The 57671-nt window shown below is 36.5% G+C and carries 50 protein-coding genes and 3 tRNA genes (1 of these 53 running past the window's edge); 24 read left to right on the forward strand and 29 right to left on the reverse strand.

Features of this window, described 5'->3' with window-relative positions; genetic code table 11:
- Positions 1–1284: 1284 nt before the first annotated feature.
- From ASG31_RS16320 to ASG31_RS16345, 6 genes are all read right to left on the reverse strand, one after another.
- Positions 1285–3330: a leucine-rich repeat domain-containing protein gene (locus tag ASG31_RS16320; RefSeq protein ID WP_056035235.1), complete on the reverse strand. Its 2046-nt coding sequence runs from the start codon at positions 3328–3330 to the stop codon at positions 1285–1287.
- A gap of 131 nt (positions 3331–3461) precedes the next feature.
- Complete coding sequence (gene rpsJ, locus ASG31_RS16325) at positions 3462–3767, reverse strand: 30S ribosomal protein S10 (RefSeq protein ID WP_056035238.1); 306 nt, start codon at positions 3765–3767, stop codon at positions 3462–3464.
- Between the two features lie 18 nt (positions 3768–3785).
- Positions 3786–5903 (reverse strand): elongation factor G, encoded by a 2118-nt coding sequence (gene fusA, locus ASG31_RS16330; RefSeq protein ID WP_056035243.1) that lies wholly within the window; start codon positions 5901–5903, stop codon positions 3786–3788.
- 6 nt (positions 5904–5909) lie between these two features.
- On the reverse strand, positions 5910–6386 hold the full coding sequence (rpsG, locus tag ASG31_RS16335; RefSeq protein ID WP_055987532.1) for a 30S ribosomal protein S7: 477 nt from the start codon (positions 6384–6386) through the stop codon (positions 5910–5912).
- Positions 6387–6409: 23 nt separating this feature from the next.
- Positions 6410–6823: a 30S ribosomal protein S12 gene (gene rpsL / locus ASG31_RS16340; RefSeq protein WP_027383325.1), complete on the reverse strand. Its 414-nt coding sequence runs from the start codon at positions 6821–6823 to the stop codon at positions 6410–6412.
- A 110-nt stretch (positions 6824–6933) separates the two neighbouring features.
- A complete protein-coding gene (locus ASG31_RS16345) occupies positions 6934–8517 on the reverse strand; it encodes a hypothetical protein (protein WP_056035245.1) in 1584 nt (527 codons plus the stop codon).
- 106 nt (positions 8518–8623) lie between these two features.
- Here ASG31_RS16345 and ASG31_RS16350 point away from each other — a divergent pair, with 106 nt between their 5' ends.
- The 8 genes from ASG31_RS16350 to ASG31_RS16385 all read left to right on the forward strand — a co-directional run bounded on the left by ASG31_RS16350 (position 8624) and on the right by ASG31_RS16385 (position 15223).
- Positions 8624–9100, forward strand: a complete 477-nt coding sequence (locus tag ASG31_RS16350; protein ID WP_056035248.1) for a Dps family protein — start codon at positions 8624–8626, stop codon at positions 9098–9100.
- A gap of 96 nt (positions 9101–9196) precedes the next feature.
- Positions 9197–10375 (forward strand): nicotinate phosphoribosyltransferase, encoded by a 1179-nt coding sequence (gene pncB, locus ASG31_RS16355; RefSeq protein WP_056035251.1) that lies wholly within the window; start codon positions 9197–9199, stop codon positions 10373–10375.
- A gap of 11 nt (positions 10376–10386) precedes the next feature.
- Positions 10387–10980, forward strand: coding sequence for a hypothetical protein (locus tag ASG31_RS16360; RefSeq protein ID WP_056035253.1), 594 nt, complete (start codon positions 10387–10389; stop codon positions 10978–10980).
- 138 nt (positions 10981–11118) lie between these two features.
- On the forward strand, positions 11119–11625 hold the full coding sequence (locus ASG31_RS16365; RefSeq protein ID WP_056035590.1) for a YciI family protein: 507 nt from the start codon (positions 11119–11121) through the stop codon (positions 11623–11625).
- An 18-nt stretch (positions 11626–11643) separates the two neighbouring features.
- Positions 11644–12099 (forward strand): hypothetical protein, encoded by a 456-nt coding sequence (locus ASG31_RS16370; RefSeq protein WP_056035256.1) that lies wholly within the window; start codon positions 11644–11646, stop codon positions 12097–12099.
- A gap of 57 nt (positions 12100–12156) precedes the next feature.
- Positions 12157–12912, forward strand: coding sequence for a DUF5995 family protein (locus ASG31_RS16375; RefSeq protein WP_056035259.1), 756 nt, complete (start codon positions 12157–12159; stop codon positions 12910–12912).
- A gap of 112 nt (positions 12913–13024) precedes the next feature.
- The gene (gene rmuC / locus ASG31_RS16380) at positions 13025–14386 is read left to right on the forward strand and encodes a DNA recombination protein RmuC (protein ID WP_056035261.1); all 1362 of its coding nucleotides are present in this window, start codon (positions 13025–13027) and stop codon (positions 14384–14386) included.
- A 69-nt stretch (positions 14387–14455) separates the two neighbouring features.
- Positions 14456–15223 carry a TrmH family RNA methyltransferase gene (locus tag ASG31_RS16385; protein WP_056035263.1) on the forward strand — a complete coding sequence of 256 codons (768 nt, stop codon included), beginning with the start codon at positions 14456–14458 and terminating at the stop codon, positions 15221–15223.
- A 76-nt stretch (positions 15224–15299) separates the two neighbouring features.
- On the opposite strand, the gene ASG31_RS16390 is transcribed toward ASG31_RS16385, so the two are convergent.
- Positions 15300–15560: a hypothetical protein gene (locus ASG31_RS16390; RefSeq protein WP_056035265.1), complete on the reverse strand. Its 261-nt coding sequence runs from the start codon at positions 15558–15560 to the stop codon at positions 15300–15302.
- Between the two features lie 182 nt (positions 15561–15742).
- Here ASG31_RS16390 and ASG31_RS16395 point away from each other — a divergent pair, with 182 nt between their 5' ends.
- A complete protein-coding gene (locus tag ASG31_RS16395; RefSeq protein WP_056035268.1) occupies positions 15743–16912 on the forward strand; it encodes a hypothetical protein in 1170 nt (389 codons plus the stop codon).
- Positions 16896–17477, forward strand: a complete 582-nt coding sequence (locus ASG31_RS16400) for a hypothetical protein (RefSeq protein WP_056035271.1) — start codon at positions 16896–16898, stop codon at positions 17475–17477. The genes ASG31_RS16395 and ASG31_RS16400 overlap by 17 nt, the downstream gene beginning before the upstream one ends.
- Here the strand turns inward: ASG31_RS16400 and ASG31_RS16405 are convergent.
- Positions 17426–18001, reverse strand: coding sequence for a 5-formyltetrahydrofolate cyclo-ligase (locus ASG31_RS16405; RefSeq protein ID WP_056035274.1), 576 nt, complete (start codon positions 17999–18001; stop codon positions 17426–17428). The genes ASG31_RS16400 and ASG31_RS16405 overlap by 52 nt on opposite strands.
- Before the next feature lie 100 nt (positions 18002–18101).
- Complete coding sequence (locus tag ASG31_RS16410; RefSeq protein WP_056035278.1) at positions 18102–19454, reverse strand: rhodanese-related sulfurtransferase; 1353 nt, start codon at positions 19452–19454, stop codon at positions 18102–18104.
- A 331-nt stretch (positions 19455–19785) separates the two neighbouring features.
- Here ASG31_RS16410 and ASG31_RS16415 point away from each other — a divergent pair, with 331 nt between their 5' ends.
- A complete protein-coding gene (locus ASG31_RS16415; protein WP_056035281.1) occupies positions 19786–21312 on the forward strand; it encodes a trypsin-like peptidase domain-containing protein in 1527 nt (508 codons plus the stop codon).
- 60 nt (positions 21313–21372) lie between these two features.
- Here the strand turns inward: ASG31_RS16415 and ASG31_RS16420 are convergent, their stop codons facing one another.
- From ASG31_RS16420 to ASG31_RS16430, 3 genes are all read right to left on the reverse strand, one after another.
- Positions 21373–21819, reverse strand: coding sequence for a hypothetical protein (locus ASG31_RS16420; RefSeq protein ID WP_056035284.1), 447 nt, complete (start codon positions 21817–21819; stop codon positions 21373–21375).
- Positions 21819–22199: a RidA family protein gene (locus ASG31_RS16425; protein WP_056035290.1), complete on the reverse strand. Its 381-nt coding sequence runs from the start codon at positions 22197–22199 to the stop codon at positions 21819–21821. Before ASG31_RS16425 ends, ASG31_RS16420 begins: the two co-directional genes overlap by 1 nt.
- A gap of 113 nt (positions 22200–22312) precedes the next feature.
- A complete protein-coding gene (locus ASG31_RS16430) occupies positions 22313–24934 on the reverse strand; it encodes a putative LPS assembly protein LptD (RefSeq protein ID WP_056035292.1) in 2622 nt (873 codons plus the stop codon).
- Positions 24935–24988: 54 nt separating this feature from the next.
- Between ASG31_RS16430 and ASG31_RS16435 the strand changes: the two genes are divergently transcribed.
- From ASG31_RS16435 to ASG31_RS16460, 6 genes are all read left to right on the forward strand, one after another.
- Positions 24989–26278 carry an N-acetylmuramoyl-L-alanine amidase gene (locus tag ASG31_RS16435; RefSeq protein ID WP_056035295.1) on the forward strand — a complete coding sequence of 430 codons (1290 nt, stop codon included), beginning with the start codon at positions 24989–24991 and terminating at the stop codon, positions 26276–26278.
- A 54-nt stretch (positions 26279–26332) separates the two neighbouring features.
- Positions 26333–26404, forward strand: a tRNA-Glu gene (locus tag ASG31_RS16440).
- Between the two features lie 13 nt (positions 26405–26417).
- Positions 26418–26738 carry a hypothetical protein gene (locus tag ASG31_RS16445; protein ID WP_056035298.1) on the forward strand — a complete coding sequence of 107 codons (321 nt, stop codon included), beginning with the start codon at positions 26418–26420 and terminating at the stop codon, positions 26736–26738.
- Positions 26739–26805: 67 nt separating this feature from the next.
- The gene (rpsT, locus tag ASG31_RS16450; protein ID WP_056035301.1) at positions 26806–27060 is read left to right on the forward strand and encodes a 30S ribosomal protein S20; all 255 of its coding nucleotides are present in this window, start codon (positions 26806–26808) and stop codon (positions 27058–27060) included.
- 10 nt (positions 27061–27070) lie between these two features.
- Positions 27071–27142, forward strand: a tRNA-Glu gene (locus ASG31_RS16455).
- A gap of 91 nt (positions 27143–27233) precedes the next feature.
- Positions 27234–27305, forward strand: a tRNA-Glu gene (locus ASG31_RS16460).
- A gap of 125 nt (positions 27306–27430) precedes the next feature.
- Here the strand turns inward: ASG31_RS16460 and ASG31_RS16465 are convergent.
- The 4 genes from ASG31_RS16465 to ASG31_RS16480 form a co-directional block, all read right to left on the reverse strand.
- Entirely contained in the window at positions 27431–28105 is a 675-nt protein-coding gene (locus tag ASG31_RS16465) for a superoxide dismutase (RefSeq protein WP_056035304.1), read from the reverse strand.
- A gap of 109 nt (positions 28106–28214) precedes the next feature.
- Complete coding sequence (locus tag ASG31_RS16470) at positions 28215–28898, reverse strand: SCO family protein (RefSeq protein ID WP_231433800.1); 684 nt, start codon at positions 28896–28898, stop codon at positions 28215–28217.
- Complete coding sequence (locus ASG31_RS16475; RefSeq protein WP_056035307.1) at positions 28885–29160, reverse strand: YHS domain-containing protein; 276 nt, start codon at positions 29158–29160, stop codon at positions 28885–28887. Before ASG31_RS16475 ends, ASG31_RS16470 begins: the two co-directional genes overlap by 14 nt.
- Positions 29161–29367: 207 nt before the next feature.
- A complete protein-coding gene (locus tag ASG31_RS16480) occupies positions 29368–29730 on the reverse strand; it encodes a hypothetical protein (protein ID WP_056035311.1) in 363 nt (120 codons plus the stop codon).
- Positions 29731–29942: 212 nt separating this feature from the next.
- Here ASG31_RS16480 and ASG31_RS16485 point away from each other — a divergent pair, with 212 nt between their 5' ends.
- Positions 29943–30347, forward strand: a complete 405-nt coding sequence (locus ASG31_RS16485; protein ID WP_056035313.1) for a type II 3-dehydroquinate dehydratase — start codon at positions 29943–29945, stop codon at positions 30345–30347.
- A 94-nt stretch (positions 30348–30441) separates the two neighbouring features.
- Here the strand turns inward: ASG31_RS16485 and ASG31_RS16490 are convergent, their stop codons facing one another.
- The 13 genes from ASG31_RS16490 to rimP form a co-directional block, all read right to left on the reverse strand.
- A complete protein-coding gene (locus ASG31_RS16490) occupies positions 30442–30858 on the reverse strand; it encodes a type II toxin-antitoxin system VapC family toxin (RefSeq protein ID WP_056035314.1) in 417 nt (138 codons plus the stop codon).
- Positions 30858–31112 carry a DUF6364 family protein gene (locus ASG31_RS16495; RefSeq protein ID WP_056035317.1) on the reverse strand — a complete coding sequence of 85 codons (255 nt, stop codon included), beginning with the start codon at positions 31110–31112 and terminating at the stop codon, positions 30858–30860. The genes ASG31_RS16490 and ASG31_RS16495 overlap by 1 nt, the downstream gene beginning before the upstream one ends.
- A 132-nt stretch (positions 31113–31244) precedes the next feature.
- Positions 31245–32861, reverse strand: coding sequence for a phosphoenolpyruvate carboxykinase (ATP) (pckA, locus tag ASG31_RS16500; protein ID WP_056035319.1), 1617 nt, complete (start codon positions 32859–32861; stop codon positions 31245–31247).
- Positions 32862–32988: 127 nt separating this feature from the next.
- A complete protein-coding gene (locus tag ASG31_RS16505) occupies positions 32989–33894 on the reverse strand; it encodes a GYDIA family GHMP kinase (protein WP_056035322.1) in 906 nt (301 codons plus the stop codon).
- Between the two features lie 14 nt (positions 33895–33908).
- Positions 33909–34784 (reverse strand): ACP S-malonyltransferase, encoded by an 876-nt coding sequence (gene fabD / locus ASG31_RS16510; RefSeq protein ID WP_056035325.1) that lies wholly within the window; start codon positions 34782–34784, stop codon positions 33909–33911.
- A gap of 37 nt (positions 34785–34821) precedes the next feature.
- Complete coding sequence (locus ASG31_RS16515) at positions 34822–36528, reverse strand: LysM peptidoglycan-binding domain-containing protein (RefSeq protein ID WP_056035329.1); 1707 nt, start codon at positions 36526–36528, stop codon at positions 34822–34824.
- A 40-nt stretch (positions 36529–36568) separates the two neighbouring features.
- Entirely contained in the window at positions 36569–38155 is a 1587-nt protein-coding gene (gene bshC, locus ASG31_RS16520; protein WP_056035333.1) for a bacillithiol biosynthesis cysteine-adding enzyme BshC, read from the reverse strand.
- A gap of 11 nt (positions 38156–38166) precedes the next feature.
- Complete coding sequence (locus tag ASG31_RS16525) at positions 38167–40095, reverse strand: putative porin (protein WP_056035596.1); 1929 nt, start codon at positions 40093–40095, stop codon at positions 38167–38169.
- Between the two features lie 124 nt (positions 40096–40219).
- A complete protein-coding gene (locus tag ASG31_RS16530) occupies positions 40220–41788 on the reverse strand; it encodes a RagB/SusD family nutrient uptake outer membrane protein (protein ID WP_056035336.1) in 1569 nt (522 codons plus the stop codon).
- A 17-nt stretch (positions 41789–41805) separates the two neighbouring features.
- Complete coding sequence (locus ASG31_RS16535) at positions 41806–44706, reverse strand: SusC/RagA family TonB-linked outer membrane protein (RefSeq protein WP_056035339.1); 2901 nt, start codon at positions 44704–44706, stop codon at positions 41806–41808.
- A gap of 306 nt (positions 44707–45012) precedes the next feature.
- Positions 45013–48018 (reverse strand): translation initiation factor IF-2, encoded by a 3006-nt coding sequence (infB, locus tag ASG31_RS16540; protein WP_056035341.1) that lies wholly within the window; start codon positions 48016–48018, stop codon positions 45013–45015.
- A 73-nt stretch (positions 48019–48091) separates the two neighbouring features.
- Positions 48092–49327, reverse strand: a complete 1236-nt coding sequence (nusA, locus tag ASG31_RS16545; RefSeq protein ID WP_056035344.1) for a transcription termination factor NusA — start codon at positions 49325–49327, stop codon at positions 48092–48094.
- A gap of 72 nt (positions 49328–49399) precedes the next feature.
- The gene (gene rimP / locus ASG31_RS16550; protein ID WP_056035347.1) at positions 49400–49867 is read right to left on the reverse strand and encodes a ribosome assembly cofactor RimP; all 468 of its coding nucleotides are present in this window, start codon (positions 49865–49867) and stop codon (positions 49400–49402) included.
- 304 nt (positions 49868–50171) lie between these two features.
- Here rimP and ASG31_RS16555 point away from each other — a divergent pair, with 304 nt between their 5' ends.
- The 6 genes from ASG31_RS16555 to rfbA all read left to right on the forward strand — a co-directional run.
- On the forward strand, positions 50172–52925 hold the full coding sequence (locus tag ASG31_RS16555) for a fibronectin type III domain-containing protein (RefSeq protein ID WP_056035351.1): 2754 nt from the start codon (positions 50172–50174) through the stop codon (positions 52923–52925).
- A 230-nt stretch (positions 52926–53155) separates the two neighbouring features.
- Complete coding sequence (locus tag ASG31_RS16560; protein ID WP_056035353.1) at positions 53156–53659, forward strand: Hcp family type VI secretion system effector; 504 nt, start codon at positions 53156–53158, stop codon at positions 53657–53659.
- Between the two features lie 167 nt (positions 53660–53826).
- Positions 53827–55149: a UDP-glucose dehydrogenase family protein gene (locus tag ASG31_RS16565; RefSeq protein ID WP_056035356.1), complete on the forward strand. Its 1323-nt coding sequence runs from the start codon at positions 53827–53829 to the stop codon at positions 55147–55149.
- 249 nt (positions 55150–55398) lie between these two features.
- Positions 55399–56478 (forward strand): dTDP-glucose 4,6-dehydratase, encoded by a 1080-nt coding sequence (gene rfbB / locus ASG31_RS16570; protein WP_056035359.1) that lies wholly within the window; start codon positions 55399–55401, stop codon positions 56476–56478.
- 2 nt (positions 56479–56480) lie between these two features.
- The gene (locus tag ASG31_RS16575; protein WP_056035363.1) at positions 56481–56930 is read left to right on the forward strand and encodes a hypothetical protein; all 450 of its coding nucleotides are present in this window, start codon (positions 56481–56483) and stop codon (positions 56928–56930) included.
- Positions 56927–57671 carry the 5' portion of a glucose-1-phosphate thymidylyltransferase RfbA gene (gene rfbA, locus ASG31_RS16580; RefSeq protein WP_056035366.1) on the forward strand. 116 nt of this gene lie beyond the right edge of the window, so 745 of the gene's 861 nt are visible here — the first part of the coding sequence; it begins with the start codon at positions 56927–56929; its stop codon lies beyond the right edge, outside the window. Before ASG31_RS16575 ends, rfbA begins: the two co-directional genes overlap by 4 nt.

Genomic DNA, 57671 nt, shown 5'->3' on the forward strand with positions numbered 1-57671 from the left:
CTTTCGTTTTCAGTGGTGCAAAAGTAGAAACTTTTAACACACCCACCAAACTTTTGTTCATATTTATTTAACATAATTATTTAACGCGCTGGCTAGGTGTGGGAAAAGTTGTGGAAAGATGGGAGTTGGGAGATGGAAGTTTTTGGGGTTGGAGTGGTTACCTGGTTTAGTTGGGTGGTAAATGGGTGGTTTGAGGGCTGGAGAGTTTGAGGGTGAGAGGTTTTGAAGGGTGGAATATTTTGTGGTGGGAGGTTATGGTGGATGCTTTCTAATAGCACACCGAGCGAATGCAAAGGTTTTTGGAATGTATTCTTCTACAAAGATGGCACTCCGATGGAGTGCAGAGATTCCAGAATTCCTCTTTTACACAGATATCACTCTGATAGAGCTTTTGCTACACAGATGGCACTCCGAGTGAGTGCCGTTACGGTTGCTATGTAGGTTTTGTTCTTTTGGAGTGATTTGGAATTTCCATCTTTGAAAGTGAGGAAATTTTGGGGTTTACTTTTATAGAGATGTGCGGAGATTTTTCGCTGAAACCAAGTTTTTACTTTTCTGAGTGGGTACGGGCGGGACGCCCGCAACAGCGGTGGGATGAGCAACATTGGAATTAAAGATTTAAGACTTGAGATCAGGGTCACGGATTGCGATGTGAAGATGACGCGTTGTTTGGATTTTGAAGAGGAAAGGTTTTTGCGTGGGAGTAACCACCCCGTCTAAAATCTGCGATTTTTGACATCCCCTCCGGAGAATAGGAATTATTCAACGGGGTTATTTCTATAAGGAGAGATTGTTTATTACTGGTKGTCGAACATTAAGTATTGGAAAATGGACGCCTAAAATCCTGGTTCTAAGTTGTGGATTCGTGATTGGATTTGTAAAGACGTTCTATAAATAAAACTCCTGAAATTACNGAACATTAAGTATTGGAAAATGGACGCCTAAAATCCTGGTTCTAAGTTGTGGATTCGTGATTGGATTTGTAAAGACGTTCTATAAATAAAACTCCTGAAATTACATATTACTTATTACCCATTGCTTATTACTTATCAAAATAAAACAGTTCTTAAAAAGCTACCCCAGTTACTAGCCCCGATGGGAACGGCATCCTTTTGTGATGAGAAACGAAGAGCAAAAGATATAGTGGACAGCGGGTTCCCGGCTCCTGAAAAAATAGGTAATGCGCAATGAGAAATGCAAAAGTGCAAAAGTGCTTGAGGGTGGGCGTAATTGGAAGGCTGGAGAGCAGTAATGAGAGATGATAATTAGATTTCAGAAGATAGATTACAATTTGCTCCAACTATCAACTAATTGAAACAAACTAATAACAATCATTACAACAGAAAACATAACAACTATAATTAAAAACCACAAGAATATTTTGGGAAAAAACACTTTACTAGTGCTAGATTTTATAGAAACTGAGTCTGGAAATTGATAATGTGTAAATTGATAAGATCTGTCTAGGTGGCATTTGCTAAATGGATTTTCCTGTGTTAATATTTCTTGGTTATCGAGATTATGAAGAAGTTGTAGATAGTAATTGTATTCTTTTCTCTCCTCATCTGTATAAGCAAAATTCATTTTTAAAATATACTTAATTTTATGAAAAAGATTGAAGTAAAAAGGGGAGTTTCTAGCTTTCAATAATTTGAGATAAAATAAGCTACTTAATAAAGTATCTCTTTTAATAAAAACGCTTCCTTGTAGAAATAGAAATTCATCGTTAATATAAGGATTTGTAACATTTTTTTCGTAAAAATAGAAATCAAGATTATTAAAATAATAAAATGGCTTCAAACCCTCACTTAGCTGTGTAAGTACTGTGAGCATTTTCGTTTTTTCTGGCTCTTTCACCTTATTTAATTTACTCTTCAGTTTCTCAAAATCTGTTGTTTCAATTTTAAAATGCTGACCTGAAAACTTTAGCAGGTTAAAAATTTTCGAGAAATAATATTTAATGTAAACAGTTTCGTTCGACGGTGTTTCTAAAATTTTATTCAGATAAATATCAAGCAATTTGTAATTTTCCGGATTGTCATGATAATAAAAAGCGAGGGCAGAATCATAATCCTGTATGCTATGGTAATAATCTGCATTGAGTTTTTCTAGATCACTGATGAGAGCAGTAGATTCATTATCTTCCGTTTGATATGATATTCCAAAATATCTTACGAATTTCTTATTCCCAAATTGATTACCATACAGATCAACGATATTTAATTTAGAAAAATAGTGCACGGGAAAATGATCTGTGATACTGTTATTTTTTAAATAAATTTCATTAAGATCACTGCAATTTTGCAAAACTGAAAAGTCTTGCAGATGATTATCGTTTAAATTTAGAAATCTTAGCTGCGTTTGATTTGTCAAAAACTCAATATTTTCTAAACCGCAGTTCTCTGCTGAAAGGTGATGCAGATCTGAACTGAATTTTATATCGCCAAAATCATCAGTTTTTACATTATCACAAACAAAAAACTGAAGTTGCCGTAAAAATTCAAGAGATTTTAAAGAGGAAATATTGTTTTGAGATAAATTAAGAGAATTTATTTTATGTAAATTTTCGAGAGCATTAATATTCTGAATTTCATTATTTGCAATATTCAAACGATTAAGCTGCGAAAATGCCTTAGTAACTGCAATATTTTCAACTCTGTTGCCAGCAATACTTAATGATTCCAAGTTCAAATTCCCTGCAATAGGTTCTAGGTTTGAAATTGCATTATTGCTTAAGTCAAGATATCTGAGGTTTTCGAAGCGAGAAAGTGCAGAAATATCATTAATTTTATTGTTAGATAAATCCAGACTTTGTAAATGCTTGAAGTTTTCTAATGCTTCGATTTTTTTAATTTTATTGAATGAAAATCCTAGGGCTTCGATGTTTTCCAATTGAGAAACCGGAGTGAGATCTTCAATGTAACTTTCATTTATGAAAAGAGATTTTAGATGAAATAATTCCTGCAATTCAGTAATGTTCTTTATTCCGGAACTTTGGATAAACAGCGACTCAAGATTTTTTAAATTGACAAGAAAATTAAGATCTTTAATCTTAGTATCACATTCAAGTATGAAATTTTCAAGGGAAATTAAATCTGAAAACATTGACAGGTCTTCGATTACAAAATCGGTTAAATTAATCTCTAACGTTTTTAGACTTTTAAAAGATGATGCAAATTGCAGTATATTTTTCCTGGTTATTATGTCCAAATCCTGATATTCAGGTTCAAAAATTTCCAGTGAGACAGTTACGCCATTCGCCGTACTATAATAATAGCAGTCTTCACAAATACTAAACTGGTGTGCTATACTTTTAATATCATCTTTCATCAAAAAGAATTCTTTGCACGAAAGTAGTAATTAAATACAAAAGAAAATCCCCAATCTTTCGAAAGGGGATTTATATTTAAGGTGTTTGCTTTAAAAACTTCCATCTTCCGACTTCCATCTTCCAGCATTTATCACACTTTAATTTCTACGTCAACTCCTGAAGGAAGCTCTAATTTCATTAGAGCATCAACAGTTTTGGAAGAAGAAGAGTAGATATCCATCAGTCTCTTGTGAGCTGATAACTGGAACTGCTCTCTTGCTTTCTTGTTTACGTGCGGAGATCTTAGTACTGTAAAGATTCTCTTATTCGTAGGCAATGGAATGGGTCCGTTTACAACAGCACCAGTAGCCTTTACCGTTTTTACGATTTTCTCAGCAGACTTGTCTACCAAGCTGTAATCGTAAGATTTTAATTTTATTCTGATTCTTTGTGACATTTCTTGTACTTTAAAAAATTAACCTTTTGCTTTAGCAATGATATCTTCAGCAACGTTTTGAGGAGTAGCCTGGTACTTCTCTAATTCCATAGAAGAAGTAGCTCTTCCTGATGAAAGTGTTCTTAGAGTAGTAACATAACCGAACATTTCAGATAATGGAACTGAACCTTTGATTACAACGGCACCGTTCTTTTCTTCCTGTCCACTGATAGTACCTCTTCTCTTGTTAAGGTCACCAATGATGTTACCCATATATTCTTCCGGAGTTACAACTTCCAGTTTCATAATAGGCTCCATAATTACCGGCTTAGCAGCACGTCCCGCTTCTTTGAATCCTAATTTTGCAGCTAATTCGAAAGAAAGTGCATCAGAATCCACCGCGTGGAAAGATCCGTCTTTAAGAGTAACTTTAATACCTTCAACTTCGAAACCAGCCAAAGGACCGTTTTTCATTGCAGCTTTAAAGCCTTTTTCAATAGCAGGAACAAATTCTCTAGGAACGTTACCCCCTTTGATCTCATTGATGAATTCTAAACCGATTTTGCCTTCGTCAGCAGGTCCTAATTCAAATACAATATCAGCAAATTTACCTTTACCACCAGATTGTTTTTTGTAAACTTCTCTGTGCTGGGCAACTCTTGTTAAGTTTTCTTTGTATTCTACCTGAGGCTGCCCCTGGTTTACTTCCACTTTGAATTCTCTCTTCATACGGTCAACAAGAATGTCAAGGTGAAGCTCACCCATTCCTGAGATAATCGTCTGTCCTGAAGCTTCGTCAGTTTTCACCTGGAAAGTAGGATCTTCTTCAGCTAATTTAGCTAAAGCGTTACCCATTTTATCCTGGTCAGCTTTAGTTTTAGGTTCAACAGCAATACCAATTACCGGATCTGGGAAAACCATCGATTCAAGAACGATTGGGTGTTTCTCATCACACATTGTATCACCTGTTTTGATAGACTTGAAACCTACCGCTGCACCAATATCACCTGCTTCAATATATTCTACTGGATTCTGCTTGTTAGCGTGCATCTGATAGATTCTTGAGATTCTTTCTTTATCTCCAGAACGGGTGTTCAGGATATAAGAACCTGCATCAAGTCTTCCAGAGTATGCTCTGAAGAATGCCAATCTTCCTACGAAAGGATCGGTAGCAATCTTAAATGCTAATGCTGCGAAAGGCTCATCTACAGATGGTTTTCTTGTAATATCAAGATCTGTTCTTGGGTCTGTACCTTTGATATCATCTTTATCCAATGGAGAAGGCAGGTATTTACATACTGCATCCAACATAAACTGTACTCCTTTGTTCTTGAATGAAGAACCACAAGTCATTGGGATAATAGATAAATCGATAGTCGCTTTTCTAAGAGCTTCGTTGATTTCGTCTTCTGAAATTGAATCCGGATCTTCGAAGAATTTCTCCATCAAAGTATCATCGTAATCAGCAACAGCTTCAACTAATTTCTCTCTGTATTCCAGAACTTCAGCTTTCATGTCTTCCGGGATTGGAACTACCTCGAAAGTAGCACCTTGCCCAGCTTCGTCCCAAACGATAGCTCTGTTTTTAATTAAATCAACTACACCTTTGAAATCTTCTTCAGCACCGATAGGTAAAACGATTGGAACTGCGTTTGATCCTAACATCGTCTTAACCTGGTTTACCACGTTAAGGAAGTCAGCACCTTGTCTGTCCATTTTGTTTACGAATCCCATTCTTGCAACTTTGTAGTTGTCAGCCAGTCTCCAGTTTGTTTCAGACTGAGGCTCTACTCCATCTACTGCAGAGAAAAGGAATACCAAACCATCCAATACTCTCAAAGATCTGTTTACTTCTACAGTGAAGTCAACGTGTCCCGGTGTATCGATGATGTTGAAGTGGTAAGGTTTAGTTTCAGCAACAGGTTTTCCCTGGTCTGTTGGAAAGTTCCAAGAACAGGTAGTTGCAGCAGAAGTAATTGTAATACCTCTTTCAGCTTCCTGCTCCATCCAGTCCATTGTAGAAGCACCATCATGTACTTCACCAATTTTGTGGTTTACCCCTGTATAGAATAAAATTCTTTCTGTAGTGGTAGTTTTACCGGCATCAATGTGCGCAGCAATACCAATATTTCTTGTAAATTTAAGATCTCTACCCATTTCAGATTAGAATTTAAAGTGTGAGAATGCCTTGTTAGCTTCCGCCATTTTGTGAGTATCAGATTTTTTCTTGTAAGCAGCACCTTCTTCTCTTGAAGCAGCTACCACTTCGTTAGCCAATTTCAAAGCCATTGACTTATCATTTCTCTTTTTAGAGTAAAGGATTAACCATTTCATTGCCATAGAAATTTTTCTGTCAGCTCTGATTGGCATAGGAATCTGGAAGTTAGCTCCACCTACTCTTCTGGAACGTACTTCAACGTGAGGCATAACGTTTGTTAATGCATCTTTCCAGATTTCAAGGGCAGTCTTTTCAGTTTCTCCTTTTTTAGTTTCTACGATCTCTAAAGCATCATAGAATATTTTGAATGCGATAGACTTCTTACCATCCAGCATCAAGTTGTTTACGAATCTAGTTACCAATTGATCATTAAACTTTGGATCTGGTAACAACGGTCTTTTTTTCGCTTTTGTCTTTCTCATTGTTTCTGTACCTTATTTAATGATTATTTTTTCTTTCCTTTAGCCGGTGCAGCGGCAGCCTGACCTGGTTTAGGTCTCTTAGCTCCGTACTTAGATCTTCTTTGAGTTCTTCCGCTTACTCCAGCAGTATCCAACGCACCTCTTACGATGTGGTATCTTACTCCTGGTAAATCTTTTACTCTCCCCCCGCGTACCAATACTATCGAGTGCTCTTGAAGATTATGTCCTTCACCTGGGATATAGGCGTTAACTTCTTTACCGTTTGAAAGTCTTACCCTTGCAACTTTTCTAAGTGCAGAGTTAGGTTTCTTAGGAGTGGTAGTATATACTCTCGTACATACACCTCGTCTTTGTGGACAAGAATCAAGGGCAGCCGATTTACTCTTCTTGGTAAGTGCGACTCTTCCTTTTCTAACTAATTGTTGAATAGTAGGCATTTAATTGCTTTTATTTTAGGGTGCAAAAGTAGTAATAATTTTTTAATTGACAAGTAGTTGCAAACAAATAATTTACATTCTTAAAAATTAATTTACAGAAACTTATACCTTCATTTCATTTGCACCTGAACATTTTTATTCCATCTGAAATTTCTGATATTTGTTTTCAACGTATGCAAATCCCCGCCGTCCAGAGAATAAACAGAAACTGTACTTCCCGCAACATTTACATTGTCACTGATGGTAAGCTCTGCCGCTTTCTGCCATGTATCCGGAATCTGACCGTTGAACCAGTGATCATAAACAATGGCTACATCAAATTTTTGCGCTGCAGTATATTCAGTAAGAAAATTTTTGAATCTGGAATCAAAAGTGACTTCGTTTCCATTGAAAGGAATCGTTTCAGAAGATCCCAAACCCACAATATCCAAAAGATGAATATCTGTAAAATAAGTTACCGCCCCAATATCATTTGCCACTACTTTCGCATCATTATAATAGGTATGAAGAAATCTTGCCGACTGAAACTGCTGTTCATAAATGTTTTTATTTCCAAAAGCCAGCATTTTATGAGATATAAAAGTTTTGTAACACATTAAAACAAAATTTACCAAAAGAAAACCTGTGATTAAAACTTTTTTTAATGTCAAAAAATCCGAAAACACAAAGTCTCTGGAAATCCTTTCAAAAATTGCCATAGAAAAACCTGTGAGAATATAAGCTTCATACCTGAACATAGATTTGGTTTCAGCAAACAAGCAGTGAAGAATAAAAGTACAGGATAAAACTATGAGCATAAAGTTCTGCTTCAAAAGTTCATCAAATGATTTTCTCCTGTCTTTAAATATAAACCAACCACTTATTAAAACAGGAAATAATCCAATCTTATAAAGACTGTTGCTTGAGATCAGTTTATAATCAACAATTTTAATTAATTCTTTAAAAAAATTTTCATCAAAATGCACCGCAGTTCCTTTCACCACTACTGAATTCGGAAACCAATATCCCGACTGTGAATGATTGAAAACACAAAAAACCGCAATCGGCAGAAACCCCAGAAACAGAACAGCAGTACCGTACTTACAGTTTTTAACTAAAAAGAAAAGGAAACCAAGACACACAAAGTAGAACATGCTTTCAAACCTGATCAATCCGAGGAAAAGCAATGTAGCAAAAAAACCGTATGTGGCAGACTTACTTTTATTGAAATGATAAAAACAGAAAACATTCAGTGCAAAAACAAAAACCTGAAACACATGCTCCATTCCCGTAAGCACCTGTAAATGTAAAGTCACAAATAAAACTGTAAAAACAACAGCCGAAATAACTTTTAAATCTGATGAAAAGATCTTCGAATAAAATTTATTTAAGATAAAAATAATTCCACCCGAAAAAACAAAATTAAAATACAGGGGAATCAAATCATCATTGCCGAAAATCCTGATTAAAACAGCAATCAGAAAAGTAAAAAGTGGAGAAGACGAACTTGAAGAAAATTTGTACTTCGTAACACCCCAAACATCATGCATCGCAAAATTTTTAGCCATCGCCAAATGAATATACGCGTCATCAATTACATATATATAATGTCCGTCTGTATTTGTCAGGGATAAAAAATAATACCCTGCGCAAATCGCCAGAAAAATAAGAAGTGAAATTAGATAAGTCTTAAGAGGATTTTTCTTAATATCCATTCAAATAAATTACTTTAAAAATAACAAAGATAATCATCATCAATCATCTACATCCCTCTTCGGCATAATATTTACAAGTACAAGTTGATAAAATAATAAATTCATTATGAAAAATGCCAATATCATCGGTCTTCAGGAAGCCGACTGCCAAAACATCTCAGAAAAACTCAATATTTTGTTAGCCAACTATTCCGTTTTCTACCAAAACACACGTGGTTCACACTGGAACATCAAAGGCGAGCAATTCTTTACACTCCATCCGAAATTTGAAGAACTTTACAACAGTCTGGTTTTGAAAATCGATGAAATCGCAGAAAGAATTCTTACTTTAGGCGCAACGCCCGCTCATAACTATTCAGAATATCTTCAGGTTTCCACCATCAAAGAAAGCAAAGAAGTAAACGACGGAAATAAAAGCGTTGAAATCATTTTAAATTCGTTCAAAACCGTTATTGATCTGCAGCGTGAGCTCTTAGAAATCACAGAAAAAGCCGGCGACGAGGGAACCAATTCACAAATGAGCGATTACATTACCGAGCAGGAAAAAGAAGTCTGGATGTACAATTCTTTTTTGGGGAAGTAAAAACAAAACTGAAATCATTACAAAATTTAAAAAATCGTCTTACATTTAGACGATTTTTAGTTTTAAATAATTAAATTTGTGTTAAAATTACACAAAATGCAAAACATGACGTTCAACTCCATTCTCGACAACGATTTTTATAAAATTACCATGCAAAATGCAGTGGTAAAACTCTTCCCCAGCCAAACCGTAAAATACGAATTCATCAACCGCGGAAAACATCATTTCCCCGAAAACTTTGACCATGCTTTAAGAGAAACCGTCAACAAAATGGCAGAACTCAAATTGACAAAAGACGAGAAAAAGTTTTTAGCTAAAACCTGTCCGTATTTAGATTTACCCTACCTCGATTTTCTGGAAGGTTATCATTACGATCCGTCAGAAGTAAAAATCATTCAGACCGGAAATGATTTGTCCGTTACCGTTGAAGGGCTCTGGTACAGAACAATTCTCTGGGAAGTTCCGTTATTGGCTCTAATCAGCGAACTCCATTATGAAATGAATCATCTGGAAAGAGATTCTAATGAAGTGGTGATGAATAAAACCCTGGAAAAAGCAGAATCCCTTAATCAATTAGGCGTTACTTTCGCAGAATTTGGGACGAGACGAAGGCATTCTTATAAAGTTCAAAACCTTGTGATGGAAGCTTTAACTCAGAAAAAAGATTCAACATTTATTGGAAGTTCCAACGTTCATTTTGCGATGAAGTATGGGGTAAAACCCATCGGAACGCACGCTCATGAATGGTTTATGTTTCATGGAGCTGAATTTGGTTTCAAAATGGCCAACGGATTGGCGCTTGAACATTGGGTCGATGTTTACCGTGGAGATTTGGGTGTTGCGCTTTCAGACACGTACACGACCGACGTTTTCTTCCAGCAATTCGACAAAAAATTCGCTAAACTTTTCGACGGTGTGCGTCACGACAGCGGAGATCCATTGGAATTTGCCGACAAAACCATTGCGCATTACAAATCCCACGGAATCAATCCATTATTTAAATACATCATTTTTTCTGATGCCTTAAATCTTGAAAAAGTAGAAGAAATCACCAATTACTGTAAAGGAAAAATAGGAGTTTCTTTTGGAATCGGAACCAATCTTACGAATGATGTAGGTTTAAAACCAATGAATATCGTGATGAAATTAATTGGAGTTCAATCTTTAAACAAAGAATGGATTCCCACCGTAAAACTCTCCGACGAACACGGAAAATACACCGGCGATCCGAAAATGATCGAGCTGGCGAAGGAATTTTTGAGGATAAAAGATTAATTCAAAATAAAATGAAAGTTAAAAATGTCATTCTGATACTACTCATTCTTATTTCCTGTAATGAAAAAAATTATGGGAATAATCATTTTGAAGATCTTGACATTTATAACGAAAAGCAAATCAATAATTTCCTTCAGTTTTTTCTTAAAAATTTAGATGATAAGGATGATTTTTCTTTAATGCTATCGAACACTAAATTTTGTGGCAATAGACTGGACAAAGATTCCGTACTTCATCAACCGGAAAAATGGCTGGTTACAAAATCGCAGTCCGATTCTTTATTTACCGGTGAAGATATGGTTTCAATTAAAGAACAATTAAATGATAAAAGAAATTATGTTATTCTGAAAGAAAATGTTGAGCAAAAAATTCTGAATTCAGATTCTTTAAGAGCAGAAAATATAAAATTCGGAAATTGGCAAAGTACAAAAATAGATTCTTTACGAAAAATAAGTACCTCAAAAGCTTTGGAATATATCAGACGGGAAAGGCCTGTGGAATATTATAACTATAAAAAGAAATTTACTCCAATTATATATTTCGACAAACCTATTTTTCTAAAAGATAAAAACAAAGTCATTTTTTCATACTACTATTACCACTGAGAAATGAATGCCCGACAGGAAACAGCTCTCTACGAATTTCGAAACGGAAAATGGTTTAAACTTAAAATCATTTATTTGACAGTAAGCTAAAACTTCCGAAATTTACAATTGCTATTAACTTGTTAAACATTTAAAATGATGAAAAATTTACTTCTACTCAGCGGAATCATCTTTACTTTAATTTCCTGCTCGATCCAAACAAAAGCTCAAAATGGCAAGCCTGGAAAAGAAGGCGTTTCTACAAATTCTAAGATTCCCTTTAACCAAAAACTCGCAGATTCCTTAGGCGCAGACCAATACGGAATGAAGGGCTACACGATTGTAATGCTCACAACAGGAACTGCAAAAATTGAAGACAAAGCCAAAAAAGCCGAACTGATGAAAGGTCACATGGAAAACATCGGAAAGCTTGCCAAAGAAGGAAAAATTACCGTAGCCGGACCGTTTTTAGAAAAAAACCAGCGCGACTATCGTGGGATGTTTATCTTCAATACAAAATCAAAAGAAGAAGCAGAATCCTGGGTAAAAACAGATCCCGCCGTGGCCGCAGGAATTTTCAACTATGAAATTTTTGCCTGGTATGGTTCTGCAGCGTTGCCACTGTATTTGAAGCATCACGATGAGATTGCCAAAGAGAATCCCTAAAACTAAAGAGAAATTTCTATGAACAAATATTTAAAAGGCTGTCTAGTAATTCTCGGAATTTTAATCTTACTCGCTTCTATTATTGCAGGATTTTTTTATTATCAAATGTCCACCAGCAGAGAACGCAGTGAGGCAGATCATTTAGAATGTGCGAGCATTCAATATATTATGAATGATACTAAAATAGAAATTTCAGATAGTCTCATGGCTAAAAATTCCGGAAATATAAGACTGTACCTTATAAAGGATTCAGTAAAAATCGACTCAGCAGAAATTTCGAATCAGCATAAAGACAGAATTGAGTTCAATTTGCCATTTGAAAAAGCGCCCATATCAAGTACCATCCTCATAAAAACTGTCTATCATGAATTTTTGATTGAAAACATGAAGTATTTTAATGACGAAAAATGGGGAATGTTTGGATACTTAGGAAAAGACTGTCAGTTTTCGTACGACTATAAAAAATTGAAATAACAACAACCTCGCAAACCTGCGAGGTTTTTTCATATCTTTAATTAAAACTAAACTACCATGAAAACCATTGAAGAAGTACTGAAAAAATTAGATGAAATCATCATCTTGAGCAAAGAAAACAAAAGCACCATTGGATATTTCGCATGTACCTACAGAATTATGACCACCCAGGTTTTAAAGGGAATTCAGCAGAAAAAATTTGAAAACAACCCGAGAATGACTTTGCTCGACATTGCTTTTGCAACAAGATATTTAGATGCCTGGACAAATTATTCTAAAGGTAAAAAATGTACCAATGCTTGGTTTTTGGCATTTGAAGCGACAAAAAATAAAGAACTTCTGATTCTTCAGCATATATTTTTGGGAATGAATGCGCACATCAATTTAGATTTGGGAATTTCCGCTGCGTCGATTATGCCTTACAGAAAAATCAATCCGTTAAAAACAGATTTTGAGAGAATCAATTCTGTCATTGCGTCCATCAACCAAAATGTGCAGGATTCTTTAAATAAAATCTGTTATCCCGTGAATTTGATCGACAAATTATCAAACGGAAAAGATAACGCTGTTTTAGATTTTGCAATTTCAAAAGCAAGAGATACTTCCTGGGCGACGGCGGTTATTTCTTCCAACACACCCAACTTTTTAAATGAAAACGTTATCGGAATTGTAGATTATGCAGCAGCAAAAATAGCTTCACAAATTCTTCATCCGAAATTACTTTCTTCAAATTTGGCTAAAGAGTTGAAGAAATGCGAAAGCAGTGATGTGGTCAAAAATATTGAGATTCTGGAGAAAACAAAAACAACTTAACAAAAATTCATATTTCAAAATATTCTCTCTAAAATTCACAGAGTTCGAAAACCTGTGAGGTTTGTGGAAAACAAAATCAAATTCATTATTTTCCGTTTCGTATTTTTGAAAAATGGAAATCACATACCTGATCATCGGCTGTTTTATTGGAGGAATTTTAGGTTCAGCCATCATTTATTTTTATCTGAAATCTTCGATGGTTTCAAGAAATTCTTTTGATGAATTAAATGTTTTAAATATTAAATCCAACGCAGATTTACAAAATTTGAATCTTAAAATTCAGGATTTAGAACAAATTATTAAACTTGAAAAAGAAAACAATCTTCAACAGACTGATCTTTTAAATGATTTAAAGAATGAGTTTGCAAAAGTCTCCGCCGAAAACACTTTTCTGAAAGCCCAAAAAGAAGAAACAAAAAAAATTCAGGAAGAAGGAAAACAGCAGTTTGAAAATTTAGCCAACAAAATTTTAGAAGAAAAAACTGAAAAGTTTACCACTTTAAACCAAAATAATCTTAAAAATATTCTTGAACCTTTTCAGGAAAAAATCAATGACTTGAAGAATAAAGTCAATGAAGCGTATGAAAAGGAAAACAAAGAACGTTTTTCACTTGGCGAACGGGTAAAGGAACTCGCTTTACTTAATCAGCAAATATCCGAAGATGCAAAAAGACTGACGAAAGCGTTAAAAGGCGAAAGCAAAACCCAGGGAAACTGGGGCGAAATGATTCTGGAAAGTATTCTGGAGAAATCCGGATTGGTAAAAGGCAGAGAATATTTTTTAGAGCATGAACTCCGAGACGAAGATAATAAAGCGCTATTTTCAGAATTTTCGGGTAAAAAAATGCGTCCTGATGCGGTGGTAAAATATCCCGACGAGAGAAATGTAATTATAGATTCTAAAGTTTCTCTTACCGCCTTCACAGAACTGGTAGACGAAACTGATCCTGAAATTTATCAAATCAAAATAAACCGGCATTTATCTTCCGTAAAAAATCACATCAATCAATTAAGCCAAAAAGCCTACGATGATTACGGAAAATCTCTGGATTTCGTGATGATGTTTATCCCGAGCGAACCGGCTTATATTGCAGCAATGCAGGCAGACCAAAACCTCTGGAATTTCGCTTACGACAGAAGAATTTTACTTTTAAACCCGAGCAATTTAATTACTTCACTGAAATTAATTTCTGATTTATGGAAAAGAGAATATCAAAACAGAAATTCTATGGAAATCGCGGAACGTGGAGCGAAATTATACGATAAATTTGCGGGTTTCGTAGAAAATTTAGAAAAAGTTGGGAAAAATTTAGATCAGGCAAAAAATGTGTACAACGATGCATTCAAACAGCTTTCATCCGGAAATGACAATTTGATTTCGCAAACCCAGAAACTGAAAGCATTAGGAGTGAAAAACAAAAAAGAATTGCCACAAAGTCTGAAAGATGAAGCAAATCGCCTTTGTGAAGAGTGAGGGGTGATAACTGACAATCATTTTTAAAACCTTATTTTTGCATCAATTATCCCTTATCATCCAGCAATCATGATCATCGAAAGTTTTCAAAACGAAAAAATAAAACACATCACCAAACTTTTAACAGACAACAGGTTCAGAAAAAAGGCTGATGTCTTTGTGGTGGAAGGTCAGCAGGAAAACGAAAGAGCTTTGAAATACAGTTTTGAGCCTGTAGAATTCTACATTTGCGACACAATTTTCAAGGGAAAACATCCAAGTGGAAAAACGCATTTAGTCACCGACAAGGTGTATGAAAAAATAGCTTACCGCGGAACATCTGAGGGAATAATTGGTATTTTTAAAACAAAAGAGTGTCATCTTAAAGGCTTTACACCTAAGAAAGATTCTACAGTAATCATTGTGGAAGGTGTAGAAAAGCCGGGTAATCTGGGAGCCATACTTAGAAGCTGCGAAGCCTTTGGGATTGATGCTTTAATTGTAGCTGACGGGAAGACAGATTTTTATAATCCAAATGTCATCCGGTCAAGCGTTGGCTGTCTCTTCGGAATGGAAATTTTTCAGGCTGAAAACAGTGAAGTCTATGAATTTTTACAGGTAAATCAATTTAATATTTACACCACCATTATGGATGAAACATCTGATGATCTTTACAAAAGAGATTTCACTCTACGCTCCGCAGTTGTTTTTGGAACCGAACACTCCGGTTTAAGTGACTTCTGGATCGGTAAAGGTATGAATACTTTAATTCCTATGAGCGGAAGCATCGATTCTCTTAACCTCAGCAACGCGGTTGCAATTACCTGCTACGAAACTTTAAAACAGAAAAAGTCTTAGATTCTGATGAAAATGAAAGCCACAAAAAAACCGCTTCGCTGTGCGAAACGGTTCTTTTGTTGTAAGTCGTAGCTGATTAGTGCTTAACTTCTTCTTTCTTAGCTTCAGCTTTTACTTCTTCTTTAGCAACTTCAGCAGTAGCTTTTACAGAATCTTTAGCAACTTCAGCACCAGTTTTGATAGAATCAACAGCAGCATCTTTAGTAGAATCGATAGCAGCAACTGTAGAATCTTTAGTCTCTTCTACTGAATCTTTACCTTCAGTTGCAGCATCACCTTTTTTACAAGCAACTAATGAGATAGCAGCGATAGCAGCTACGAATAATGACTTTTTCATAATAAATTAAATTTAATTTGTTAATATTGTTTTTTAAAATCTCTTTTCTGTTCTGTTATTTGAACAAGACAAAGGTATAGCAGATGAAAAATTTGTTTATGAAAAACAATTGTAATAACTTTGTAAAACAGTTTTACAATTAAACTTTATTGAAAATCAATACTTTAAATATATTTTAGAAATTGACTGATCTGGATTTATTACACTTTGAGCAACTGAAAAAATCGGTTCAGGCTCAATATTTAACCCAATACACCCCTTCATTTGATGAAATTTCAAAATGGAAGGGTATAGATATCATCTATTTTCAGGAAGATCTCAGAAAAAAGGCAAAAGGAAACATCAGCGAAAAATCTTTTTATACCTATTTTAAATCTTCCCCTGTCGCTAAATTACCCAGAATCGATATGCTTAATTTATTGAGTATTTATGCGGGTTTCGACTCTTGGTATGACTTTAAAAAACAAAATCTTTTTGCCGGAGAATTATTGAGAGACGAGGATGAAATAACCGACAATGATTTAAAAGAATTAGAAAAAACGGTTTCTGCATCAATAAATCTCGAAGGAAATCCTGAAAACCGAAATATTGAGGCAAAAAGCGAGACAATTCTTAATGATTTACAAAAATCAAATACTGATAATCAAAAAGTTAAGGAATTTCCGCAAAATACACCTTTGCCTGAAAATAGTCGTATTACAACGTCTAAAAAAAGCTTTCAGAAGACTGCTTGGATTGCCGCAAGCTCAGTTTTCGTCATTTTACTGGGACTTTTAGGTTTTAAAGATGAAATTTTTCAGAAAACTTATACTTATCATTTCACGGATGCCGACAGAAATCAAGGTGTTCAGAGTGATATTGAAATAAAAGTGATCAAAGAAAATGAATCTCCTATTCTTTATAGAATTAAGCCGGGTGAAAAATTTGTGTATCCTTCAAAAGACAAATCTTTAAAAATGCAGATCAGCTCGGCAGTTTATGAGAATCTTGAGGTCAACAGAAATCTTGAAAATGCACCAAAAGAAGAAACTATAGAGTTGAAACCTGACGATTATAAGATGGCACTCTATTATTTCTCTATAAAAGATATTAAAGGCGACAATTCCGAACAGCTTATACAGCAAAAAAGAAAACAGCTTGAAAATCTAATCAGCAATGCTGCAGTAATCACTCAGGTTTATGACAGCGACATTTATGGTCTGGAATCCTTAGACAAAGAAGATTACATCACGCTTGTAACCACCCCAACGACATCCCTTAAAAACCTCAATGTTATCGAAATGAAAAAAGATAACAAAGGAAAAATTGTATCTATAAAATTTAAAATCTCAAACAATGAAAATAACCCTTAACTTTTTGTTTTTGACGATAATTCTCAGCATTGCTGTAATTGCCTGTAAGAAAAAAGATGAAACGCCGCCCGTGAGCGATCTGGATAAACTTAGAAATACAGAAAATATCTCTGTAAAAATGGACAGTGCGCAAGCCATCAACGCCATTACGATGCAGAAAGTACAGGACGTGCTGGATCTTTCAACACTTTATCTTTCCGGAAATAAAAAGACAGAGATTGACAAAGCAATCTATGCCAAAATTGAAAAATACTTTGAAAAATCAGATTCCACCACGTTTCAGGGGTTATTTAAAGAGCTGGAAAGTCTACAGGTGAAGAAAATAAAAGTGAGCAACATCAATGTTTTTAAACAGATTAAGGACAGAGACACCTTAGATTTCGCAAAATTCAATGTGGAATATTTTAATTCTAAAAATAAATCGATGGGTACTTTTGAGAGAAATGCCCAATATACATTGGTTTATAAACAGGAACAGATGAATAAAGAGTTTAAGTTTTACTTTCTGAAATTCTATTCAGATCCGCCTGCAAAAGACAGTACAGCGGTGGGTGTAATCAAATAATCCACAGGAATGTCTTCTTCCCAGACATCATCAATACATTCGTCGGGGTTAAAATAATTGATTCCGATTTTTTTTGAATGTTTTGAAATACCGCTGAAAAATCCGTCATAAAAACCTTTGCCGTAGCCTACTCTATTGCCTTTTGAATCGCAGTACAGAAGTGGTGTGATAACAAAATCGAAATCTAAAACTGCAGAATCTTCATTAGAAACCGGTTCAGAAATTCCCCAACTGTTGATTTTAAATTGAGTTTCAGCACAGATTTCAACAGAGATTAATTTAGTCTCAACAATTTTAGGAACGAAAACTCTGATATTCCGGCTTAGAAAATAATCAATGAAAATCTGGGTATTGATTTCTTTAAACTTTTCAATCGGAATAAAAATATGAATTTTCTGATTGGGTAAAGGTTTAAAATGATTGATAAAGTTTTTAAAAATATCTTTAGAGAGCTGGAAAATTTCTTTTTCATAAAGAGATTTTCTTTTTTCTAAATACCTTTTTCTAAGTTCGTTTTTCTCCATGTTCAAATTTAAAAAAGATAGCGCTCCTACGGAGCGCCCTTATGTAAAAATGCAAAATGCTGCTGCACAGATAAAGCTCCGATGCAGTTTTTGATTTAATTTAATCCAGAAGTTTATAAATTTTATCCGAAAGACGAATTCGAAAAGGCAATTCAAAGGTAATCTGATCTCCTGCTTTTGCCGAATCTACAGAATTCCCATCTACGAAAATTTCACTGACAGAAAATTCCTGTTCGCCTGTGGTAGGCCCGGAAATTAAAACTTTATCGCCAACAGAAAGTTCTTTTTCGATTAAAAACTGAGCAATTTTTGATTTAGTGTAATAATGTTCAGCCTTTCCTATTAAAGTTTTCTTCACCTTAATTTTCTGGCGCACAACTTTAATTTCTGCTTTTGCTAAAGGCTGCGTAGACAAATCGCCGGAATTTTTAAATGTCAAAGAGTCAGATTTACCTTTTCTGAACACTTTGTTTCCTACCTGAAGACCTTTTCTTCTGGCAACCTGTTCTTCCCAGGGCAGATGAATAATCTCGTGACATTCCGTTGAGCAGGTATTTTCCATGATTGCTTTACACTCATCACACTGAATGAACAGCAGATGACAGGCGTCATTGGCACAGTTGGTGTGATTATCGCAGGGTTTGCCACACTGGTGGCACTGAGAAATAATATCGTCTGTAATTCTCTCACCCAAACGGTGGTCAAACACGAAGTTTTTACCTATAAATTTACTCTCTATATTTTCTTCCTTGATCTGACGTGTATATTCAATGATTCCGCCTTCCAGCTGAAAAACATTTTTAAAACCCTGGTGTTTAAAATAAGCACTCGCCTTTTCACAACGGATTCCGCCTGTGCAGTACATCAGCAGGTTTTTGTCTTCTTTAAAATCATTCAGCTGCTCATTAATAATCGGCAGACTTTCTCTGAAATTTTCTACATCCGGCGTGATGGCTCCTTCAAAATGCCCCACTTCACTTTCGTAGTGATTTCTGAAATCTACTACAATCGTATTGGGATCATCCAGCATACTGTTAAACTCCTCAGCTTTGAGGTGAATTCCTTTATTTGTAACATCAAAAGTTTCATCATTCAATCCGTCTGCAACAATTTTATTTCTAACCTTGATGGTCAATTTTAAAAACGAATGATTATCCTGTTCTACAGCTACATTCAGCCTGATATTTCTCATAAAATCATACGCATCCAGTGTTTCCTTAAACGCCTCCAAATTCTCTGCAGGAACGCTCATTTGCGCATTTATACCTTCTTTGGCAACGTAAATACGTCCTAAAGCATCAAGCTCATTCCAGGCTATAAATAAATCGTTACGGAATTTTTGGGGATCCTGAATTTTGGCGTACGCATAGAAAGACAATGTAAGACGTTCCTTACCGGCTTCATCAATTAACTGAGCTCTTTCTTCTGCGCTTAATGTGTTGTACAGTTGCATGCTATAAACTTTTAAGTGAGAAAATTTCTGCAAAGATAAAACATTTTAAAGAATTTCAGTTCCTGAGCATTCATACAAAAAAATGACAGTTTTACAGTCTCCGTTTAACTTTCAGCACGTTTATGACATCTAAAATATGACATTTTGACCTTAATATTATTTTAAGTTTAGTTAAATCTTCATTGATATTTCGGGTTAAACTATAAAATGCTGCAATTCCCGTTAAATTTTAGTTAAAACTGAAACGCATTAAAGAGATTAACTACTTATTTAGCATTAAATTTGTTTATACAAGAAAACAACTTAACAATTATAAAATAAAGGATATACAATGAAAAGTACTTTAAAAAAACTATTACCTTTTGCAGTAGTCGGAGTTATATCTGGAGCTACCACAGTGGGTGTTCAGCAATATTTTAATGATGGCACCGGCACAAATGATCAGTCTTATTTTACTAAATCGGGAAACAGTTCTTTTGTAGGAATGAATACCGCAGCGATAGGAGATGATTTCACGAAAGCGGCAAAAACTACAGTTCCTGCCGTGGTTACTATTAAAAATTATCAGAACAGATCGGCAAGCAGAGCTTCTGAACAGGACATGATGGATTTCTTTTTCGGTGATCCCTTCGGCGGCCGAGGTCAAAATAAACAGAGACAGCAGCAGACACCGGAAAATATGCCTTCAGGAATGGGTTCCGGGGTAATTATTTCACCTGATGGGTACATTATTTCAAACAATCACGTAGTGGCAGGAGCAAACAAGATTGAAGTGGTTTTGAGCAACAAAAAAGCTTATATAGCTACGCTGGTGGGAACAGACCCGAATACAGATATTTCTTTGTTGAAAATAGAAGAAAAGGGACTTCCTTTCTTAAACTTTGCCAATTCAGATAATATTGAAGTGGGACAGTGGGTATTGGCTGTAGGAAACCCTTTAGGTCTAAACTCTACCGTGACTGCAGGAATTGTGTCTGCTAAAGGAAGAGGAATAGGGATTTTAGGTTCTCAGGGGAAAGCGAGCAATCCTATTGAAAGTTTTATTCAAACTGATGCGGCCATTAACCCCGGAAATTCCGGTGGTGCACTGGTAAATGCAAGTGGTGAGCTTATAGGGATAAATTCTGCAATACAGTCTACCACAGGTTATTATCAGGGATACGGATTTGCAGTACCAGCGAATCTTGCCAGAAAAATTGTGGAAGATATCAAGAAATTCGGTATTGTACAGAGAGGCTTCCTTGGGGTAATGACTTTAGATTTATCTAATGATCAACTGGTAACTGCCTATAATAAAGAACAGAAAACAAATCTGAAGGCAGGAAACGGAATGTACGTTACAGGATTTTCTGAAAACAGCGGCGCAGAAGACGGTGGCGTGAAAAAAGGTGACATCATTACCAAAGTAGATTCTTACACGATCACAGATTTTGCAGATCTCTCTGCAGCAGTTGGAAGCAGAAGACCCGGCGATAAAGTTCAGCTGACTTATTTGCGAAATGGTAAAGAAACTACTACAACAGTTACACTTAAAGACCAAAAAGGCGGTACTTCTACCAGAACCAAAGCAGATTTAAGCGTGAGCGAAAAAATTGGCTCAGACTTTACAGAACTGAGTGAAAGATTTAAAACCGATTACGGATTGAACAGTGGTGTTGTGGCGAAAGGCGTAGTTGAAGGAGGTGAGATGGCAAAAATTGGCATCGTAGACAATTATATCATTATTGAGATTAACGGAAAGCCGGTCAATTCACAGGGAGATGTTGAAAAAATCCTGAATAACTACAAAGGAAACGTACAGGTGAAATTTGTGGATGAATACGGAAGAATTTATACAAAAGGATTTAAGATGCCTTAGACAATGCAGAATTAAATATTAATAGAAAACCGCCACTTCAGAAATGAAACGGCGGTTTTTTTATGGTTTAAGTTTAAGTCTTAACATTTTATTTTTTCTTTCGTAAATTACTGAGACGATTTTGCCGCCAAGCCAGGAAAAAGGGAAAAATGTGAGAAATATACTTATTTTATAAAATGTAGGGTGATATGGAAAAATTATCACATCCAGCATAGCTATAAACAACATGATAAAGCCTATTAGAATAGCATAAGCCACCTTTGCGTATTTCACAATCATTGCGGTAATTACGCCGCCCACTGTGGTTCCCAAACCCGAAATGAAGAGCAGAAATCCAAAAAAAGCATCGTCGCCCTTCATGCTTTCCAAAAATCTCTGCCAGTGCTCAAACGGAGCAAAAGCCTCGAAAGTAACCCATTGCGGAAATGCTCTTATCCCAAGAGTAATGATAAGCCCTGCAATCACAAGACCCACTACAACCGCTAATGTATTTCTTAAAAAATTCATTAATCCTGATGTGCAATCATTGAAATTTCTACATCAACATTTTTTGGCAGACAGGAAACCTGTACAGTCTCTCTCGCAGGATATGTTTCAGCGTCAAGGTAAGATGCATAGATATCATTCATAACAGCAAAATCGTCCATGCTTTTAAGAAAAATTGTAGCTTTTACAACGTTTTTAAAAGTCATTCCTGCTTCGGTAAGAATCGCCTCAAGGTTTTTCATCACTTGGTGTGTTTCTTTTTCGATACCTTCCACAAGCTTTCCAGTAGCCGGATCTACAGGAATCTGGCCGGAGATGTAAAGAATTCCGTTGGCAAAATTTGCCTGCGAATAAGGTCCGATTGCTGCTGGAGCGTTTTCTGTATTGATAATTGTTTTCATTATGTAGATTTATTTCGAATATTTAAATAGTTTACTGAGCTTTACAATATATGCAAATCCTGATTTTGCTTAGGCTGCAAATATAAAATTTCTATTTTAATTAAAAGATGATTTTAAAACGGAGCGTTAGGCTGCGTAAAACTTCTGTCTTTGTATTTAAGAGCATCGCTTAAGATGTTGGCTTTGATACCGATGAAGAAATCGTACACTTTATACTGCCCGAACGGAACCCAGTTGAAATTAATGGTAAAACTTCGCTGGTCTCTCGCAAAACCAATTCGCGTGTAAGCCAATTTTCCTGTAATCATATCGTAGTGCGTACTTCCTGTAATATTCCAAAACGGGGTAAGCTTCATATTTCCATCCAAACCAACGGAGGCAATTCTTGTGCCTTCTCTGGTAAGATTTCTTGTGTAGGCGTAACTTGCGTTCACGTTCAGACTCCAGGTCTGATCAAAGTGGGCATAATTATCATCATCAAAATAATAATTTTCGTTTCTGATTTCACCTTTTTTATCGTAAATTTTGGAAAGATCTTTCTTTTCACCTTTTTTATTGAAAATTTCGCTGGTTAAGGGATAAGACATCTGAACATTGAAGCCCTGCACGCTGAAAGATCCGAAATCTTCGGTTCTGATCCCGTTATCCTGCCCCGGAATAAAAAGAATTTTATAAGGTTCGATGGCTAAACTCGTATTGATACTCAGTTTACTGTCGAAAAGCGAAGTCTGCCCATTCACGTTGATGATAGAAAAAGGATGCGATTTTGCAAGAAAATTATAGTTTCCCGAAATATTCAGAGATTCAAAAATTTTGATCTTCTTAACACCTGTAGAATCACTTTTAGACTTCACTTTCATCTCAATATTATTAGAAATACTGTATCCCATTGCTCCTGTTTCTCCAGAAGAAGGACTTCCAACAATACCCATATCAAAAATTGAGTAAGGGGTCAAAGCACCTGCCGCATCATAATAATTTCTGAAATATCCGAAACCCGGCGAACCAAAATCCGGTGAATAAGAAAAACTTAAACTCGGCATCATCATGTGACGGATGGCCTCTACTGCTCCCCCTTTTTTGAAGTTTAACATTCCGTAGAGCGTAGTCTGCAAAGATGCACTTGTACTGAAAGTAGAGTATCCTGCCACTTTTTTATTCACCTGATCTACCACTTTATTCTGAATGGGATCATATTGTCTGGTAAGTGTTTTTGTTGTTAAAGCATTATCAATATTTGCTCCTAAACTGAAAGTAAAATATTTTGCAATGGTGGTGTTGGTCCCCAAAGCAATATTGTTTTTCACGCCGGTCTGCAGTTTATCCCACATGGCCTGAGTAAAAAGCTCACCTTCATTGGTACTTACAGAATTGGTAAGGTTGATACCGGTATTTACAGTAATATTTTCTAGCAAACCCTGTCTTACCCCTGTTTTAGATTTGAAAAGATAAAACTGATTGATGGCGATGTTCATCTGCGGAAGACGGAGATCTGCCAGTCCTGTTGCGAAGTTCTGATTGTATGATGCCGTTCCTGTAATGGAAATTGGTAAGGTTAAAAATCTCTTGGTAAGCGTAAGTGTAGAATTCTGCTGAGTTCTGAGCACGCTTTGATCCATAATATAATTGTTGTTAACCGTATTATTATAAAACGTCTGGCTGGTAACATCTACCGAAGCAGAAAATGTAAAAAACGGATTTGCTTTTGTATCCTGCGTATGTCTCCAGGCAATTCTGTATGTTCCGGTTTTTCCGTAATTATCCAGACCTTTAATGCCCCGGACTGTGGTTCCCACATCTGCCGAAAAATTACCATTGTAACGGTACTTTTTAACGTAATTCATTTCAGGTCTTAAATTCCAGCTTCCTTTGGTATATATATCAGCTAAAACCCTGAGGTCAAAATGTTCTCCGATAGGTTGATAATACCCCAAACCATTCAGGAAAAAACCTACATCTTCTCTCTCCCCAAAACTTGGGATTAAAATCCCTGCGGAACGTTTATCAGAGAAAGGAAGTATTGCAAAAGGCATTACCAGCGGTGTAGGAACGTCTTCTATATACATCTGTGCAGGCCCTACAATTAAGGTAGAATTTTCTTTTCCTTTCTGCATTTTAATATGAGAAGCCAAGAGGTGATAATCCGGTCTTGTATCTTTCTTATCAATATAATATTTATCTGTGGTAAATTCTGCCCGCCTCATGACAAACACAGAGTCATTGTATTTTTTAGTTTTATCCGCTACAATCAGGCCTTCGCTTTCTTCTGTTCTTGCATCGTAGGCAATTGCTTCACGGGTTTTGGTATTATAACTAAAACTTTTTACCTCATAATTTTTGCCACCCTGCTGCACTTTCGCCAGCTCATATATATTCCCTAAAGAATCAAGCTTACCTCTTGCGTAGATCAGATTTTTCTCGTCGTCTATGGAGATATAATCTGCATCAATCTGCATATCCTGATACTTTACCTGCGCATTTTGAACGAGGTAAGTCATTTTTTTCGGGATATCTCTTCTTTTAGAATCTGCTTTTGTACGCAGAACGTCTGCAAGAGACTCTTTTGGCAGAACTATTGTATCCTTCTTTTTTATGGTATCATTCGCCACTTTGGGGATGGTATCATTAACTATCACATTTTTCTGCAATTTTTCGGGAGCTTTCTGTGCTAAAAAATTGTTAAAAATTAGGATAATAAGAAATTGTAATATATTTTTGAAGACGGTTTTGTCCAATTTTTATTTGATATAATTTGGGTTCAAAATTAGTGTAATTTTTAAAACTAAAAGATGTACAAATCAAATTTTAAAATAATTTTAGCATTTCTGTTAGTCGTTTTCTCCCACCAGGCATTTTCTCAGAAAAAATTCACCATCGTTTTGGATGCAGGGCACGGAGGCAGCGATCACGGTGCTTACAGATCATACAGTGATATAGGCCGTATTGCAGAAAAGGATGTTACTCTCGCCATCACTTTAAAATTAGGTTCAAAACTTGAAAAAAATAAAGATTTTAAAATAATTTACACCAGAAAAATAGACGAATTCCCCTCTCTATCAGACCGTACTAACCTTGCGAACAGAAGCAAAGCAGATCTTTTTGTATCCATCCACTGTAATTCAGCAGCCAGAAACACCGCGTATGGTACAGAGACTTTTGTACAGGGTCCCAATCAGAATGGCGAAAATCTTGAAGTAGCCAAAAGGGAGAATGATGTAATTTATTTAGATGAGAAGGATAAACAAACCTTTGGTTCATACAACCAGAACTCACCGGAATCATTAATTGCTTTAAAACTGCAGCAGAGCAAATATCTGGAGGCAAGTTCGCTGCTGGGAGGTTTGGTGGAAGAAAATTTCGTCAACCGAGACAAAAGAGTTTCGCGCGGAGTTTTCCAGAAAAATTTACACGTTTTAAGAATGAATGCAATGCCATCGGTACTGATTGAAACCGGGTTTATCAATCATCCTGAAGAAAGCCATTATCTGGCGTCAGACAAAGGCCAGGAAGAAATTGCAGAAAGTATTTATCTGGCAATCATCGATTATAAAAAAGCCTATGACAGAAAAACGGGCAAACTAACCTCAAACAAAAAACCAGAACCTGAAAAACCTATTGAAGTTCCGTTAAAGAATGATTTCAGAATTCTGCTGATGACTACGCCTACAAAATATGATGAGGGTGATCCGGCATTCCGTGGTTTAAATTACATATTGCCGATGAAAGAAGGCGGTATTTATAAATACTATTATAGTGTTACCAATATGGCATCCGTTAAAGATCAGAACATAAAAACTGCCAAGGATGCAGGATTTAAAAACGCGTATGCAGTTGGGTTTATGCCAAATCAAAAACTGAATACTGGATATTACAATATAGAAGTATACGTAGGAAAAGATAAACTGAGTGCCAATTCACATATTCTCCAGACGCTAAAAGATGTTGAAAGAAACAAAATGAACGGCATATTCTACTACACATACGGAAAAGAATACTCTCTGGAAGATGCAGTAAAACTTCAAAAAGAACTGGAAGCCAAAGGAATTAAAAATACAATCATACAAAAGATGTATAAATAGGCGAAAAATTTTGAAATGTAAAACTTAATATATATTTTTGCAACCTCAAAATTTGGTCTATTCGTCTAGTGGTTAGGACTCAAGGTTTTCATCCTTGCAACAGGAGTTCGATTCTCCTATAGACTACAAATTATCAGATATGCCGGATTTTAAAATTCAGGAAGCCAAGTTGCTTTTTAAGAAAATCCATTCAGCCCCAAAAAGTTATGATTTAAAGATCAATGAAGACGGGATTACAGGCAGTGACGAGAAAATAAGTTTCAGGCTGAAACGGGAAGGAGAGCGGTTTAATTTTGAGATTGTCATAGACGGTCTCACCTTTACCAACACTACTGGAGACTGGAACAATGCAGTGATTATGCTCACAAGCACAATCCGCAAAATTGAAAAAGAAAACGAAAATTTAAAAATAGAACTCGCAAGAGAAAAGCTTAGAAAATATTTATCAGAAGAAAATTAAAAATTTTTGAAAATAAATTTGGTAGATAAAAAAAAAGACTATACTTTTGCACTCACATTTGAACGATATGGCAAATCATAAATCAGCACTTAAGAGAATCAGACAAAACGAAGTTAGAAGACTACGTAACAGATATTACCACAAGACTGCAAGAACTGCATTAAAAGTTTTGAGAAGCGAAGAAAACAAAGCAGCTGCTACTGAGCAATTGCCTAAAGTAATCGCTTTGCTTGACAAATTAGCTAAGAAAAACATTATTCACAAGAATAAGGCTGCTAACTTGAAAAGTAAATTGACTAAGCACGTTAATAAATTAGCGTAATTATATAGTAGGCCCGTTCGTCTATCGGTTAGGACCTCAGGTTTTCATCCTGGTAAGAGGGGTTCGACTCCCCTACGGGCTACTCATTTAATTATCACTAACCGGATAATTAACAAGAGCAAAACTTGTAAAAACAAAAAGCTAACCCTGTAATGTATTACAGATTGGTAGATGGCCCGTTCGTCTATCGGTTAGGACCTCAGGTTTTCATCCTGGTAAGAGGGGTTCGACTCCCCTACGGGCTACTGTAGTCATTGATTCATTCAATGACTATTTTTTTTTTTGCTGTTAAGTGCAGTTTTCATTTTAGGTAATCCGACAAAAAAACCGTACACCAATTGATGTACGGCTCGTTTCATATTAATCGAAACTATTTCTTACTCAATGCTTCATCGTATCTTCTGCTGATCTCTTTCCAGTTGGTCACATTCCAAATCGCTGTAAGATAATCTGCTCTTTTATTCTGATACTTCAGATAGTAAGCATGCTCCCAAACATCGATTCCGAAAATTGGCGTTCCTTTTTCTTCCACAACATCCATTAGAGGATTATCCTGATTAGGCGTTGAAGAAACAAACAGCTTTCCGCTCTTATCTACCGAAAGCCAAGCCCAGCCAGAACCGAAACGATCTGCTCCTGCTTTAGCCATTTTTTCTTTAAAAGCATCCAGACTTCCGAATGCGTCATTAATAGCTTTGATCAGTTTAGCTGATGGTTTAGTGTCTTTTTGAGGGGTAAGAACGGTCCAGAATAACTCATGATTATAGTGGCCACCTGCATTGTTTCTCACAGCCGGGCTCACTTTTGAAGCCGTAGACAAAATCTGAAACAAGGTTTGCTTTTCCTGTGGAGTTCCTGCTATTGCCTTATTCAGGTTAGCGACATAAGCTGCTGCATGTTTTGAATAATGAATTTCCATGGTTTGAGCATCTATATTACCCTCCAAGGCATTGTAAGCGTATGGCAAAGGCGTCTGCTTGAACTGTGCAAACGCAAACTGCGCCGCAAATACTGCAGTAAATGCAGCTACTTTAAAAATCTTCATAACGTTTTATGTAAGGTTAAACTTTTAATTCTTTGGCTGGAAGCGGGGTGATGGAAGCTGGAAGTTTATAATAAAGCGCCATAACTTTCGACTTCCATCTGCCCTCTTCCTACTCTCTCAATAATTTCTTAATATCTTCTATCAGTTTTTCTCTGTCCGGATGATATTTGCCGTTTAATTTAGCAATTTTTCCATCTTTATCTTCGTAATTTAAACCTGAATAATAAAGAATCGGCATATTTTGTTCGTTGTAGCGACAACGGACATTACCTTCCTGGTCTACAAGAGCAATCATCCCGCTGTGATTGAGATTTTCACTTTCATCTTCTTGATCTCCCACATAAATATCAAACTGATCAGCAATTTTACCAATGTAACCGCGATCACCTGTCAAAAAATGCCAGTTCGGTGATTTTGCACCAATCTTTTCTGCATGATTTTTTAATAATTCCGGAGTGTCATTTTCCGGATCAATGCTTATTGAAATGATTCCGAACTTTGGACTACTAATTTCATCCTCAATTGCTCTCATGTTGGTATTCATTACTGGGCAAATCGTGGGACACTTGCTGAAGAAAAATTCAACCAGATAAACTTTACCGATCATATCTTTATTGGTAATCTGTTTGTTGTTCTGATTAGTTAATTTAAAATCAGGAACCTTCATCACTGTAAAAAGACTGGTTTTAAAATAACTCATTCCGAAACCAATTCCCAAGAACAATAAAGCAATAATTACAACCGGAATAATGATCTTACTTTTCGTATTGTTTTGCTTATTATTTTTGAGCATATTTCTCAGGATTTTTCTTAAATTCATCCTTACAGTAGCTACTGCAAAAACCGTACGTTTTTCCTTTGTAAACTACAGTGTCTTTCATATCACTGTCTGTTTTCATATCACAGATTGGGTCAATGGCGTTTACAAATTTTGGTTTTTGCACCGTTGTTTTTGCTGATGTATTTTTCTTTTTGTGTCTTACATTCGGGGTTTCCTGCGCACAGGCTAATAATGAAACAGACAATAATGCCGTTAATAATAATTTTGATTTCATTTTAATTTTAATTGAAATTGATAATTTGATTAAATAAAGCTCAGTAATTTTAAACTAAATTTAATATGAATTGAAAATCTGAACCATTTGAAATTGCTGCATTTAGTTTTTTAAAGAGATCCGATAGATTTTTAAAATACTGCAAAGCAACTACTGCCCTCTTCAAAGATTCTATAACTCAAGCAATAAGTTTAGTTTAAGCAAAATCTAAGCTAACGGCGGATGAAATATTCTGAAATAATATTCTGAAGTATTAAAATTGAAGTAACCCGAATTTGGATTTTTCAACTGAAAAGCAAGATTTAAATTATCTGAAAAAGACAGAATTTCATAAGAAAGAAATACATCCAAACCTGCAATTTTCACATTTTGAGAACCGTTAGACTGCTTTTCAATTTTCGCCAGTTCTTTCCCTACAAAACATTTGCCTTTACAGTTGGAATCTTCCACATTTCTTTTTTCACAGAGATTTTTTACGATATAGTCATAATTTATTGCATAGTTGATCATCGGCAAAACAGGACGCATGGCGATGGTAAAAACGATGAAAAATGAAATGAAAAACTTCAAACAAAAATCTTTATTACAAATATAGGGTAGAAAATTGAGTTTGGCGTTTATTTATGATGAAAGTCAGGGGTGCGAGGTGCGCAATACGGGTTATGGGGTGCGGGATTCGGGATTCGGGGTGCTGGAGGCGAAGAAAGCATTTTCTCTTTCAAAATTTCCTGGTTGTAAATTGATAATCTCTTTTTTTAAATTAAATTATCTAAATTTATCCTATGAAAGTTTTAATTGTAAATGGTCCTAACTTAAATCTTCTTGGAACGAGGGAGCCGGAAATCTATGGTAGTGTTTCTATGGAAGAATATCTGGAAAAACTGAAATCGGAGTTTTCTTCTCATGAGATTTTGTACTATCAATCCAATATTGAGGGTGAACTGATCAACCGTCTGCAGGAAGATGATTTTGATGCAGTCGTGATCAATCCCGGAGCTTTCACTCATTACTCTTATGCGATTGCCGACTGTTTAAAAAATATTCAGAAACCAAAAGTAGAAGTTCACATCAGTAATATTTACAAACGTGAAGAATTCCGTCAGAAATCTGTAACGGCAGCTTGTACGGATGCGGTTTTGTCTGGCTTTGGGATGGAGGGATATCGATTGGCGGTTTTGAGCTTATAAATTCTGAAATTGAAAATTTAACATGCAGGAATTCAGATAGAGTATTGTGATCGGGCAACTGACATTTTTCTTTATAAGATCTGATAAATTGTCTCTATCCGAAACTTTTCAGAAAAGTCTCAGGTGTCATAATTGACAAACCACTGGTTTTATAATCTTTAATATTTCGGGTAATAATAATTTTGATTGTATCTGCATTCTGAGCAGAAAAATTTTGCAAAGCATCTTCAAAATCTTTGAATTCAGAATCCAGTGCATCAACAACAGTGTTTTTATCTGTTGGCAAGACATGTATGAAAGTGAGAAGTGATTTAAGACTACCGGTTACTTTAATGTGCGTAGAGGTTTTTCTCAGTAAATAATAAATATTACTCAATATAACCGCGGTTACAAAACCTTGAACTTCTCCCTTTTCACATTTACTTAAAATTTTAGAAGCATCTTCTGAGAAAGGTATTCTGTCAAAGAAAAAATCTAAAATAACATCAGTATCTATAAGAATATTTTCCATCACAGGTATTTTTCTGTCAAACGATTGGTAAGTTCCTTTTTTTCATCAAAATCTTTTGGCATCTTAAATGAACCTTTCAGACTCTTCACAGTTGCAGTCAAATCTTCCTGTCCTTTCTTATCAGACTCTGTATTAACCAATGCCTTCAGATAGTTTTCTATAAGCTCAGACAGACTTCTTTCCCGATTTTTAGCATATTTCTTAGCTCTTTCAATAACAGATTTTTCTATTGTTAATGTTAATTTAGTATTCATTATCAAATATTTATATACAAATATATAAAAGATTAACAAATAACACGTATTAATTAATTTATATTAACACGTGTTATTTTTAGGGCATAAAAAAAAAGCCTCATCAATCGATGAGGCTTCATTTCACTATTTCTAAATGGTCTGTTCCTGCAGTTGAGGACCAGAAGCAATCAGCTTTTTGGCTTCGTCATTACCGCAGTACTGCTCGAAGTTTTTGATGTATTTTGCAGCAAGATCTTTTGCTTTTTCTTCCCATTCTGCAACGTCACTGTACGTATTTCTTGGGTCTAATATCCCTTCAGAAACATTCGGCAACGAAGTTGGAATTTCCAGATTCATTACCGGAATTGTTGTTTTATCAGCAGTTTCAATTGATCCGTCGATGATGGCATCAATGATTGCTCTTGTATCTTTTAAAGAAATTCTTTTTCCGGTTCCGTTCCAGCCTGTATTTACTAAATATGCTTTTGCACCGTGTTCTTTCATTTTCCCAATCAAAGTTTTTGAATACATCGTTGGGTGTAATGTTAAGAAAGCTTCTCCAAATGCCGGAGAGAACGATGGTTCCGGTTCTGTAATTCCTCTTTCAGTTCCCGCTAATTTTGAAGTATAGCCGCAAAGGAAGTGGTACTGAGCCTGATTTTCATCTAAAATAGAAACCGGAGGCAAAACCCCGAACGCATCAGCAGAAAGATAAACAATCTTGCTCGCGTGACCTGCTTTAGAAGGTAAAACAATTTTATTGATATGGTAAATTGGGTAAGAAACTCTAGTGTTTTCTGTGATAGATCCGTCTGTGTAATCAGCGATTCCGTTGTTGACTACTACGTTTTCTAGAAGAGCATCTCTTTTAATTGCTCTGAAAATATCCGGTTCTTTTTCTGCTGACAGATCGATTACTTTAGCATAACATCCCCCTTCGTAGTTGAAAACGCCATTGTTATCCCAGCCGTGCTCGTCGTCACCAATTAAATATCTTTTAGGATCTGCAGACAAAGTTGTTTTTCCTGTTCCCGAAAGTCCGAAGAATAACGCTACATCTCCCTCTTCACCCACGTTTGCAGAACAGTGCATTGATGCCATACCTTTTAACGGAAGGTAATAATTCATCATCGCAAACATTCCTTTCTTCATTTCTCCACCGTACCAGGTTCCGCCAATAATCTGAAGTTTCTCCGTAAGGTTGAACATTACAAAGTTTTCAGAATTCAATTCCTGCTCTTCCCAGTTTGGATTGGTTGTTTTCGAACCATTGATTACCGTGAAATCGGGCTCTCCGTAGTTTTCTAAATCGTAATGAGAAGGACGGATAAACATATTCGTAACGAAATGCGCCTGCCATGCCACTTCAACGATAAATCTTACTTTAAGTCTTGTATCATCATTGGTACCGCAAAATGTATCGACAACATATATTTTTTTGGCATCGGAAAGCTGAGTTAAAACTAAATCTTTACAAGACTGAAAAATTTCGGGCGTTGTAGGTAAATTTACTTTACCGTCCCAGAAAATAGTATCTTTCGTAACATCATCCTGCACAATGTACCTGTCTTTAGGCGATCGGCCTGTGAAAATCCCTGTCTGTACAGAAACCGCACCGGATTCTGTAAGCTCAGCTTTTTCAAAACCCTGATTTTCAGGCGACATTTCCGCTTGATATAATTCTTCGTAGGAAGGATTATAAATTAATTCGTAATCTCCTTTAATCCCTAATTTTTGTAAATCCTGGATGATTTTAGCGTTTTTCATTTTACTATATTTTCTTTTTGCTTTTTGTTGATCTAACAGTGTTAATATTAACGATTTGTTAAACTTCGATAAATATAAAAATATATGTGAAAATGACAAATAAAAATAAGACAATTTAACAGGTTGATTAACAGTTTATTATATCATCCCAATTGTATATGGTAGTAAAACCTTTGCCCCAAAAATACTCTTCATAACCCTCAAATTTTGCACTCATCACAAAATCACCGCCCCAGGCACCTAAACTTTTAACAAAATTTGCACAATCTTCAAAGAAAATCGATTTAACTGTCGGAATTTCAATAAATTCTGAAATACGTTGTTCATGAAGCATCATTAGTTCAGAAAAATTATCTAATTCATCACACAATAATATATTCTTTGTGAGTTTAGAAAATTCATCAATCATCTTCTGAGACTTTATTTTAGACTTATAAAGACTGATTCCTTCACGGCTGTCCTGTTTTTGATTTAAGTGAATGAAAATCAGCTCTTTTTTGAATTTTGGTTTAAAATTTACTTTTTCGAAATGTATTTCGGGCTTGTTTTGGAAGAGTACTGCCGATTTGGCTTTTGCCACCGCAATGTCATAACCGCTGCCGCCTAAACTCAAAGAATTTAAAAGAAAGGGATCAATGTGTGACCATTCAGCAAGGTTGTTCATTAATGTAGAACTGCTTCCCAGGCCATAATCGGCGGGAAACTGGAGGTTTGTTTTTAAATTATAAGAATCTGTGCCTTTAAATTTGGTTTCAGAAAGACTCTGAACATTTTTGAGTGTTTTTAGAATAAACTCAGCACTTGAATGAATATTGGTTTCTACAATCTGCCATTTTTTATAATCTATGACAGCTTTTAACCATAATTTATTTTGATGATACGCTTCCCAGAATATCAGAGATTTTGCGTCTGCAATTTCATCAAAAAAAAACTCCTGTCCCAGCTTGGTTGGTACTGCCAGGACAAGAGCTCCGTCTACAGCGAAATATTCTGAAGTAAGCATCAGCTTTCCCGGTGAATAAATTTCGCCCATTTTTTTTGTATTTTTTAAATTGCTGATGCAGAGGTTACTTCGCCGTCAATCTTTTTGATCAAACCCTGAAGCGTTTTGCCCGGCCCCACTTCTACAAAGTGAGTAGCACCGTCTTTAATCATATTCTGCACAGACTGCGTCCATTTTACAGGCCCCGTTAACTGAGCAATAAGGTTTGCTTTAATCTGATCAGGATCTGTAACAGACGTTGTAGTAATATTCTGATAAACAGGGATTGTAGCCTTTCTGAATTTAGTATTTTCAATTGCAGCTGCCAGTCTTTCCTGTGCCGGCTGCATGAGAGGTGAATGGAAGGCTCCATTTACCGGTAACAGTAAAGCTCTTTTTGCTCCAGCTTCTTTCAGCTTTACACAGGCTTCTTCTACTGCAGATGTTTCCCCTGAAATTACCAGCTGCCCAGGGCAATTGTAATTTGCAGGAACCACAATTCCGCTGATTGATGCGCAGATTTCTTCCACTTTAGCATCATCCAGACCTAAAATCGCTGCCATAGAACTTGGGTTGGCATCACATGCCGCCTGCATTGCTTTTGCTCTTTCAGAAACCAGCTTAAGACCGTCATCAAAAGACAAAACGCCGTTGGCAACCAATGCTGAAAATTCTCCAAGAGAGTGACCGGCAACCATTTCTGCGCCGAGACCGTTTACCGCTTTCAAAGCAGCAACTGAATGTATAAAAATTGAAGGTTGTGTAACTTCTGTTTTCTTAAGATCTTCATCTGTCCCATTAAACATGATGGTTGTGATGTCAAATCCCAGAATTTCATTGGCATACTCCATCAAGTCTTTGATGTCTTTTCGGGAATCGTATAATTCTTTTCCCATCCCGACAAACTGTGAACCCTGCCCAGGAAATACAAGTGCTTTCATGTATTTAATTAAATATTATAAAATAGTTTCTAATAGATTACTGCTCAAGTCTAATGACTCTGAAGCCTTTGTTGATATAGGCTCCGTTTGCTTTAGCACGCGTAAATTCAAATTTGGTTGCAAGCTGCGTCTGCACTTTATTCATCTGCTTAAAGATTTCACCTTTTTTGTTTTCGCGGGTTAACATATCATTAACCACGTCAAAACCGATTACGGCATATTTTCCGGGCGCTTTACAGTATTTTGCTTTGTAGGCTGCTAAAATTTCATTTTCAAAATTTCCGTCCGGATCGATCTTTCTGTCCATTAAATATACCAGATTTGCCTGTACCAGATCATCAGCTTTCTTTTCAAAACTAGGAACAGAATACATGCTGAATGCCTTCAGACCCTGAACTTCTTTAGAAAGCGCAATTATTTTAGTGGCAAAAGCCTCACCCGCCGCGTCATTGTCGTTTGCCAAAACAGCAATTACCGGTGCAGACTGCCCTGTCATCATATTTTGGTCCAGCTCAATCTCTGAAGCAGAATTTACAATGGTTACATTTGGGCTGTTTAATGCTTTTTCAAAACCAGCCTTGAGATAGTTGGCATTTTCTTTTTTGGCATCAGCAACAACATATATTTTCTGGTTTGAATATACTGCTTTTACTTCCTCCACAATTTTATCAGCGTAAGTATAGTCTGTAGTTTCAAGAATAATCAAATTACTGAACCCATGCAGATCTGCCGAATTTGCAAAAGGCGCCACCACAGGAATTTTCTGATTTTTGGTAAAATCTAAAAGATCAATTACGTTTGATTTGAAGAAAGGCCCAATCACCAGATCCGTATTATTAGGATTAATCTGCGTTAAAGAATTTCTGAATGATGCTTCACTGCCGGAATCTACCACTTTGATATCAAGTTTCTGCCCGTTTCCTGCGTTTCTTTCTATAGCCAGTTTTGCTCCGGTAAGGAAATCCATTGCCATCGCTCTGTACTGAGAATCGTTTGAACTGTACCCGAAAGGCAACATTAATACAACGTTGAGCGCATCGCCGTTTTTCTTTACGTACGCAGGATCCAGTTTTTTAATCCTCAGAACCATGCCCGTTCTAAGACCTTTTGCAAGATCAGGATTAAGGGCGATAAGCTCATCAATGCTGATTCCGTATTTGTTGACGATAGAGAAAACGGTGTCGCCAGATTCTACAGTGTAGGTCACATATTCATCACTCTGAGAAGCAGAAGATGATGCAGCACTTCTGTCGTTTCCTGTATCAATTTTTGTTTTATTGTTTGCCGGAGCTGTTTTTACGGGCTGTTCTGCAACGGCAACCTGCGTGCCTCCGTATTTTTTGATGCTTTCTAAGGGAAGCGTAATCTCATCACCTATTTTGGTATGCGCATCGAGATCGGGATTCAGTTTTCTAAGATCTGTTTCAGAAATTTTATACTGCTTTGTGATCCCGTAAATGGTTTGTTTTGGCTGAAGAACAATTTTTCCCAGCTCTTTTACTTTAGGTGCAGAAGTTTGAACTTTAGGTGCAGCTGCAGAGGAAGATTTCACATTTAAAACCTGCCCAATCGCCAAAGAACCGTCTTTGGTTTTGGGATTTAATTTATAAAATTCATCAACCGTGATGCCGTATTTTTTTGAAATATTGTACGGGTTATCACCTTTCACAACCTTGTGGGTCTTCTGTGCAGAAAGCCCTAAAACTGTTATTAAACCTGATAAAACGAAAAGCTTTTTAATCATTCTGTGATTTTAAATAGTTTACAAAAATACTTCTTTAAAATTAAATGGCAACAATTATTAGTTTTGATTCTTTCACATCCATTTCCTGGTAGCAGGCGGCTACCCAATCTGTGCCGTGATCTGCAAAAAAGACACTGAAATTGTAAACTCTTTCCTGCCAGATTTTTGCGGGGTTTATTTCTGCAAAAAGATTTTCAAGTCTCTCAAGCAATTCACCCTGCTTTATTTTTTCTGCTTTTAACAGTCTTTTTTTCAGTCTGCTGAAAGATTTCATCTGTCTTATCTCTTCACCTTTCACCATATTCCCGAAAGATTTTTCGGTTTTTTCTGCAAGCGCTTTCAGATTTTGAAAATGCTGTTGAATAATGATTTCTTTTTCATCCAGAGATTTTAAAATTTCGTGGTCATCTAAAATCTTAGCATTGGTGACCTGAGTGAAATTTCCGAAAAAATCTTCGATATTAAGTTTTAAAGTTTCAATTTTTTTCAACACTTTTTCCTCAACGAAAACCATCGAATTTCTTGGAATAAGAACGGGAAACGGAATTTTTACAGATTCAAAATAATCTTTCAGCTCCAGCCAGTACATGATTTCGGCATTTCCGCCAATGTAGGCCAGGTTGGGAAGAATTTTCTCCTGATAAACAGGTCTCATCAAAGCATTCGGACTGAATTTTTCCGGAAAACTATTAAGTTCATCAATTATTTCATCTTTAGAAAACGAAATTTCAGTTTCATTAACCTGATATTCATCTTTGAAAATATCAATTCTGTTTCTTGTTTCTGAAAGGTAAAAAAGATTGACATCACGCGGATTCACCTGAACCTTTCCGTATTTTTCAGAAAGAAAATCTACTTTTTGTTCTGACCGGTCACGCAGTGCTGAATTTAAAATTTCATCCTGAAAAATCTCTTTCATTTGAGCTTTTAAAGCTTTTGAATCCCCGTCGATAATCAGCAGACCGTATTCTGAAAAAAGCCTGTTGACTAAAATTCTTATCGCTTCCGTAAGAGTATTTCCCGTCTGATAAGATTCTTTCAGCATCAAAATCAATTCTGTCCCGAAAATATGATCTTTGAATTCTTTTTCAAATTCTGTGATAAAATGAGTATCAGAAATTTCAATTTTACCTACCGCACCACCACTTTTTCCGCTGATTTCGTGATAACCGTTGTGGGTTTTAAAATGATTGATTTCCAGAAAATCGTGGTCTTCTGAAGCCATCCAGTAGATGGGTACAAAATTCTGATCCGGAAACTGATCTTTCAGATAAACACAGGTTTTTACCGTCTGTAAAATTTTATAAATAAAAAATGCGGGCCCTGTAAAAAGATTGAGCTGATGCCCTGTGGTAATTGTGAATGTTTCAGAATTTTTAAGTTTTTCTAAATTTTCCTTCTGAAGTTCCGAAAGCTTTAATCCCGAAAGCTGAGCGCCCAGTTCATTTGACAAAATATGCCTATGAGTATCTGCAAAACTCTGTCTTTTCTTCTCAATCTGTTTTTCAAAATTGGTTTTTGAAAAAGTATGTTCTTCAAAACCTTCAATCTGACCGCTGATAAAATCTTTGATCAGCTGCGGAATACTTTGTATATTTTTGAAATCTAACGTTTTTAAAGTTCTCAACTTTTTATTTTTTAGTTGAACAAATACCAGACGATTCCCAGATTTAATCTGAAATCATACACCGGATAATGTGGAAAAGCATAAGCTGTATTCGGCGTCACCAGATTGCCGATTTGCTGGCCTTCAATAAAGAAGAACATTTTTTTAACTTTTAAATTAAAATAAACATCCGCAATTGGTTTTCCTCCGATAGAAAATGAGTCGCTGCCCGGAAGAATATATTCGTTTAAAATGGGAAAATATTCTCTTGAGGCAAATTTAGTGAAATAATAAACCTTCAGCCCAGCCTGAATTTCTGCTGCGTTTTTAAATGCTTTCGACTGGAAAAAAAGATTACCGCGACCTATAAAATTGGGCAAAGGCAAAAGATTTCCGTTGGACAAAACATCCTGAAACTGGACTCTTGTATTGAAATGAAACTTGCCGTAGCTGAACGTTGCATCACCGCCAATTTGCGTAATATTTACTGAAGCATCGCTCTGCAAAGACTTCCCATCAGAATTGAAATAAGCATAGTTATCGATTCTGTAGTAATTGGCAAAAAGCTGGGTTTTGAACCATTTTAAATTTACGCTTCCTCCCACATCCATCACTGCCTGATTTCTGGCATCCTGAAGGTAATAATTATACTTTCTGTAAACGGATGTGTTGGCAAGGTAATTAAATGAAGGCGTAGAAGTTTGAAAATTAACATGAGCATCCACAAAATAGTCTTTGATGGGTTCAAATTTCAGTGAATTGGCTGTTCTTAAATAACTTCCGAACTGGCTTCCGTTTGAGAATTCTAAAAATGATTTTAAGGCAATTTTATCGAAAAGATTTACCTGCAGATTTCCTACGGCTCCAATTCTGCTTTCTTTCATTTCGGCAGGAACGGAAAGACTGGAAAGAACGACCTCATTCAGACCATATTTTAACATTTGATATCTTACACCGGCATCCAGTTTAAATTTGGCATTATCAAAAACCAGGCTTACGGTATTGCTGAAATTATCAGAATATTTTTTTGTGGAGGGTGAAAAAGCGTTAACCAATTCCGCAGGAAGATTATACCAGTAAGGATCTGCCGAACTTTGGTTATAATAATATTTATTTCCCTGATGAGAAATTGTATGTCTTATTCTGAACGGGAATTTCTCTGAGTTGAAAGGTGAAAACTGATGACTGAGATAATATCTTCTGTATGAAAACTGCGAACTTGAATTTTCAAGATTAACCTGTGCACTCCATTTGTTACGATAGGCCGAATCACCGGCCTGAAAAAGATTATCTTCTACAATCCCTCCGTTTTCCTGATTGTTGACATTCTGATGAAGATAGTGGGCAAACACTTCATAATTACCGCTTTTGGAAACATAGTGGCCTGAGAAAATGGTGTTGTTGTTTGAAGCCAAATAGTTTCTGTAAATCCCCTGAGATCGCAGACCAGAATATTCTACTGCAAAATTGAATCTTTTCCCGATATTCTGTGTGTAAGTGGAACGCAGAGCGGCACCGTTTCGCATAGCATTGTGATAGATAAAAGATGCTGTGGGGGTTTTTACGTCGTAATACAGAACATCATCGGCTCCCAGAATACTGTAGCTTTTGTTGGTGGGAAGAATGGAAAGATTCTGCTCCGGATTAAACTCATAAGAAAGCGGATTGAATCCTGCTCCGATGTTTGAAAACTGCACTCTTCCAAAATTGTCTCTGTTGTTGTACTGGGAAAAGATATAGGTTTTATCCATCGTCATTACGGTATCGAAGATTTTTTTCTCCGCATACTGTTTTTGGATAAGGTAATCATTGATGGTAGGTTTAAAGATCTGTAAAGAATCTTTCTTGCCGGAATCTACGATGATGGTATCTGAATCTGACCTGCCTGCCAGTGTGTCAGTTACAATTTGGGCACGGAGATTTGTGCAAAATAATATAATAAGGAGAAATATGTATTTCATTGAATTAAAAATCAAATCTTTTCTGATAAGATTGACGAGGCAAAAATAAGAAATAAAGAGCAATAAAAAGCCCTGCAAAAAATTTGCAGGGCGGTATAAAAAATAATTCAAAAATATGATTCTTTTAGTAACCAGGGTTTTGCTGGATTGGATTAGCGTTGATTTCATCAGACGGAATTGGTAAAGTAAATCTATTATCACTAATATCGATTTCTTTTATGGAATATCCTTCAACATCTTTAGGATGTCTTTGCGTTTTGGTAACACCTGCTAAGGCTCCAATTCTTTTAAGATCTAAATATCTGTGACCTTCTAATACTAATTCAACTCTTCTTTCTTTAAGTACATCAGCCCATGCTTGAGATGCAGTTGCGTACACAGGTAAGGCTACAGGACCTAAAAAGTTTCTGGCGTCTCTAACTGCTTTAATTCTTTGAGCAGCACCTGCCAGATCATTTGCATTGATTCTACATTCGGCTTTGATGAAATACATTTCAGAAAGTCTGAAAAGTTTCAAATCACTAAGCAACTCAACTTGATTTCCTGTTCCAGCCTTTCCAGAATACTTATCTATACATAAGACATCGTTAAGTAAATACTGGCTAAATGGTAGTGACTGATAATTAGGATCAATTTTGGAAGTTGGATCAAGTAGTGCATGTTTTCTAACATCACCTGGCACATCAACAAGATTATAAACAGCTCTTCCTAAATCCATGTAAGGCCCACCTGTAAGATTAGTTCTGTTGAAGTAAAATTGAGCAGCAATTCCCACTTTTCCAATTGGACGATCCAAAGCCATAATCACTTCACCTCTTGTAAAATCTTGCAACATGCTCTTATATGGACTAGTGGATGCTACAGTATAACTTCCATAAAACGCCGCGTTGGCAAGACCTGTTGTCGGATTCAATACAACAGTTCCTGTAGGAGTAAGGCTCAATCCGGAGGTATTTATTACAGCATCTGCGTATTGCTCAGCTAAAGCATAATTCCCTCTATACAGATACATTCTAGCTCTTAAAGCATCGATAAACGTTTTAGAAACAAATTTATAGGCAGCAGATGAAGTGGACGGTAATTTCACAGGATCTATATTAGCGTATGCATAGTTTAGATCACTTTCTATAAGCGCAAAAACTTCACCAACAGTGCTTCTTGGAAGTTTTTCATTGGCACCAGGTACCCTATCTAATAAGATTACTCCTAATGAATTGTTATCTTTAATATTTGGAGCAAAATAGCTTAAAAGCTGAAAATGTGAAAAAGCTCTCAAAGCACGAGCCTGTGCTAAAATGGAATTATACGCTGCCTGATCAGCTGAACTAGGAGTGATTAGTTTTGAGCCTTCTATCAATCTGTTTGCAGAGTTAATTGTGCGATAATGCGACAACCACATACCGCTAGCAAAACCATTATTTGAATTTAGAATAAAATTATACAATCCTATATTTTGTCCTCCATTTTGGCTGCCAATTCCTAATTCATCGGTAAAAATAGATGTAAATGTGATTTCATTAGAAACATCCATTCTATCATACGTATTATTAACAAATTTTTGCATGTCATTCACAGACTGGAAAGTTGCTTCTTCGCTAAATTCTCCGTCCTGAATAATTTCATAAGCATCTTTACACGAATTTACTGAACAAAGAGCTGTAAAAAGAATAACTGATAATATTATTTTTTTCATTTTTTTAAACTTTAAAATTAAAACTGAACATCCACACCTACTGTTGCCACCCTCGGTGTCGGGAAACCTCCTTGGTTTGACGCATTTCCACCTTCTACATCAAATCCTCTGTATTTTGTGAAAGTAAAGAAATTTTCTAACTGAGCATAGATTCTAAACTGGGAGATAGGAGTATTACCTAGCAACTCCTTTCCAAAATTGTATCCAACAGTAACATTTCTTAATCTTACAAAAGATGCATCTTTTAGAAACCTATCAGAAAAAGTTGATGAATTGTTATAACCAGTTATATCAGTTATAATTGGAACATCTGTATTTGTATTCGTTGGAGTCCACGCATTAAGTAAATCTCTAGTAATTGGAAATACTCCAACGTTTGAAGGACTGCTTAAGCTTGACAAATCAAAATCTGCTCTCCATACTTTTGCAGCATATGTAAATAAAACATCCGTAAAGAATCCTTTGTAGCTAGCATTCAAACCAAATCCACCTTGATATACAGGAAGGAAAGATTTACCAGTCCATCTTCTGTCATCATTAGTTGGTGTAGTTGTCACATTACCATTTCTATCTTGAAATTGTGCCAAACCAGTCGTAGGATTTACTCCGAGATACGGTACCATGAAATACTCTCCAAGCATATGACCTTCTGAAGTTGTACCGTATAACGTTGAAGTACTATTTTCTGTTAAAAACGGGTTATTAGGATAAATTTTTCCGGGAGCTAACTTTGTAACTCTGTTTTTATTGTACGCGCCGTTTGCAAAAATACTCAATTTCAAATCACTTCTGTTAAAAATATTTGATCTCAAAGAGAGTTCAACACCCCTATTATACATATCACCAATATTTCCATTTATTGTATATTGGCCGGTAGTTGCAGATAGTGGCATTATACTGTACAGTTTTTCTGTTTCTTTGTTATAGACATCTACAGATCCAGAAAGTATCCCATTTTTAATATCAAAATCAACACCGACGTTAGCTTGGTTTAGAACCTCCCACTGCAATTCTTCATTAGCTATTGAAGTACTTAACTGAGGATTGTTACCATATCCGCTTCCTGCTGTAGAGGTTAGATTTCTAACTGCTGATGGTAGCAAATAGATTGCACTAAATCCTGGAGCTGCTGCAGCAATATTTTGATTACCCTGGACACCATAGGAAGCTCTTAATTTTAAAAGATTAAAAATGCTTGACTTCAAAAATTCTTCCTGTTCGATATTCCATCTAGCACCAACAGACCAGAATGTACCCCATTTATTTTCGCTTGCAAATCTGTAAGCCGCATCTCTTCTTATACTTCCCGAGATACCATACTTCTTATTATAATCATAACTTGCTGTAGCAAAATATGCAAATAATCCTGCATCATTTTTAGTTGCAGCAATTGTTGGTCTGTAAAGTCCAGGTGATGGAGTTGGAATAAATTGCGGCCAGCCCGTTCCTGCACCAAAAACCCACGTTTTTGGGTCTAATCCATTTTGAGTAAAAGAATCTGTAACTCTATGGTACTTTAAATATTCAGTATAAGCACTAATTTCAACATCATGCTTGTCAGCAAATGTTTTTTCATAGGTTAACTTTACCACATTATTAAATGCAAAATCTTTTGTGTTTGCTCGTTGCTCAATTCCTCCGAATTCAACATTTGCAGGTTTACTTGATACCGCCAAATATGAAAATGGAGATCTAGCAAACATTCTCGTTTCCTGAGAATAATCTACACCTGTGGTTATCTGCGCACTTAAATTATCTGTGAATTTATACTTACCAACCGTATTAGCTAATAATCTTAATTCATCGAATCTACTTGGAATATTTCCCGGATTCAAATAGTCCATTAGCATGTATGGGATAATCTGGAAACTTGGAGCTCCAAAATCATTGAAAAGCTGCTGCCCACTTACATATACATTTGGGTCTACATACGGTAAAGATGTCAACAATCCTTGTAATGGATTTTGCAAAACATTCGCATTAATATCGGTTCTTGTCTCTTGTTCTAACTGATTTCTTCTAGAATATGTAAGTGCGATATTACTGGAGAAATTAAATTTATTATTATTTGATCTACCTTGGAAGTTTGTTCTAACAGACATTCTTTTAAAATCAGTATTTGTTACAATACCCTCCTGATCTAAATAATTAAATGAGGTGTAATTAGAAATATTACTACCACCAGATTGTAATGTAAGAGAATGGTTTTGTGTAAATCCTGTTCTAAAAAAGATCTTCTCCCAATCGGTAGTTGGATAATTAGCAATTTCACTATCAGATAATGTAGATCCTAAACCTGCGTTATTCTGCTTTTCGAACATTAAAGTCTCTGGAGAGTTTGCTATATTGTATCTATGTTTTTGCAACATAGTTACACCAACGTTTGAAGAATAACCCACTTTTAGAGCAGAATTATATTTCCCGTTTTTTGTAGTTATAATGATTACTCCGTTAGCACCTCTATTACCAAATACCGCAGAAGCTTCAGCATCTTTTAATACAGAACTACTAGCTACATCATCAGGATTTATACTTCTAAAAAAAGTTTCAGACACGGGAATACCATCAACAACATATAACGGTGTCGCAGAGCCACTAATTGATCCTACCCCACGGATAATGGCTGTAATCTTGTTACTACCAGGCGAGCCTGAATTGAAAGAAATCTGCAAACCCGCCGCCTGACCTTGAATTGAGGATAGAGCGTTGATATTTGGTCTATTTTCAATTAGTTCGGGAGTGATCGTTGTAACCGCAGAGTTATTATTTTTAACTAATCGTTTGTTACTATACCCTAGTATCACAACTTCATCAATACTTTTTTCAGTAATTGTGTCCCTTTGACTTTTCTGAGCAAGCAGTGTCCCTCCTAAAAAGAAGAAAGACCCAACCGTTAACACTTTTAATTTCACATTCATATTAACAAATTTTAATATTTAACTCTGCAAATATGTTAAAAATTATTAACACAAAAAATTCAATAATAAGTGATAATTAAATAAATTCGATAATCTAAACAAGCATTTAATTAAATTATTAAGAATTATTTAATAATAAACCAATTTTATTGCATAATTTTTAGCATCAAACAATTGTTAAAAAACATTAACAGTTTTCAACTAATAAGTTTTATTTTATTTAGAATTATTATAAATTAAATTTCGTCAAAAAAAAGACCGCAGTCATGAGATTGCGGTCTTTCATTTATTTATGCGATAAATAGCTTATTTCAGCTTTTTCTTCACTGATACTTCTTCGTAAACTTCAAGAATATCATTTTGCTCGATGTCGTTATAACCTTTAAGGTTTAATCCGCATTCGTAGCCTTTTGTAACTTCTTTTACGTCGTCTTTGAAACGTTTTAAACTTTCAAGTTCACCATCGAATTTCACTATACCGTCTCTCAGTAATCTTACTTTAGACTGTCTCGTTACTTTTCCGGTAAGAACCATACAACCTGCAATAGTTCCTACTTTAGAAATTTTGAATACTTCTCTGATTTCTACGTTACCGATTACCTGCTCCTGAATTTCCGGAGAAAGCATTCCCTCCATCGCTTCTTTCACTTCGTCTATCGCTTTGTAGATAATAGAATATGTTCTGATTTCGATTTCTTCACGGTCTGCCAATTCTTTTGCATTAGCACCAGCTCTTACGTTGAATCCGATGATAATTGCATCAGACGCTGCCGCTAAGTTAATATCAGATTCAGTGATCTGTCCAACACCTGAGTGAAGGATTTTCACGCTGATTTCTTCTGTAGATAATCTCTGTAACTGATCAGAAAGTGCTTCTACTGAACCATCCACGTCACCTTTAAGGATAATATTCAATTCTTTGAACTCTCCTAAAGCAATACGTCTACCCAATTCTTCAAGTGTCGTATGTTTTTTGGTTCTGATAGAAAGTTCTCTTTGAAGTTGTTCTCTTTTATTTGCGATAGCTTTACCTTCACTTTCGTCTGCATAAACACGGAATTTATCACCTGCTGTAGGCGCTCCGTCAAGACCTAAGATTGTTGCTGGGATAGATGGACCTGCCTCTTCAAGGTTTTTACCTCTCTCATCAAGCAAAGCTTTAACCTTACCGTGGTTTTTACCTGCTACTACATAATCTCCAACTTTTAAAGTTCCGGTCTGTACCAACATCGTTGCTACGTAACCTCTACCTTTATCTAAAGATGCTTCAATTACAACTCCGTTTGCTGTACGGTCAGGATTGGCTTTCAGTTCAAGCATTTCTGCCTGTAACAATACTTTCTCCAAAAGAAGATCCATATTATTACCCATTTTAGCTGAAATTTCCTGTGCCTGAACGTTTCCACCCCATTCTTCCACCAAAATATTCATTCCAGAAAGTTGCTGACGGATGTTGTCAGGGTTGGCATTCGGCTTATCTACCTTGTTGATTGCAATAATCATCGGTACACCTGCAGCCTGCGCGTGGGAAATTGCTTCTTTAGTTTGCGGCATTACGTCATCGTCGGCAGCGATTACGATAATTGCTATATCGGTAACCTGTGCACCTCTCGCTCTCATCGCGGTAAACGCTTCGTGACCCGGTGTATCTAAGAATGTTATTCTCTGACCGTTTTCCAGTTTCACGTTGTAAGCTCCGATATGCTGGGTAATTCCTCCGGATTCACCAGCGATAACGTTGGTCTTTCTTACGTAATCCAGCAATGAAGTTTTACCGTGGTCAACGTGACCCATTACAGTAACGATAGGTGCTCTTGAAACAAGGCTTTCTTCTGTATCTACTTCGTCTTCAGCGTCAGTATCTTCAAGATCAGCATCAGAGAATTCGATTTTATAACCAAATTCGTCGGCTACCAATAATAAGGTATCAGCTTCTAATCTCTGGTTCATGGTCACCATGACACCAAGAGAGAAACAAGCAGAAATTACTTCAGTTGCACTTACGTCCATCAAACTTGCCAGTTCCCCGACAGTGATAAATTCTGTAACTTTTAATGACGTATCTCTTGCATCAGCTTCCTGCTGAAGATTATCCTGTTCTCTACGGTAAGATCTTTTATCTTTTCTGTGTTTAGCAGATTTAGATTTACCTCCTTTATTTGTTAATTTTTCAAGGGTTTCCTTGATTTGGTTTTTAACCTGTTCGTCTGTCAATTCAACCGGCATGGTTCTTTGACCCGGTCTGTTATTGTTTCCGAAACGGTTTCCGCCACCTTGGCCTGGACCGCCTGGACGGTTTTGACCTCCTTGTCCTGGAGGACGGTTACCTTGTGGGCCACCAGGACGGTTTTGACCACCCTGACCCGGACCGCCTGGACGGTTACCCTGATAGCCACCCTGACCTGGCGGACGGTTTCCTCCAGGACCATTTTGACCCTGAGGACGGTTTTGTCCACCCTGATTATTTCCACCTTGCTGGTTATTTCCTGTATTTTGATTAGGACCGCCTGGTTTCTCTATTCTCTTACGTTTTTTCTTGGCTCCCGGACCTGTTTTTGGCGCAAACTGAGTTAAGTCTATTTTTTCACCTACAATTTTCGGTCCGTCAAGTTTTTGGTAAACGGTTTCTATTTTCTGAGATTCCGGTTCAGCCGAAGCTTCAGTTTTTGTTTCAGCAGGCATCACTTCTGTTGCCTTAGTTTCTGCCTGTTTTGGCTCCACTGTTTTTGTTTCTTCTTTAGCGACCGCAGGTTTCGGAGTTTCCTTTACAGGTTCAGCAGGTTTTTCGGCTGCTTTCTTTTCTTCCTGTTTAGGCTGGTCTTTTTTAGAAGGTCTGTTTCTAGACTCAATCTGTGAAAGGTCAATTTTATCCAAAACTTTAAATTCCTGTTTTTCCGGAACCGCTTTCGGCTCAGGAGTTTCTTTTTGCTGTACAGGTTCTTCAACCTTTTCTTCCACTTTTTGTGGTTCCGGAGTAACAGCTTCCGGCTCTGGCTTTTTACCTTCCAGATCTATTTTACCTAAAATTTTAGTTTCAGGTCTGTTTGATTTAGCTCTTATTACTTCAGGGGTTTTCTTTTCCTCGATTTCCAGTTTTTCTTCCGGAACTTTGGTGATCACCACCTCATGGGATGCTTTTCTCTGCTCGCCGTCTTTGGCAAACTCAGCTTCCAATGCAGAATATGCCGCTTCTTCTAATTGAGCGTTAGGATTGGCTTCAACCTCAATACCCTTCGACTGTAAGAATTCTACTAATCTGGATGTTGAAATATTGAATTCCTTTACCGCTTTATTTAATCTAATTTTTGGCATCTAATATTTTTACTGTTTTCTAATTTTTAAAATTAAAGTACTTTCTACTTTTTATCAGGATATCAACTCGTTATCATTCCTCAAATTCTTCTTTCAGAATTCTCTTCACATCTTCAATTGTCTCCTCTTCAAGATCTACCATGTTCAGTAAAGTCGATGTATCTTTATCCAATACAGATTTTGCTGTGGTAAGACCCACTTTTCTGAATTCTTCCAATACCCATGCTTCGATATCGTCATCAAATTCTTTCAATTCTACGTCATCATCTTCACTGGCTTCTCTGTACACATCAATTTCGAAGCCACTCAGCCAAGAAGCTAATCTGATGTTTTGTCCCTGTTTACCAATCACCTTTGAAATTTCTTCCACCGGTGTATAAACCAATGCATAATTGGTCTCTTCGTTGATGTCAATTTTATTGATAATCACATTCCCAAGCGCTCTTTTTACCAAAAGCTCGGGGTTTTTTGCCCATTGGATAACGTCGATGTTTTCGTTTCTCAATTCTCTTACAACTCCGTGAATTCTTGAACCTTTCACACCAACACACGCTCCTACCGGATCTATTCTGTCGTCGTAGGCATCTACGGCGATTTTTGCTTTTTCACCAGGAATTCTTACTACTTTTTTCAGTATAATCGTTCCATCCTGGATTTCTGGAATTTCAAGCTCCAATAATTTCTCTAAGAATTTTGGTGCTGTTCTTGAAATAATAATTTGAGGTTTAGAACCTTTAAAATCAACACTTTCAACAATAGCTCTGATGCTTTCTCCTTTTTTGAAGAAATCTGAAGGAATCTGATTTTCTTTCGGAAGGATAAATTCATTTTCTTCATCATCCAAAAGAATAACGTGTTTGTGACGGATATGGTGAATTTCACCAATCACAATCTCCCCGATACGGTCTCTGAACTGCTCATACAACATTGCGTTGTTGTGCTCCTGCAGTTTTGTTGCCAAAATCTGCTTCAAAGTTAAAATATTTCTTCTTCCAAGCTGAGCTACAGGAATTTCCATTGTAAAATCTTCACCAACTTCGAAAGTAGGGTCAATTTTCTTCGCTTCAGAAATTTCAATTTCAAGATCATCGTCTTCAGACATTTCGTCTTCTACGATTGTTTTATTTAAGAAAATCTGAAAATCTCCTTTATCAGGATTTACAATTACATCAAAATGATCATCAGAATCAAATCTTTTTCTCAAAAGAGTCTTCAGAGCATCCTCAATAATTGCCATAAGATCAATCTTACTGATCCCTTTTTCGTCTTTAAAATCACCAAAGGATTCAATCAACGCTATATTATCCATATCTATTATATAATTGATAAATGATGAATGATAAATGATTTTCAGCAAATCAAAAACCGTTCACCTTTTTAGTTAAAATTTAATTACTACCAGTGCTTTTTTGATCTCGGTGTACAAAATTTCTTTTTCTTCTACCGCATCCACTTTACCTTTTCCTACCTCTTTCGGCTTTCTGTAACGAAGAATTAATGTGATTTTTTCTTCATCCACTTTTGCCAGTTCACCTTCAGTTTTTTCAGAATTTTCAAACATCACTTCAATTTCTCTTCCGATGTTTTTCTGAAACTGTCTCGGCGTCACCAAGGGCTCGCTCAATCCCGCAGACATTACCTGAAGGCTGAAATCATGCTCTTCACGATCCATATTAAACTCAATAGCGCGGCTTGCATCCAGGCAGTCCTGCACAGAAACTCCGTTGTCTCCATCAAGGATTACCGTGATATCGTCTCCTGTCGAGATTTTTAAATCTATTAAAAAAAGATCTTCTCTTTCTGCGAGAAATTCATTTAATAAGTCTTCAATTTTTTTTCTAAACTCCATACGTTATACTACTGGTTTACAGTACGAAAAAAGGCTTTCTTTTCGAAGCCTTTCCATTTTTTCCCGTAAATCTTCTGCAAATATAAGATTTTTTTTAAGAAAATACAAATAAGTCTAATTATCAGAATGATATAAGTACAGATACATCAGCCTGGTTATCAGATTTAATTTAAAATTCACAATTAAAAGCCTTATTCACAGAAATCGGGGTTTTAATTAAATATCATTTAACAGACTGGTAATAGTATCGTAATCTCGAGAAGTTAGTTTTGGCCAATCAAAATTTATCCCTAATTCCACCATTATGAAACATTATTTACTCCTGCTCTGTTGTTTTGTCACGAGCTTATGTTTTGGGCAGACCATCGTACCGTATTTGCAGAACCCTACTCCAAATTCAATGATAGTAAACTGGAAAACGGCTTCCAATAACGAAACAACCGTTTTTTACGGAACTTCGCCTACCAACCTCAACGTTACCGTTACCGGAACAACCAACATCTTCACAGATACCGGATACAGCAACAATTATTTTTATCACACCGCAAAAATCACCAATCTACAACCCAACACAAAGTATTACTACAAAACCAAAACAGGAACCACCGAATCATCAGTTTATAATTTCCGTACACTTCCTTTGCCGGGACAGCCCGTAACTGCCAACGGAAAAATCAGGTTTCTGATTATGGGAGATAATCAGTTGAAAAATGAGCCGAGATATGATTCATTGAATCTTCATGCTTATAAAAAAATCAAAGAAAGATTTGGAATAAACAATGATCCTTCAGACAACATTGCTCTGACTTTTATGGTAGGAGACCAAGTTGATGTAGGAACACTTGACCATTATGAAAACGTTCACTTTAAGAAAAACCAAAAACTATCGCCATATCTTCCTATTCAAACGACAGTAGGAAACCACGAAACTTACGGAACTCTAGGAATGAGTTCTTACTATGCTCACTTTTTTATTGACGAATTAAGCTACAAAAACATCAGCTCAGGAAACGAAAACTACTATGCTCAGCAGGCAGGAAACGTTTTGTTTGTAAGTTTAAGCTCAGAACACACCGGATCTGCACAACAAATATGGTTACAGCAAATTCTTGCTGCCGCAGCCACCGACAGCACAGTTCAGTGGATTATCTCTTTAAGCCACAGACCTTATCAGGCAGAGCAATACGTGGGCGACATTTCTACATGGGTAAGAAACACTGCCGTACCGATGTTGACCGCGTCAGACAAATACGTTATGCACATCGGAGCTCACCACCATTTGTATCACAGAGGTCAACTTAAAAATTCGCCAAATTACCAAATCATTTCCGGTGGAACGGCTTGGGATCAGTATTGGGGAATGTCTAATGAGCAGGATTTTGACGATGTACAAAAAACATTAACAGACTGGACGTATCAGATTATTGAAGTTGACGTAAATACCGGTAAAATGGATATCGAAAGCTACTCTATCGGAAGTATTTACAATCAGAAAAACAGTGTGACTGTAGACAGTTTCCACCGGTATAAAAATTCAGCAAAACCCACAAAACCATCTCTAACGAATGTATTTACAGCCCCCGTTACGCTACCTTTAACTTTAGATGGAAGCACATTTGCCACAACCACCACAGAATTACTAAACACGACACAGTTTCTAATCAGTAAAACTGCAGATTTCTCTGTTATTGATAAAGAATTTTACCGTGACTACGAAAACTGGTTCGGGAAAGACGGAACAGGAAATCCTGATGTAACGAAAAACATCAATGCAGGAGTAGATATTACAAAAGCAACCATCGCTGCCAACTCAATTACCAACGGTGTTTATTATGTAAAATTAAGATACAGAGACAGAAATCTTGAATGGAGCGACTGGAGTGATGTAAAATCCTTTCAGGTAACCGGAAGTGTGGTTTCAAACCCTCAACTGGTTTTAAATAAAACAGAATACTTACAAAACGAAGCGATTCTGGCAACCTATACAGACGGTCCCGGAAATCAGCAGGACTGGGTAGGAATTTACAAAAAAGGACAAAACCCATCCACTGTAACGTCTCAACAATACAAATACGTTAATGGACAGACTTCTGGTACAGCTAATTTCAATACCGGACTGGCTACAAAAGGACAATACTTTGCAGGTTTCTTTGCCAACAATGGTTACACTGAAATCACAGGAAGAAAAAGTTTCTATGTAGGTCCTAAAGTACTTCTTCAAACCACTGCAGATTCTTATCCTGTAGGCGGAACAGTAGTCGTAAATTACTCCAACGGTCCTAACCTGACCAACGACTGGATCGGAATCTACAAAATGGGACAGGTACCGGGATCAGCCAACCCATCTGCAACATGGAGCTATGTAACAACCGCTGCAGGAACCAAAAACTTCACAGGATTACCAAAAGGATATTATTACGCAACCTATCTTCTGGAGGACGGCTACACGCAAATCGGAGAGAAAGTATTCTTTAAAGTTGGAGACATTGTTACCGATCTTTGGATCAACAAACCGGTTTATACTTTAGGCGAAAATATTACCGCTTCATGGACAGATTCACCGGGAATCATCAAAGACTGGCTTGGAATTTATCCTCAATCTGTGCAGACTCCGAATGACCAGTTTACGTCTTACACGTACTTCGACGGCATCACACAAGGCACCAAAACCATTACCGGAAATGTAAACGGTGTACCGACAACGACCGGAAATTATTACATGGTAATGTTTACCAACGATTCATATACAGAAGTTTCCAACAGAGTTTCTTTTGAAGTCGTGGGCGCTACTTTGGGAACTAATGAAACCAACAGCAAGACTGAGAAAAATGTGATTCTTTACCCAAATCCTGCAAAACCGGGACAGCCAACCTTCATTAAGAGTGACTATCCTATTGAGAAAATTCAGCTTTTATCAGCATCAGGACAACTTTTATATGAAACTAAAAATGTGAATGATCAGAAATTCTCTCTAGTGAATGAAAACTTACCGAAAGGCGTTTACTTCGTGAAAGTTCACACCAGAAAATTATTTACTCTAAAACTGATTGTGGAGTAATTTCAGTTTTAAAAATTACAAATACACTTCGACGATCTTCTTTTTAATACAGGAAATCAAAATTAAATATCAATCCACTTTGCATGAAATTTTTGCAGGGTGGATTTTTTTTAATGAAACAATAAAATTTTAAACACCTTCAAAAACAAAACATTACCTGCCATACTTAAAAAAAACTATTGTCAAATCTCTGAATTATTATTAATTTTAATCAAACTAAAACTATTACCATGGCACTCAATGCATATTTACACCTAAAAGGTCAAAAACAAGGAGAAATCAAAGGATCTGTAATACAGAAAGGCAGAGAAAACAAAATTCAGGTGATTGCCGTGAGCCACGACCTCAGCTCGCCAAAGGATGCCGTCACGGGTCTTGCGACCGGTAAGAGGATACACAAACCATTCGTTATAATAAAGGAACTCGACAAGTCAAGCCCTTTGCTGTACATTGCATTGTGCAATAACGAGCTTATCACTGAATTTGAACTGCAGTTCTGGATGCCACAGAAAGGCGCAACCGTGGGAGTTGGATCCGAGAAACAACATTACACGATAAGACTTACAAATGCCAGCATTTTGGATATTAAATTCAGAATGCCCAATAATAAAAATCCTGAACTTGCAAACCTGGCAGAATACGAAGAGGTATCATTTACCTATCAGAAAATTGAGTGGACATGGAAAGATGGCAGCATTACAGCTGAGGACGAATGGTTGAAATCAAACATCTAAAAACAGTCTTTCCAAAGTAATACTAAACTCGAAAATTTCACTATTTCTGAAAAATTTAAAATATTATTGCCAGATTCTGCTGAATCCAGAACAAGTTATCAGTAATTTAAAAGACCGTTCTACAATTTTTAGTATTTTTGTCGGAAATTTATTAAAAACATAGAATTTTGAATATTACGATAGTAGGAACGGGGTACGTAGGTTTGGTTACCGGAACCACACTTGCAGAACTTGGAAACTCGGTGTACTGTGTAGATATCGATGAAAAAAAAGTAGAAGGCATGAAGCAGGGTAAAGTCCCTATTTATGAGCCGAATCTTGAAGAAATGTTCCTCAGAAACATACAGTCAGAAAGATTGTTTTTTACCACCAACTTAAAGGAAGCTTTGGATAAAAGTGAGGTCATTTACCTCGCATTGCCTACTCCACCGGGTGAAGACGGATCTGCCGACCTTTCCTACGTTCAGAAAGTTGCCAATGATATTGGTGAAATGATGACAGAATATAAAGTAATCGTTAATAAAAGTACCGTTCCCGTGGGTACTGCAGATAAAGTAAGAGAAACCATTGCTGCTAAAACCAATATCAACTTTGATGTAGTATCCAACCCTGAATTTTTGCGTGAAGGTTTTGCTGTGGAAGACTCCATGAACCCTGCAAGAGTGGTTGTAGGTTCAAGTTCTGACAAGGCAAAAGATATTATGGCTCAGATCTATCAGCCATTTACCAATACCGGAATTCCTATTATTTTCATGGATGAGAAGTCATCCGAACTCACAAAATACGCCTCCAACTCATTTTTAGCGGTAAAAATTACTTTTATGAATGAAATCGCCAACTACTGCGAAAAAGTAGGAGCCGATGTTGATAAAGTAAGACTTGGAATGGGAAGCGACGACAGAATTGGTCACCGTTTCCTCTTCCCGGGAATAGGATATGGCGGAAGCTGTTTCCCTAAAGACGTGAAAGCTTTGATAAAATCAGGGAAAGACGATGGTTTTAATTTTCAGATTTTAGAGGCTACCGAGAATGTCAATACGTCGCAGAAAGTGATTTTGGTATCTGAGATTGAAAAATATTTCGGAGGCAACCTTGAAGGAAAGAAAATTGCGATGTGGGGACTGGCTTTTAAAGCCAACACAGACGACATCAGAGAAGCGTCTTCTTTAGACAATATAAAACTTCTTCTGGAAAAAGGTGCTGAAATTGTGGCTTACGATCTCATTGCGGAAGAAAATGTAAGAAAGCATTTAGGCGACAAAATATCTTACGCCAACACCATGTATGATGCACTGGAAGGCGCCGACGCACTATTCATCGCAACAGAATGGCCTGAATTTAAAAATCCCAATTTTGAAATTATGGCAAGAAAAATGAATGGGAAAGCGATTTTTGACGGCAGAAACATGTTTCCGCTGGAAATTCCTCAGCAGAATGGGTTCTTTTATAAATCGATAGGGCGGAAAACTGTTTCGCAAGAGACAATGTAAAAGTAAAAAGAGCCAACGGGAATGCAGAAGGTGGAGAGAGATAGATCTTTTTGGTGGAACCATTGAGCAGTTTGACTCTTCAGCTGTTGAAAATTGCATAAATAATCAGAACCCGGCAGGGTTCAATATCAGTAGCCATAGGTGAAACCTATGGGATTAAAAAAAAACAAAAATAATTCAGAACCCGGCAGGGTTTAACAGATCATCCACAGGCAAACATGTGGAATAAACAGAGAAAGGCATATAAATATGAAAAACATTATCATCACCGGAGGTGCCGGTTTCATTGGATCACACGTAGTTCGTGAATTTGTAAAAAATAATCCCGAATCTACAATCATCAATCTTGATGCATTGACGTATGCCGGAAATTTAGAAAACTTAAAAGACATCGAAAACGAACCCAATTATGTTTTCGAGAAAGCAGACATCACAAAACCTGAAGAGTTAAGAAAGGTTTTTGAAAAATACAATCCTGATGCAGTAGTGCATTTGGCTGCTGAGTCTCACGTAGACCGCAGTATCACAGACCCAAACGCATTCATCAATACCAACGTAAACGGAACTGCCAATCTTTTGAATCTGTGCATCGAATTCTGGACATTAAACCCGGATCATACCCACGGAAGATTTCCAAACGAGCCCAGAAAAAATCTTTTCTACCACGTTTCAACTGATGAGGTTTACGGAAGTTTAGGTGAAACAGGATTCTTTTTGGAAACCACTCCTTACGATCCGCAATCTCCGTATTCAGCATCAAAAGCTGCTTCAGACCATTTGGTAAGAGCTTACGGAAATACTTATGGAATGCCGTTTATCCTTTCCAACTGTTCAAATAATTACGGTCCCAATCATTTTCCGGAAAAATTGATTCCGCTTTGTATTTCAAATATTATCAATGAAAAACCTTTACCGATCTACGGTGACGGAAAATATACAAGAGACTGGTTATTCGTAATCGACCATGCCAAAGCTATCCACCAGATTTTCAATGAATCTAAAACCGGAGAAACGTACAACATCGGAGGTTTCAACGAGTGGCAGAATATTGATTTGGTAAAAGAATTAATCAAACAAATGGATGAAAAGCTTGGAAACCCTGCAGGACATTCAGAAAAACTAATCACTTATGTAAAAGACAGACCAGGTCATGATAAGCGTTATGCCATTGATGCTACCAAATTAAATACAGATTTAGGCTGGAAACCATCTGTAACTTTTGAGCAGGGATTAGGTAAAACTATCGACTGGTTCCTGGAAAACAAAGAATGGCTGGAGAATGTTACATCTGGTAATTATCAAGATTACTACGAAAAACAATATTCTTAAGGATGAAATCAGTAATAGTTTCAGTTTTTCTAATGATTGGATTTTTTGTTTTCGCACAGGAGCCAAAACTTCCACCTACATCAATTCAAAGAGATGAGGCAAAAATTGCTCTCATGGATGAATTTATCATTGTAAGTAATTATGAAAATTCTTTAAGAGAATATGTTTCAGATTATTTGTGGTTACATTCTGAAGAGCTTAAACTTACAGATTTTCAAAAAGAGCAGGTAAAGAAAATTTTTGATTACAAAGTTTTCGCAGGCTATATCACATACTCTTCATTAAACAGAGTTGAAAACGATAAAATTTCCAAACTAATTGATTTTTACAAATCTATTGATGGTGGCTTGGATAAAGAACAATCAATTTTTTTGACTAGTTACTATTACAGTAATTTGCTCAATGAAAACATCTTAATGTATATAAAACATACTAAAAAGAAAACCAAATGAAAGGAATAATATTAGCCGGAGGTTCCGGCACAAGACTTTATCCACTTACAATCGCTGTAAGCAAGCAGCTGATGCCGGTGTATGACAAACCGATGATTTACTATCCGCTTTCAACATTGCTTTTGGCAGGGATTAAAGATATTTTGATTATCACTACTCCGCATGATCAGGAAGGTTTTATCAAACTTTTGGGTGACGGTTCACAGATCGGATGTAATATTGAATATAAAGTTCAGCCCAGTCCGGACGGATTGGCGCAGGCATTCATCCTTGGCGAGCAGTTTATCGGAAACGATGCCGCAGCCTTAGTTTTGGGAGACAACATTTTCTACGGTTCCGAAATGGGAACTTTGCTGAAAAACAAAACCAATCCCGATGGAGGCGTTGTTTTCGCGTACCACGTTGCCGATCCCGAGAGATACGGCGTTGTGGAATTTGATGACAACCTGAAAGCAGTTTCCATCGAAGAAAAGCCGACTCAGCCGAAATCAAACTACGCAGTTCCCGGATTATATTTCTATGACAACGAAGTGGTGGAAATCGCCAAAAACATTCAGCCTTCCCCACGTGGCGAACTGGAAATTACCGACATCAACAACGTTTACCTTCAAAAAGGAAAACTTGAAGTAGGCGTTCTCGACAGAGGTACAGCATGGCTCGATACCGGAACTTTTGATTCTTTGAATGACGCTTCAGAATTCGTAAGAGTAATCGAAAAAAGACAGGACTTCAAAATCGGAT

This window comes from Chryseobacterium sp. Leaf404 (assembly GCF_001424145.1).
Lineage (GTDB): Bacteria > Bacteroidota > Bacteroidia > Flavobacteriales > Weeksellaceae > Chryseobacterium.

Excerpts from the sequence above, each read along its gene's own strand:
- nusA (WP_056035344.1), bottom strand. The coding sequence starts at position 49,327 with ATGGATAATATAGCGTTGATTGAATCCTTTGGTGATTTTAAAGACGAA.
- rmuC (WP_056035261.1), top strand. The coding sequence starts at position 13,025 with ATGGAAATCACATACCTGATCATCGGCTGTTTTATTGGAGGAATTTTA.
- rimP (WP_056035347.1), bottom strand. The coding sequence starts at position 49,867 with ATGGAGTTTAGAAAAAAAATTGAAGACTTATTAAATGAATTTCTCGCA.
- ASG31_RS16560 (WP_056035353.1), top strand. The coding sequence starts at position 53,156 with ATGGCACTCAATGCATATTTACACCTAAAAGGTCAAAAACAAGGAGAA.
- pckA (WP_056035319.1), bottom strand. The coding sequence starts at position 32,861 with ATGAAAAACGCTAAAATCATCCAGGATTTACAAAAATTAGGGATTAAA.
- ASG31_RS16415 (WP_056035281.1), top strand. The coding sequence starts at position 19,786 with ATGAAAAGTACTTTAAAAAAACTATTACCTTTTGCAGTAGTCGGAGTT.
- ASG31_RS16445 (WP_056035298.1), top strand. The coding sequence starts at position 26,418 with ATGCCGGATTTTAAAATTCAGGAAGCCAAGTTGCTTTTTAAGAAAATC.
- ASG31_RS16370 (WP_056035256.1), top strand. The coding sequence starts at position 11,644 with ATGAACAAATATTTAAAAGGCTGTCTAGTAATTCTCGGAATTTTAATC.
- fabD (WP_056035325.1), bottom strand. The coding sequence starts at position 34,784 with ATGAAAGCACTTGTATTTCCTGGGCAGGGTTCACAGTTTGTCGGGATG.
- ASG31_RS16490 (WP_056035314.1), bottom strand. The coding sequence starts at position 30,858 with ATGGAAAATATTCTTATAGATACTGATGTTATTTTAGATTTTTTCTTT.
- ASG31_RS16515 (WP_056035329.1), bottom strand. The coding sequence starts at position 36,528 with ATGATTAAAAAGCTTTTCGTTTTATCAGGTTTAATAACAGTTTTAGGG.
- fusA (WP_056035243.1), bottom strand. The coding sequence starts at position 5,903 with ATGGGTAGAGATCTTAAATTTACAAGAAATATTGGTATTGCTGCGCAC.
- ASG31_RS16420 (WP_056035284.1), bottom strand. The coding sequence starts at position 21,819 with ATGAATTTTTTAAGAAATACATTAGCGGTTGTAGTGGGTCTTGTGATT.
- rpsL (WP_027383325.1), bottom strand. The coding sequence starts at position 6,823 with ATGCCTACTATTCAACAATTAGTTAGAAAAGGAAGAGTCGCACTTACC.
- ASG31_RS16360 (WP_056035253.1), top strand. The coding sequence starts at position 10,387 with ATGAAAGTTAAAAATGTCATTCTGATACTACTCATTCTTATTTCCTGT.
- ASG31_RS16485 (WP_056035313.1), top strand. The coding sequence starts at position 29,943 with ATGAAAGTTTTAATTGTAAATGGTCCTAACTTAAATCTTCTTGGAACG.
- ASG31_RS16385 (WP_056035263.1), top strand. The coding sequence starts at position 14,456 with ATGATCATCGAAAGTTTTCAAAACGAAAAAATAAAACACATCACCAAA.
- ASG31_RS16530 (WP_056035336.1), bottom strand. The coding sequence starts at position 41,788 with ATGAAAAAAATAATATTATCAGTTATTCTTTTTACAGCTCTTTGTTCA.
- pncB (WP_056035251.1), top strand. The coding sequence starts at position 9,197 with ATGCAAAACATGACGTTCAACTCCATTCTCGACAACGATTTTTATAAA.
- ASG31_RS16470 (WP_231433800.1), bottom strand. The coding sequence starts at position 28,898 with ATGCTCAAAAATAATAAGCAAAACAATACGAAAAGTAAGATCATTATT.
- ASG31_RS16375 (WP_056035259.1), top strand. The coding sequence starts at position 12,157 with ATGAAAACCATTGAAGAAGTACTGAAAAAATTAGATGAAATCATCATC.
- rfbB (WP_056035359.1), top strand. The coding sequence starts at position 55,399 with ATGAAAAACATTATCATCACCGGAGGTGCCGGTTTCATTGGATCACAC.
- ASG31_RS16320 (WP_056035235.1), bottom strand. The coding sequence starts at position 3,330 with ATGAAAGATGATATTAAAAGTATAGCACACCAGTTTAGTATTTGTGAA.
- ASG31_RS16345 (WP_056035245.1), bottom strand. The coding sequence starts at position 8,517 with ATGGATATTAAGAAAAATCCTCTTAAGACTTATCTAATTTCACTTCTT.
- rpsT (WP_056035301.1), top strand. The coding sequence starts at position 26,806 with ATGGCAAATCATAAATCAGCACTTAAGAGAATCAGACAAAACGAAGTT.
- ASG31_RS16410 (WP_056035278.1), bottom strand. The coding sequence starts at position 19,454 with ATGCAACTGTACAACACATTAAGCGCAGAAGAAAGAGCTCAGTTAATT.
- ASG31_RS16495 (WP_056035317.1), bottom strand. The coding sequence starts at position 31,112 with ATGAATACTAAATTAACATTAACAATAGAAAAATCTGTTATTGAAAGA.
- ASG31_RS16535 (WP_056035339.1), bottom strand. The coding sequence starts at position 44,706 with ATGAATGTGAAATTAAAAGTGTTAACGGTTGGGTCTTTCTTCTTTTTA.
- rpsG (WP_055987532.1), bottom strand. The coding sequence starts at position 6,386 with ATGAGAAAGACAAAAGCGAAAAAAAGACCGTTGTTACCAGATCCAAAG.
- rpsJ (WP_056035238.1), bottom strand. The coding sequence starts at position 3,767 with ATGTCACAAAGAATCAGAATAAAATTAAAATCTTACGATTACAGCTTG.
- ASG31_RS16525 (WP_056035596.1), bottom strand. The coding sequence starts at position 40,095 with ATGAAATACATATTTCTCCTTATTATATTATTTTGCACAAATCTCCGT.
- infB (WP_056035341.1), bottom strand. The coding sequence starts at position 48,018 with ATGCCAAAAATTAGATTAAATAAAGCGGTAAAGGAATTCAATATTTCA.
- ASG31_RS16475 (WP_056035307.1), bottom strand. The coding sequence starts at position 29,160 with ATGAAATCAAAATTATTATTAACGGCATTATTGTCTGTTTCATTATTA.
- ASG31_RS16435 (WP_056035295.1), top strand. The coding sequence starts at position 24,989 with ATGTACAAATCAAATTTTAAAATAATTTTAGCATTTCTGTTAGTCGTT.
- ASG31_RS16505 (WP_056035322.1), bottom strand. The coding sequence starts at position 33,894 with ATGGGCGAAATTTATTCACCGGGAAAGCTGATGCTTACTTCAGAATAT.
- ASG31_RS16390 (WP_056035265.1), bottom strand. The coding sequence starts at position 15,560 with ATGAAAAAGTCATTATTCGTAGCTGCTATCGCTGCTATCTCATTAGTT.
- ASG31_RS16365 (WP_056035590.1), top strand. The coding sequence starts at position 11,119 with ATGAAAAATTTACTTCTACTCAGCGGAATCATCTTTACTTTAATTTCC.
- ASG31_RS16465 (WP_056035304.1), bottom strand. The coding sequence starts at position 28,105 with ATGAAGATTTTTAAAGTAGCTGCATTTACTGCAGTATTTGCGGCGCAG.
- ASG31_RS16555 (WP_056035351.1), top strand. The coding sequence starts at position 50,172 with ATGAAACATTATTTACTCCTGCTCTGTTGTTTTGTCACGAGCTTATGT.
- ASG31_RS16350 (WP_056035248.1), top strand. The coding sequence starts at position 8,624 with ATGAAAAATGCCAATATCATCGGTCTTCAGGAAGCCGACTGCCAAAAC.
- ASG31_RS16405 (WP_056035274.1), bottom strand. The coding sequence starts at position 18,001 with ATGGAGAAAAACGAACTTAGAAAAAGGTATTTAGAAAAAAGAAAATCT.
- ASG31_RS16425 (WP_056035290.1), bottom strand. The coding sequence starts at position 22,199 with ATGAAAACAATTATCAATACAGAAAACGCTCCAGCAGCAATCGGACCT.
- ASG31_RS16575 (WP_056035363.1), top strand. The coding sequence starts at position 56,481 with ATGAAATCAGTAATAGTTTCAGTTTTTCTAATGATTGGATTTTTTGTT.
- ASG31_RS16400 (WP_056035271.1), top strand. The coding sequence starts at position 16,896 with ATGAAAATAACCCTTAACTTTTTGTTTTTGACGATAATTCTCAGCATT.